The following is a 55,720-nucleotide window of genomic DNA, read 5'->3' as shown; positions in this document are numbered from 1 at the left end:
CGGGCAGCCGTTGATCGCGTTGCCTGTGTACGCGGTGCGGCCACCCAGGGCGGGCACGTTGGTGCCGACCGTCGTGCAGGGGATCTTCAGCATCGCGGTGTTGCTGGCGTTGGTGTACAGGTCGGACAGCGGGTTGCCGTCGCTGTCGGTCTCGTAAGGCACCGAGGCCGGCATGTTGGTGCCGCGCAGGCGCACGTACTGCGACTGCGTCGGCGCCGCGATACGGTAGACCATCGCCAGGCCCGGGGCCCCGCCCACGGTCACGGCCGACCAGGTGGCGCCGTTGAAGGTGGACAGCACCTGCGCGCTGGTGTTCTTGGCTGCTGCCGGCACGCCGGACAGGTCGATCTTGCCGGCAGCCGTGCGCGGGTTGGTGCCGTCGGCACGCAGCCAGTCGGTGTTGGTGGGCCACTGGCCAGCGTAGTCGGCAGCCGCCGGCGACTTCAGGCCGGTGACGTTGCCGCCGATCAGGTCGATGTGGTCCAGCACCGGCTGGTTGATCGGCTGGTTGATGCCCACCTGCAGCAGCGACGGGTTCGGGAAGTTGTAGGGCGCGTTGTTCGTGCCGGCGGGATCACGCACGACGATGGCGACGTAGACGTCCGTGCCGGCCGTGATGTTCAGGCGCTCGCCCATAGTGGCGCAGCCCGTGGCGTCTGCAGACACGCCGGTGCTGGCTGCCGCCACGGCAATGGCCTGGACATCCGCCGCGGTGCGGCCCGAGCAGGCCACGAAGGCCAGGCGGTCGATCAGCTGGCCGCTGGCCGCCCAGGCGTTGCCCGTGCGCAGGCCGTCGACGATGGTCTGCGGGCGCAGCTTCGGGTCGGTGCCGTTGCGCACCATGACGTAGGTGCGCTGGTACTCGCCGGGCTGGAAGTCCTGCGTCGAGCGGCGGTCATCCGGGCCGAAGATGCCCCGGTTGTGCCAGTCGGAACTGGCGAAGAACCAGAAGTTGCGGCCTTCGCCGAGCAGCGCGTCCCACACGCCGCCGATCTGTGCGCCATAGACGCCGGTGCCGCCGTAGGTCGTGCCGCCGACCGAATCGGTCAGCACGCCGTTGATGGTTTGGCGCTTGGGCTGGTACTCGCCGCGGTCGGACGAGGCGCCATGGCCCGGCTGGGTTTCGAAGCCGAAGGCGATGTCGGGCGACACGTTGTTGAAGTTGCGCAGATGCTCGACGTTGAAGCCGTTGTTGCCGTTCGGGTTGAACGGGCCGGCGCGCTCCAGGTGGGCAGGGATGTAGTAGCTGCCCGTCGGGTGATTGGCGGCCATCCACTTGATGGCTTCCAGCGTCTTGGTGTGGCCCTTGGTGCCGGTGCCGGTGCCACTGCCCTGGAAGAGCTTGGCCGCCGTGGCGTTCCACTCGGGGCTAGTCTCGTTCAGGCTGCCCGGCACGGCGCAGTTCCAGTTGTTGGTGGTGCCGCGGCTGGTGTCGGTGTCACCGCGGTCGAAACAGTAGGACCACTGCGCCAGCGCGTTGGCGTTGCCCAGCACGGTGCTCGCGCCGCCGATCGGCGTGGTGTCGATGGCAGCCGGCATCTGGCCGGTGATGACGGACATCGAGCTGTGCTCGTGGCCGGCGACGACGGACTCCAGGCCCAGGAAAAGCGGCACGCCGTTGTTGGCGGCCACGTTCTCCAGCAGGGGGTACTGGAAGGACTGCAGCGACTGCCAACGCCACATCAAGCCTGAGGTAACGGCGTTGTCGCCCTTCAGCGCGGCGTTGCCGATGCTGTTGGCCCAGGTCGTGGTGGGCCCCTGGTTGGTGAAGGGGTAACCCGGCGTGGCAAGGCTGGCGTCTTCGGTCAGCGTGCAGTTGCGGTTGCCGTTGCCGCCGTGGCCGGCCTGCACGAACCAGTCCAGACCCCAGGTAGCGGTGGACTTCTTGACCAGCTTCTGCATCGAGATCGAACCGTCCGAGCAGGTCGTGTGGTTGTGGAAGTCGCCCGCCACATACTTGCCCGCGGGCTTGCTCTGCGCGGCAGCCTGGATGGGCGACATCGAAAGGGCGACCGAGCCCATGGCGGCGAAGGCGGCCAGGGCCACTTGGCGCTGGTTGAACGGGATACGCATGAGGCTAGCTCCTGAAATGATTCGAGGTGACCGGGATCGGGGGTGACGGCGGGATGCTAGGGAGCGTCATTGACCGCCGCGTGACGGTGCGCAGAGCCGAATGGCCCCCGGTGCGTGTTTGCGCCCCAGGAAAACCCGTCCCGCATCTGCGGGGGATCGGGTGCGCTGCCCTGGGCGGGCGCGGCTGCGGCGGTACCCGTTGTCGCGTTTGGACTATGTCGATACGGACGGCCGACCCAGGCCCGTCACAAACGCCGCACATAGTCGCGTCCAGGTTTTGGCTCGACACCTGAGGACTCTTCATGAACTACGCCCGCTTCCCCCTGTCACAAGCCGCCGCCGTCGCGGCACTGATCTGCACGGCCGGCGCCGCGCAGGCCGCCATCACGGCCAGCACCAGCCTCGCCAGCTTCACCGCTGCCGCCGGCGGCGTGGTCAGCTCGGACAGCTTCTCCAACCTGACCATCAACCAGCCGCTGAACGCGCTCAGCGTCTCGCGCACGGCCGGCGCGCTGGGCTACGACCTGACCTCGTCCAACCTCAGCACCGACCCCATCAACGAGCCGTCGGGCCTGTTCGTCGTGCCGGCGGCCAGCAACATCGCCGTCTCGACGATGTGGTTCCAGGACACCCTGACCTTCGGCAACTTCACCACGCCGGTGAAGGCCATCGGTGCCAACGTTTACGGCACCAACATCCTGGGCGAGCTGTCCACACTGGCCCTGACCCTGAAGGCCACCGACATCAACGGCCTGACCTTCACGACCACCAGCACCGGCAACTCCCTGACCGGCTTCGTCGGCTTCGTCTCCGATGTCCCGCTCGCCTCGGTCGTCATCAGCGCCACCACGCCCAGCACCAACGCCTACGTGTCGCTCGACAACGTGACGCTGGCCGCCGCCCCCGTGCCCGAGCCGAGCAGCTGGCTGCTGATGCTGGCCGGCGGCGTCGCCACGCTGAGCCTGGCCAAGCGCCGCCGCGCCTGAGCCCCAGGCGCCGCTTCCCGCCAGGGAGGCTCGCACAACTGTCATCGTCGCTTTCGACAATGGCCCGATGGATGAACTCATCGGGCTTTTCCCCATTCCCCTGCTGCGCGTGCCCGGCGTGCTGCCGGCGCCGCTGGTGCGGGCCCTGGTCGAGCATTTCAGCGCCCGTGCGGTGCGCGAGAACAACTCCTCCGGCAACCTCACCCACACCGAGATGCTCAAGCCCGGCGACAGCCCGCTGTTCGTCGAGGCTGCCGCGCTGATCACGCCCAAGCTGACGGACTTCGGCGCCGCCCTGCTGGGCGAACGCATGGGCTGGGCGCTCAAGGAGATGTGGGTCAACGTGCTGGACCACGGCGGCCACCAGGCCATGCACAACCATGCCAACAGCTTCGCCTCCGGCGTGGTCTACCTGACGCCCACCCACGAGAACTCGCAGACCGTGTTCATGAAGTCGCCCGGAGGCACAGACTTCGCCTTCCGCAACGACCACGCCGGCACGACACCCGGGCCCTACAACGCGGACAAGTGGATCAGCCCCGCCCCCGCGCCCGGCGACATGGTCATCTTCCCCAGCTACCTGATGCACGCCGTGCCGCCCAACCCCGGCGAGCGCCGCATCACGATGGCCTTCAACGCCATCCCGGCACGGCTGGACTCCTGGGGCTACGCGATCTCCTTCGCCGGCTGACGCATGCACGCCGCCCCCCTGGCCCTGCTGCTGATGGCCGCGTCCGGCTTTGCCGGCCTGGGCTACCAGATCATTTGGACGCAGCAGTTCGGGCTCGTGCTGGGCCATGAATCGGCCGCCGTGCTGGCCGTGGTCGCAGCCTTCTTCGGCGGGCTGTCGCTCGGCGCGCTGGCCCTGGGCCGGCGCATCGAGACGAGTGCCCGGCCGCTGCGCTGGTATGCCGGCTGCGAAGCCCTGATCGGCGCCTGGGGCCTGGTGCTGATGCTCGCGATGCCGGCCGCCAGCGCCGCCGCCCTGCGGCTGATCGGGGCGGATGCCTCTCCGCTGTGGCACTGGAGCATCGCCTTCGGCGCCAGCTTCCTGCTGCTGCTGCCCGCCACGGCCGCCATGGGGGCGACATTGCCGGCCATGACGCGCCTCGGCACCGCGGGGCTGGCGCCGCTGTACGCCGCCAACACCCTGGGCGCCGTGGTCGGCGTGCTGGCCACCGCCTTCTGGCTGATCCCGGACTGGGGCCTCACGCGCAGCGCCGGGCTCTGCGTGGCGCTCAACCTCGGCTGCGCCCTGCTGGCCGGCATCGCGCTCAAGGCCGGACCCATGCCGCGGCTCGCCCCCCGCGCGTCGAGCCGGCCACTGGCCCTGCTCGCGCTGACCGGCCTGCTGGGCATCGCCTACGAAGTGCTGGCGGTGCGCGTGCTCAGCCAGGTCGCGGAGGACACTGTCTACACCTTCGCGCTGCTGCTGGCCGTCTACCTGGCCGGCAGCGCCCTGGGCGCTGCCGCCTTTGCGCGCTGGCCGCGGCTGCGCAGCACGCCGCGGCTGCTGCAAGTGCTGGCCATGAGCATCCTGCTCGGCACAGCTGCGCTCTGGGGCGCCGAGGCGATCAAGGACTGGCTGCAGCCCGAGACGCTGGCCGCGGCCCTGGCCACCGAGGCCCTCCTCGCCGTCGCCGTGTTCGCGCTGCCGACGCTGCTGATGGGCGCCCTCTTCTGCCAGCTCAGCGCCGACGCGGCCGAGGCCGGTATCCCGTTCAGCCGCGCCTTGGGCGTCAACACGCTCGGCGCCATGCTCGCCGCGCCCCTGTTCGGCGTTGCGCTGGCCCCGGCCCTCGGCCCCAGGCTGGCCCTGCTGCTCGTGGCAGCGGGCTACCTGCTGCCGATGCCGGCCTGGCGCAGCCTGGCGTGGTGGCTGCCCGTCGGCGCCACCGCCGCCCTGGCCCTGCTCGCACCGCCGCTGGCCTTCGTCGACCTGCCCGACGGCGGCCGCCTGCTCAGCTACCGCGACGGCGCGATGGCTGCCGTCAGCGTCGTCGAGGACGCCGCTGGCGTCGCTCGGCTGCACATCAACAACCGCCAGCAGGAAGGCAGCAGCGCCAGCCTGCACGTCGATGGCCGCCAGGCCCTGCTGCCGCTGCTGCTGCATCCGGCCCCGCAGCGTGCCCTCTTCCTCGGCGTCGGTTCGGGCATCACCTCGGGCGTGGCTGCGCAGTTGCCGGGGCTGCAGGTGGATGCGGTCGAGTTGCTGCCCGAAGTCATCGAAGCCTCGGCGCTGTTCCGCCCCGCGCTCGGCCCGGGCCCGGTCCCGCGGCTCATCGCCGCCGATGCCCGCCGCTACGTGCGTACGGCCACGCAGCACTACGACGTCGTCGTCTCCGACAATTTCCACCCCGCCCGCAGTGGCTCGGGCGCGCTCTACACGGTCGAGCACTTCGGCGCGGTGCGCGAGCGCCTGGCGCCGGCCGGCCTGTTCTGCCAGTGGCTGCCCCTGCACCAGCTCGACCTCGACACCCTGCGCAGCATTGCCGCCGCCTTCCTGCAGGCCTTCCCCGACGGCGCCGCCATCCTCGCCAGCAACAGCCTGGACACGCCCACCATCGGCCTCGTCGGCCGCGCCGGCGGCAGCCGTTTCGCGCCCCGTGCCGCGCCGGCGCTGGCGGCGGGCTTCGGGCTGGGCGACGACCTGGCCGTGCTGGGCAGCTTCATCGCCGACAACGCCGCGCTGCAGCGCTTCGCGGCCGGCGCACCGCCGAACACCGACGACCGCCCCTGGGTGGCCTACCGCGCACCGCGCATCACCTACGCGCCGGACTCCGCGCCGCGCGACCGCCTGCTGGACCTGCTGGGCCAGCTCAGCGTCGACACGGCCTCGCTGCTGCCAACACCGGACCTCGCCCCGCGCCTGAATGCCTACGCCGCCGCCCGCCGGGCCTACCTGGAGCTGGGCCGCCGCACGGCCCCCAGCGCCGACCCTGCCGTCATGCTGGCCCGCGTCGGCCCGCCGCTGCTGGCGGTGCTGCGCCAGAGCCCCGACTTCCGGCCCGCGGCCGACCCGCTGCGCCGCCTCGCGCAAGCCCTGGCCCCGCACGACCCGGCCGCGGCCCGACAACTGCTGGACGAGCTGGCCCGCATCCGCCCCGATCTGGCCGCCCTCTGATCTGTTGGGCCGGCGTCAGCGCTTCATGGCAAGCTGCGGCCATGCGCTGGGCCTTCATCACCGACATTCACGCCAACCGCCAGGCCTTCGAGGCCGTCCTCGCCGACGCCCGCGCGCAGGGCGCCACGCGCTACGCGCTGCTGGGCGACTTCGTCGGCTACGGCGCCGACCCGGCCTGGGTGCTCGACCAGGTCATGGCCCTGGCGGCCGATGGCGCGATCGCCGTGCAGGGCAACCATGACGAGGCGGTGGCCCACGGCAGCACGCCCAGCATGCACCCGGACGCCCGCGCCGTCATCGACTGGACGCGCGCCCAGCTCGACGAAGACCAGCTGCGCTTCCTGGCGCGCCTGCCCCTGCAAGCCCATGGCGAGCCCGGCCAATGCCTGTTCGTGCACGCCAACGCCTTCGAGCCCAATGGCTGGGAATACGTGCAGGGCCGTGCCGAGGCCGTGAAGAGCCTGCACGCCAGCGCAGCCCGCATCCAGGTCTGCGGCCACATGCACGATCCCATGCTCTTCCACCTCTCCGGCACCGGCAAGGCGGGCGACTTCCGCCCTGTGGCCGGCGTGCCCATGCCGCTGCCGGCGCATCGCCAGTGGCTGGTCATCCCCGGATCCTGCGGCCAGCCGCGCGACGGCAATCCGGCGGCCTGCTATGCGCTGCTGGACCCGGGCAAGTCCGACCTGGACGACGCCCGCATCACCTTCCAGCGCGTGGCCTACGACGTCGAGGCCGCCTGCGCGGCCCTGCACGCGACCGACCTGCCGCCGCTTATCGCCGAGCGGCTGGCGCGCCGCCTCACCCTGGGCGAGTGATGACGACCACCCCTGCCTCGCCGCCCGCCCCGCCGGCGCCGCTCGAAGCCGGCCAGGTGCTGGACGGCTTCCGGCTGGAGGAGAAACTGCACCAGGGCGGCATGGCCAACCTCTGGCGTGTGAGCCGCGTAGAGGGCGGCAAGGGCGGCGGGGGCGACGGCGAGCTGCTGATGAAGGTGCCCCGCATCAAGGGCGGCGAAGACCCGGCCACCATCGTCGGCTTCGAGGTCGAGCAGATGCTGATGCCCCAGCTCAGCGGCCCGCACGTGCCGCGCTTCGTCGCGCGTGGCGACTGGACGCGGCAGGCCTTCATCGTCATGGAGCGCATCCCCGGCGACACGCTGCGCCCGCGCCTGGACGACGCGCCGCTGCCGCTGGAGGAGGTGGCCGACATCGGCGCCCGCGTGGCCACCGCGCTCGCGGCCCTGCACCGCCAGCATGTCGTGCACCTGGACATCAAGCCCAGCAACATCATGTTCCGGCCCGACGGCACGGCCGTGCTGGTCGACTTCGGCCTCAGCCGCCACGAGCAGCTGCCCGACCTGCTGGAAGAGGAATTCACGCTGCCCATGGGCACGGGCCCCTACATGAGTCCGGAGCAGGTGCAGTTCGTGCGCAACGACCCGCGCAGCGATCTCTTTGCGCTGGGCGTCATGCTTTACCACCTGGCCACCGGCGAGCGCCCCTTCGGCCAGCCGAACTCGGTGCGCGGCCTGCGACGGCGCCTGTTCGTCGAGCCCATGCCGCCGCGCGCCATCCGGCCCGAGCTGCCGCCCTGGCTGCAGGAGGTCATCCTGCGCTGCCTGGAGGTCAAACCCGAGCGCCGCTACCAGAGCGCCGCCCAGCTGGCGCTGGACCTGCGCGAACCCGGTGGCGTGGCGCTGACCGCCCGCGCCGAGAAGCTACAGGTCAGCGGCGCGATGCGCCGCCTCAAGCGCTGGTTCTTCGCGCTGGGCGCCGAGGCCCCGCCGCCGCCGCCGGCCGGCCAGCAGCTGGCGCGCAGCCCCATCGTCATGGCGGCGGTCGACGTGGAAAACGCGACGCCCGAACTGCTGGCCCAGCTTTGCGAAACCGTTCGCCGCATCGTGCAGACCGAGGCCGGCGCACGCCTGGCCTGCGTGAGCATCATGCGGGTCAACCGCATCGGCATCGACGAGCTGACCGACAAGCACGGCCAGAGCCTGCACGTGAAGCAGCTCATCGCACTGAAGCATTGGGCGCGCCCCATCAGCAAGGCGCTGAACCTGGACGACGGGCGGCTGACCTTCCACGTGCTGGAGGCCCCCGACGCGGCCGGCGCCATCATCGACTTCGCCCACCGCAACGGCGTGGACCACATCGTCATGGGCGCGCGCGGCTCGTCGGCATTGCGGCGCTATCTCGGCAGCGTGTCGGGCCAGGTCGTGGCCGAGTCGGACTGCACGGTGACCGTCGTGCGCGAAGCCGCCGCCGGCTAGGCCCACTTCACGGCTTAGCAACCCCTGCGGCGCCATGCCCGGCGGCCCTGCGCCCTATCATGCCTGCATGAGTTTCCCGATCAATCCGCGGCTCGACCGGCTGCATCCCTACCCCTTCGAGCGCCTGCGCGAGCTGACGGCCGGCATCACGCCCAACCCCGCCCTCGCCCCCATCTCCCTGGGCATCGGGGAGCCGCGCCACGCGGCGCCGGCCCTGATCGCGGAGGCCATCAACGCCTCGATGAAGAGCCTGGCCGCCTACCCGGCCACGGCCGGCACGCCGGCGCTGCGCGAGGCCATCACAGGCTGGATTGCGCGCCGCTACGGCCTCACGCTGGACCCGGCGACGCAGGTGCTGCCCGTCAATGGCTCGCGCGAGGCGCTGTTCGCCATCGCCCAGACCGTCGTCGATTCGACCCGCCCAGGCGCCACGGTCGTCTGCCCCAATCCCTTCTATCAGATCTACGAAGGCGCTGCCCTGCTGGCCGGCGCCGAGGTGGCCTACGCCAACGCCGACCCGGCGCGCAACTTCGCCGTGGACTGGCGCCAGATCGACGAGGCGACCTGGGCGCGCACCCAGCTGCTCTATGTGTGCTCGCCCGGCAACCCGAGCGGCGCGGTGATGCCGCTGTCCGAATGGCAGGCGCTGTTCGAGCTGAGCGACCGCCACGGCTTCGTCATCGCCTCGGACGAGTGCTACTCGGAGATCTACTTCCGCGAGGAGGCGCCGCTGGGCGGGCTGGAGGCGGCGGCCAGGCTCGGCCGTAGCGACTACCGCAACCTGATCGCGTTCACCTCGCTGTCCAAGCGGTCCAACGTGCCGGGCCTGCGCTCGGGCTTCGTAGCCGGCGACGCGGCGCTGCTGAAGAAGTTCCTGCTCTACCGCACCTACCACGGCAGCGCCATGAGCCCCATCGTGCAGGCCGCCAGCATCGCGGCCTGGGGCGACGAGGCCCATGTCGTCGACAACCGGGCACGCTATCGCCACAAGTTCGCCGAGGTCACGCCATTGCTGGCCGAGGTGCTGGACGTGGCCCTGCCCGACGCCGGCTTCTACCTGTGGGCCGCTGTTCCAGGCGGTAACGACGTCGCCTTCGCCCAAGGCTTGCTCGCTCAATACAATCTCGCCGTCCTGCCGGGCAGCCTGCTGGCCCGCGAGGCGCACGGCAGCAATCCCGGCGCCGGGCGCGTCCGCCTGGCCCTCGTGGCCGACGAGGCCGAATGCCTCGAAGCCGCCCGCCGCATCGTCTCCTTCACGAAATCCCTCCCATGAACACCGCTGAACTGCAAAGCCTGATCGACCTCGCCTGGGACAACCGCGCCGCGCTCGACCCCACCAACGCCCCTGAGCTGCGCCAGGCCGTCGAGCACGTCATCGCCGAGCTGGACGCTGGCCGCCTGCGCGTGGCCACCCGCGAAGGCGTGGGCCAGTGGACGGTGCACCAGTGGATCAAGAAGGCGGTGCTGCTGTCCTTCCGCCTGAACGACAACCGGCTGATGGGCGACAAGGAACTGACCTTCTTCGACAAGGTGCCCACCAAGTTCGCCGGCATGAGCGAGGCCGAACTGCGCGCCACCGGCGTGCGCGTGGTGCCGCCGGCCGTCGCCCGCCGCGGCAGCTTCCAGGCGAAGAACGTCGTGCTGATGCCCAGCTACGTGAACATCGGCGCCTACGTGGACGAAGGCGCCATGGTGGACACCTGGGCCACCGTCGGCTCCTGCGCGCAGATCGGCAAGAACGTGCACCTGTCCGGCGGCGTCGGCATCGGCGGCGTGCTGGAGCCGCTGCAGGCCAACCCGACCATCATCGAAGACAACTGCTTCATTGGCGCCCGCTCCGAGGTGGTCGAAGGCGTCATCGTCGAGGAGAACTCGGTCATCTCCATGGGCGTCTACATCGGCCAGAGCACGCCCATCTACGACCGCGCGACCGACACCGTCAGCTACGGCCGCATCCCGGCCGGCTCCGTCGTCATCTCTGGCTCGCTGCCCAAGGACGGCGGCCGCTACAGCCTGTACGCAGCCATCATCGTGAAGCGGGTCGACGCGCAAACGCGTTCCAAGACCAGCATCAACGAACTGCTGCGCGCCTGATCATGAGCAGCCCCGGCGCCGGCAACATGGAGCGCATCCTGCGGCTGATGGCCGACAAGGGTGCGTCGGACTGCTATCTGTCGGCCAACATGCCGGTGCTGATCCGCATCAACGGGCAGACCGTGCAGTTGTCCGACCAGCTGCTGACGCCGCCGCAGCCGCGCCAGCTCATCGCCGAGGTCATCGACCCGGCCTCGCTGGCCGAGCTGGACAACACTGGCGAGCTGAACATGGCCGTCGGCGTGCGCGGCGTGGGGAGCTTTCGCCTGTCGGGCTTCCGCCAGCGCGGCTCCATCGCCGGCGTGTTCCGCCACATCCCGCACGACATCCCGACGCTGGAAAGCCTGCAGCTGCCGCCCGTGCTGGGCCAGATGATCAAGGAGAAGCGCGGCCTGATCCTGATGGTGGGCGCCACCGGCACCGGCAAGAGCACGACGCTCGCCGCCATGCTGGAGATGCGCAACCAGACGATGACGGGGCACATCCTCACCATCGAGGACCCGATCGAATACCTGTTCAGCAACAAGCGCTCGGTGGTCAACCAGCGCGAGATCGGCCGCGACACGGCCTCGCTGCAGATCGCACTGAAGAACGCGCTGCGCCAGGCACCGGACTGCATCCTCATCGGCGAAATCCGCGACCGCGACACGATGACGGCGGCCATCAGCTACGCGCTCTCCGGCCATCTCGTGCTGGCCACGCTGCACGGCAACAACACCTACCACGCGCTGAACCGCATCCTGTCCTTCTACACGCCGGAGTCCCGCCCGGCGCTGCTGAACGATCTGGCGGCCGGCCTGAAGGCCATCGTGTCGCAGCGCCTGGTGCGCGCCACGGCCGGCGGCCGCGTGCCGGTGGTCGAGATCCTGCTGAACTCCAAGCTGGTCTCCGAGCTCGTCGAGAACGGCGACTTCGCCGGCGTGAAGGAGGCGATGGAGAAGTCCATCGCCGAGGGCTCGCAGACCTACGAAGAACATTTCGCCAAGCTCATCACCGACGGCACCATCACCCGCGAGGAAGGCCTGGCCTTCGCTGACTCGCCGACCAACCTGCTGTGGCGGCTGCAGAACGAGGCGCCCGGCGCCCGTCTCACGACCACACCACGCAAGGAAGAGAAGGCCCCCGACGAGGCCAGCTTCACCGAAATCACCCTGGACGTCCGCGGCACTTGAAACTGATAGCCTGCATCGAAACCCAAGCCGCCCGCCTCGCCCAGGCGGGCTTGTTTTTTGGCCATGGCACGACGAACGCGTTCGACGAGGCCATGTGGCTGGCCTTGTGGCGCCTCGGCATTCCGCTGGATGCGCTGGACGAACATGAGGGCCGCGAGCTGAGCGTGGCCGAGGTGGCGGCGATCGCCGCGCTGATCGACGAACGCATCTCGACCCGCAAGCCCGCCGCCTATCTGACCGGCGAGGCTTGGCTGCAGGGCGTGCCCTTCACCATCGACGAGCGCGCCATCGTGCCGCGCAGCTTCATCGCCGAGCTGATCGCCGACGCCAGCATCGACCCCTGGCTCAACCCGGCCAGCCGCCGCGTGCTGGACCTGTGCACCGGCAACGGCAGCCTGGCCGTACTGGCGGCCATGGCCTGGCCGGACGTCGAGGTGGACGCGCTCGACATCGACATCAACGCGCTGGCCGTGGCCAAGCTCAACGTGGAGCGCCACAACCTCGCGCTACGCGTGCGCCTGCTGCAGGGCGATGGCCTGGCGGGCGCTGAAGGACCTTACGACTTGATCCTCTGCAACCCGCCCTATGTCAACAGCGCCAGCATGGCCGCCTTGCCCGCCGAATACCTGGCCGAGCCCGAGCTGGCCCTCGCCGGCGGCACGGATGGCATGGACTTCATCCGCGAGCTGCTGCGCGCCGCGCCCGCCGTGCTGAACGACGACGGCGTGCTGGTGCTGGAGATCGGCAACGAACGCGAAAACTTCGAAGCTGCCTTCCCGACACTGGAAGTTGTCTGGATGGGAACCTCCTCGGGCGCCGACCAGGTGCTGCTCGTCACGAAGGAAAACCTGCTGTGATCACGCTGCGCGACATCACGCTGCGCCGCGGCGTCAAGGTGGTTCTGGACGGCGCTTCCGCCACCCTGCAGCCCGGCGAGAAGATCGGCTTGGTGGGCCGCAACGGCGCGGGCAAGTCCAGCCTATTTGCGCTGCTGACCGGGCGCCTCTCCAACGACCGCGGCGAAGTCGAGGTGCCCCGGCACTGGCGCCGCTCCGAAGTGGCACAGAACATGCCCGAGACCGAGGACGGCGCGACCGACTTCGTACTGCAGGGCGACCTGACGCTGGTGGCGGCCCGCATCGCGCTGGACGACGCCGAGAAGGCCAATGACGGCCACGCGATGGCCGAAGCCCATGCCGCGCTGGCCGACGCCGGCGCCTTCGACGCCCGCTCCCGCGCCCAGGCGCTGTTGATGGGCCTGGGCTTCCGCACCGAGCAGCTTGACGCACCCGTCAACAGCTTCTCCGGCGGCTGGCGCATGCGCCTGCAGCTGGCCCGCGCGCTGATGTGCCCGGCCGAGCTCATGCTGTTGGACGAACCGACCAACCACCTGGACCTGGACGCCCTGGTCTGGCTGGAAGCCTGGCTGCAGCGCTACGACGGTACGCTGATCATCATCAGCCACGACCGCGAGTTCCTCGACGCGATCACCAAGGTCACGCTGCATCTGGACGAAGGCAAGCTTGTGCGCTACGGCGGCAACTACACCAGCTTCGAGACGCAGCGTGCCGAGCGCATGGTCTTGCAGCAGGCCGCTTTCGCCAAGCAGCAGGACCGCGTGGCCCACCTTCAGAAGTTCATCGACCGCTTCAAGGCCAAGGCCAGCAAGGCCAAGCAGGCGCAGAGCCGCGTGAAGGCGCTGGAGCGCATGGAAAAGCTCGCGCCGGTGCTAGCCTCGGCCGACTTCAACTTCGAGTTCCGCGAGCCGCTGAACCTGCCCAACCCGATGCTGATGTTCGACGAACTGTCAGCCGGCTACCGCACCGACGAGGGCGACAAGATCATCGTGCGCGGCGTTGACCGCTCGGTGCTGGCCGGCCAGCGCATCGGCATCCTGGGCGCCAACGGTCAAGGCAAGTCCACGCTGGTCAAGACGATTGCCCGCGCGCAGGCGCCGATGGGCGGCAAGCTGACCGAGGGCAAGGGCCTGTCCATCGGCTACTTCGCCCAGCAGGAGCTGGATGTGCTGCGCCTGGACGAAGGCCCGCTGGAGCACATGGTGCGGCTGGCGCGCGAGGTCGGCCCGCCGGGCCGCGAACAGGAGCTGCGCGATTTCCTCGGCCAGTTCCGCTTCACGGGCGACATGGTCAACCAGCAGGTCGGCAGCCTGTCGGGCGGCGAGAAAGCGCGGCTGGTGCTGGCCATGCTGGTGTGGCAGCGCCCCAATCTGCTGCTGCTGGACGAGCCCACCAACCACCTGGACCTGAACACCCGCGAGGCGCTGTCGATGGCGCTGAACGAATTCGAGGGCACGGTCATGCTCGTGAGCCATGACCGCGCACTGCTGCGCGAGGTCTGCGACGAGTTCTGGCTGGTGGCCGACGGCGCCGTCAAGCCCTTCGACGGCGACCTGGACGACTACCAGCGCTGGCTGCTGGACCAGAGCAAGGAAGCCGCCCGCGCGGCCAAGAAGCAGCCGGCCACAGCACCGGCGCCAGCGGTGGCCGCAGCCCCCGCACCCGCGCCCGCTCCGCGCGAGGACCGCAAGGTCTCCGGCCAGGCCCGCGCCAAACTGGCCGAGCAGACGCGCCCGCTGCGCAAGGAGATGGAGACCATCGACAAGCGCCTGCACGCGCTGGCCGAGGAACGCGCCGAGATCGAGGCCCAGCTCGCGGAAGGCGCGGCCGCCTCGGCCATCGCCGAAATGGGCAAGCGCCTGAAGGCGATTGCCGACCAGCTCGAAGCCGACGAGATGCGCTGGCTGGAGCTGGGCGAGCAGATCGAGGCGATGAGCGCCTAAAGCGCGAGGACTGCTGCCAGCGCCAACGCGCCCGGCAGCGCCTGCACGAACAGGATCTTCCTGGACGCCGTGGCCGCGCCGAACACGCCCGCCACGACGACGCAGCCCAGGAAGAACACCAACCAGGGCTTGCCCGCGCCAGCGGCGCCCTGCATCAGCCCCCACGCCAGGCCGGCCACCAGGAAGCCGTTGTACAGCCCCTGGTTGGCTGCCAGCGCCTTGCTTTGCTCCGCGAAATCCGCCTTCAGCCCGAAGGCTTTGCGGCCCAGCGGCTTGGTCCAGAAGAACATTTCCAGCACCAGGAAGTACAGGTGCAGCAGCGCCACCAGCGCCGCCAGCACGATTGCGGCCATTTCCATAATCTCTCCTCATCTTGTCGTCATTGGGGGTGGCGCATCCTCTCAGATCGACTTGGCGTGCCGTGTCGCCCGAAAGACCATTTAAATTGTGTGCAATTAAATTGCCAACTACATTAACAACCATGGCTCGCAGCAAGACCCCCACCCCGGCCGCCGATCCCCGCGCGGAATGGCTGCAGCTGGACCGCCAGCTGTGCTTTGCGCTCTACAGCAGCTCGCTGGCCATGACCAAGATCTACAAGCCCCTGCTCACGCCGCTGGGCCTGACCTACCCGCAATACCTCGTCATGCTGGTGCTGTGGGAGGCGGAGGGCTTGAGCGTGAGCCAGCTCGGCCAGCGCCTGTCGCTCGACTCGGGCACGCTGACGCCGCTGCTCAAGCGCCTGGAAGCGCTGGGCCACATCGAGCGCCGCCGCGCCAGCGACGACGAGCGCCGCGTCGACATCTTCCTGACCCCGCAAGGCCGCCAGTTGCGCGAGCAGGCCCTGGACATCCCCAGCCACCTCGCCTGCGCCAGCGCCTGCGAGCTGGACGAAGTCATCGCGCTGACGCAGCGGCTCACCCAGCTGCGCCAGCAACTCAACCGGGCCGCCGACGCGGCTGCCTGATTTCTTTCCCTCCCACCACCAAGCACTACGCTGAAGGAGCCACCATGGCCATCGAAAAAGCCCTCTACACCGCCACCGCCACTGCCACCGGCGGCCGCGCCGGCACCGCCAAGTCGTCCGACGGCGTGCTCGACGTCGTGCTGACCACGCCCAAGCAACTGGGCGGCGACGGCGCCACCGGCACCAACCCCGAGCAGCTGTTCGCGGCCGGCTACTCCGCCTGCTTCATCGGCGCGATGAAGGCCGTGTCGGCGCGCCAGAAGGTCAGCCTGCCGGCCGAGGTCTCGATCACGACGGAAGTCGGCATCGGCCCGCACGCCAACAAGCCGGGCGCCTTCGGCATCCAGGTCGACATGAAGATCTCCGTGCCCGGCATGGACCGCGCCCAGCTGGAAGCCCTGGTGGCCACGGCCCATGAGGTCTGCCCCTACTCGAACGCCACGCGCGGCAACGTCGACGTGACGCTGACCGTCGTCTGATCGCACCGTGCCGATCGCCCGGGTTTCCCCGCCCACGTGAATACGGGGACGTCCCGGGCGACGTCACGGAACTTTCATCCCGCCTCCCTAGCCTGCGCCGTTGACTTGTCCAGCCAACCCAGTTTCCGGAGGCCCCATGCTTCTTCGAGCGTCCCTGCTCACCTTGACCGCCATCGCCAGCGCCTCCACGGCCATGGCGGGCTCGGTCAGCAACGTCAGCTTCATCAACGGCATCAGCATCGCCGGCAACAGCCTGGACCTCTCCAGCGGTTCTGACTTCGATCGCCGCGTCGGCTTTTTCTCAGACATCTACTACGACCGCGCCCGCAACGAGTGGTGGGGCCTGTCCGACCGCGGCCCTGGTGGCGGCACGCTCAGCTACGACACCCGCGTCCAGCGCTTCACCGTCGACATCGACCCGACGACCGGCGCGATCTCCAATTTTCAGATCCAGCAGACCGTGAAGTTCACCAGCGCCGGCGTGGCGCTGAACGGCCAGGCGCCCGCCACGCCCAGCCTGCTCGGCAAATCCTTCGACCCCGAAGGCATCGTCGTCAACCCGGTGACCGGCAACCTGCTCGTCAGCGACGAGTACGGCCCCTCGGTCTACGAGTTCAACCGCAGCGGCCAGCTGGTGCGTGAGTACGCGACGCCGGCCAACCTCGTACCCAAGGCGGGCGGCAGCGTGAACTACAACGCGCTCGCCCCCAACGGCAGCTTGCCGCAGCTCACTTCCGGGCGCGAAGGCAACCGAGGCCTGGAAGCGCTGGCCATCACGCCGGACGGTCGCTACGCCTTCGCGATGCTGCAGAACGGCCTCATCAACGACGGCTACGACCCGGCTACCAGCACCCGCAGCCAGTACACCCGCATCGTCAAATACGACACCGCCACCGGCCTGGCCGTGGGGCAATACGCCTACCAGTTGGCCAGTTCGAGCCAGGGTCGCGGCATCTCCGCGCTGGTCGCGGTAGATGCCAACCGCTTCCTCGTCCTCGAGCGCAACAACCGGGGCGTCGGCATCGGTGCCACGGTGACCAGCCCCGACAAGAACGTCTTCGAGGTCGACCTCAGCACCGCCACCGACGTGAGCAACATCAGCCTGCCCGCCAGCGGCAGCCTGCCCGCAGGCGTCGTCGCCGCGACCAAGGGCGCCAAGGTCATCGACCTCGATGCCAACACCTTGGCCGCGCTGGGCAACAAGTCGCCGGAGAAATGGGAAGGCCTGGCCATCGGTCCGCAGCTGGCCAACGGCAAGTACGTCATCCTCGCCGGTACCGACAACGACTACAGCGTGACCCAGAACGGCAGCGGCACGCAGTTCGACGTCTACCTGCGCATGACCGACGCCGATCCCTTCGCGTCGTCCATCCAGTGCCCCGTGGGCCTGACGAGCGGCTGCTTCTTCACGACCGGCGCCGCCAGCGCCACGCTGTCCGCCGACTATCAGCTGCTGCCCGGCGTGCTGCACAGCTACACGGCCGACATCGCAGGCTACACCGCAGCGGTGCCGGAACCCGAAACCTACGCCATGCTGCTGGCCGGCCTCGGCGTGCTGGCCCTCGCACGCCGCCAGCGCCGCCTCTGATCAGCCCGCCAGCAATGCCAGGATCAATTCGATCCTGGCCTTGACCGGACTCAGCGCGCCGGCACTCGGCAGCAGACCGGGCAGCTCCATGACCGGGCCGGCGTCGCAGCGCGTGCTGCGCCAGACCCTGACGCCGCCGGCCTGCGCCGCGCGCAGCGCCGCATCCAGGCCAGCGCTGAGCGTGCCGTTGCCGGTCCCGGCAGCGATCAGCCCGTCGACGCCCGAGGCCCACAGCGCCCGGACGACGGCACCGTCCGCGCCTGCATGGTTCATGACGATCTCGACCCGCGGCCAGCGCGCCACCGGCAGCGCAATGCGAGCCAGCCCCAGCGCGTCGCCTGCCGGCCAGCGGCCCAGCGTGCGCACGACGCCCTCTTCCACCCGCGCCACCAGCGCGCCATCGACAGACTCGAACGCGTCGACCCGATAGCTGTGCGTCTTGCGCACCTGGGCCGCGTCATGCACCCGCCCGGCGAAGCTGACGACGACCCCTGAGGCGCCCGGCATCGCCGCGACCTGCACGGCATCGAAAAGGTTCTGCGGGCCGTCCGGCGCCAGTGCCGTGGCCGGGCGCATCGCCGCCGTCAGCACCACAGGCTTGGCGGGAGCCAGCACGCGCTGCAGAAAGTAGGCCGTTTCCTCCAGCGTGTCGGTACCGTGCGTGATAACGATGCCGCCCACCTCGGGCCGCAGCAGCTGGTCCTGTACGGCCGTTGCGAGCCGCTGCCAGGTGGCGAAGTCCATGTCCTTGCTGTCCAACTGAGCGACCTGGTGCGCTTCCAGGCGACGCCCGGCCAACGCCGGCACGGCGGCCAGCAAGTCATCGATGCCCAGCTGCGCTGCTGTGTAGCCCACCCCGTCGCTGGCAGTCTTGGCCGTGCCGGCGATCGTGCCGCCGGTACCCAAAATGACGATCAGATCCGCTGGAGTTTGCAATTTTGTGGATTCCTGGATGAAAATACAGGTGCTGGACAAATTTCCAGCCAATTCAGAAGGCCGCCCGTGCAAGACCAACCCAAGCTTACCGCCCGCCAGCAGCAGATCTTCGACCTGGTCCGCAACGCGATCGAAAGCACCGGTGCGCCGCCCACCCGCGCCGAGATTGCTGCCGAGCTGGGCTTCAAGTCCGCCAACGCTGCCGAGGAGCACCTGCAGGCGCTCGCTCGCAAGGGCATGCTGGAACTGGTCGGCGGCACCTCGCGTGGCATCCGGCTCAAGTCCGAAGTGCTCGGCGCCGTCAACCGCGCGCGCCAGTTCAGCCTGCCCATTCCCAGCCTCGCGCAGTTGACGCTGCCACTGATCGGCCGCGTTGCCGCCGGAGCCCCCATCCTTGCGCAGGAGCACGTGGAGCAAACCTACACCGTCGAGCCCGGCCTGTTCGCCAAGAAACCCGACTATCTGCTCAAGGTCAAGGGCATGAGCATGAAGGACATCGGCATCCTCGACGGCGATCTGCTGGCCGTGCAGTCGGCCAAGGAAGCCCGCAACGGCCAGATCGTCGTCGCCCGTGTCGGCGAGGAGGTGACCGTGAAGCGTTTCAGGCGCGGCCCGGAGGGCATCGAACTGCTGCCGGAGAACCCCGACTTCGAACCCATCCGCGTCAACGAGAGCAGCGAGCATTTCGCCATCGAAGGCTTGGCGGTCGGCCTGATCCGGGGGCAAGGATTCAACTGATATCGGACGGGGGTTCAATTCCCCCCGGCGCACTTGAAAAGGAAAAAGGCCCGTGTCGCTGACACGGGCCTTTTGCTTGGATGGTGGAGCCGGGGGGAATTGAACCCCCGTCCGCAAGCCATCACCGGGCAGATCTACATGCTTAGCCGGCTGATTTGAATCTCACGGTCAACTCGCGCAGTGGCACGCTAGCTTTCCCGCCAGTCACTGAATCTCACGCCCCACCGAGTGACCCGGCAAGACGCCAGCCGATGTGAGTGACTTCTCAGCCTTGCCCCTTGCGGAACTCAGCCCGGCCCATCGGCCTGCCGTTGAGAAGCTCATCCGCAATTAAGCGGCGAGTGCGAACGTAGAGTCGTTTGCAGTTACTTTGTTTCCAGTGGTTTTACGAGCGGACTGGTGCTCGGCATGCCCTACTCCGGATCCGCACCCACGTCGAAACCAGGTCGGCCCCAGAACTTCGCATTTTAGGGCAGGCCGAGCTTCTTCAAGAGCTCCCCAGGTGAGAACAGCTCCAGATCGGCACGCCAATGAGCGAATTCACCACTTTGGCCCAGATAGCCCCAGGCGGCCGCAGCAGTCGTCATGCCGGCGGCGCGGCCGGCGATGATGTCGCGCTCATCGTCGCCGACGTAGAGACAGGTCGCGGGCGCAACGTCCAGGCGGCGCGCCGCTTCAATCAACGGTGCCGGATGAGGTTTGGTGTGGCCCGTGGTGTCGCCACCGATGACGGCCCCCGCGCGCAACCCCAGAGCCGCCACCAGCGGGAGCGCAAAACGCTCAGCCTTGTTGGTGACGATGCCCCAGGCCAGACCAGCCGCCACCAAGCCGGCCAACTCGACCTCGATACCTTCAAAGGGCGCCGTGGTGTCGTACATCAATCCCTCGTAGCGATCGAGGAACTCACGCTTGAGCTCGTCGTAGGTCGACTCGCCCGGAGCAACGCCGAAGGCTTGCGCGAGCATGCCGCGCGCCCCCGAACCACCGTGCGGACGGTACTGCGACAGCGGCTGCGGCGCCAAGCCACGTTCGAGCCGCATGGCGTTAGCAGCGCGCGCCAGATCGCCGGCGCTGTCGATCAGCGTGCCGTCGAGATCGAACAACACCGCCCGCAGCTGCGACCAGCGCGGCGTCAGCAGACTCACAAAGGGCGCCGGCAGGCCATCAGATAGTTGACGTCGGTGTCGCTGCCAAGGCTGTAGCGCTGCGTCACCGGGTTGTAGGTCAGGCCGCGACTGGCCTGCAGTTCCAGCCCCGCGCCGCGACAGAATTGCGCGAGCTCCGAGGGCTTCAGGAAACGGGCGTACTCATGCGTCCCCTTGGGCAGCATGTTCAGCACGTACTCGGCGCCGACGATGGCCAGCATGAAGGCTTTGGCATTGCGGTTCAGCGTGGACAGGAACACCCAGCCACCGGGCTTGACCAGCGCGGCGCAGGCCTGCACGACCGAGGCAGGATCGGGCACGTGCTCCAGCATCTCCATGCAGGTCACCACGTCGAAAGCCGCCGGCTGCTCGGCAGCCAGATCCTCGACGGCGATTTCGCGGTATTCCACGCCCTCGGTGCCCGCCTCCATCGCATGCAACTCGGCCACGCGCAACGGCTTGGTCGACAGGTCGATGCCCAGCACCTGAGCGCCCGCACGCGCCATGGAATCGCTCAGGATTCCACCGCCACAGCCCACGTCGAGGGCACGCCGGCCAGCGAGGGGGCACAGTTGCTGGATCCAGCCCAGCCGCAGCGGGTTGATCTGATGCAGCGGCTTGAAGTCGCTCTCGGGATCCCACCAGCGGTGGGCCAGCTCGCCGAATTTGGCGAGCTCTTGCGGGTCGGCATTGATCGTCATGACTGGATCGGAAAAAAGAAAAGCCCCGACGGCGGGCCGTGCGGGGCTTTGCACCAAGCGCCCGTGGGCGCCTGAGCTTACTTGTTGCGCGTACCGACGACTTCGATCTCGGTGCGGCGGTTCTTAGCGCGGCCTTCAGCGGTCTTGTTGTCGGCCACGGGCTGCTTCTCGCCCTTGCCTTCGGTGTAGACGCGGTTCGGCTCGACGCCCTTGCTCACCAGATAGGCCTTGACGGCTTCCGAGCGGCGGATCGACAGCTTCTGGTTGTACTCGTCGGTGCCCACCGAGTCGGTGTGGCCCACGGCGATGATGACTTCCAGGTTGATGCCCTTGGTCTTGCTGACCAGGTCATCCAGCTTGGCGGTGGCTTCGGGCTTCAGCGTCGACTTGTCGAAGTCGAAGAAGGCGTCAGCGGCGAACGTGACCTTCTCGCTGACCGGCGCCGGCGGCGGCGGGGTCACGGGCTTCGGAGCCTGCGGAGCAGGAGCCGGCGGCGGCGGAGCGACCGGCTTGGGCGCCTCGACCTTCGGGGCCGGCTTGATTTCGCCGTCGCAACCCTTGGCGGCGGTGGCGGGCGTCCAGAAGTTGTCGCGCCAGCAGTATTCGTTGGTGCCGTTCTTCCAGACGGTACCGTCGGTTGCGCGCCAGTTGTCGATGACCTGGGCCGATGCGCTGGACGCAGCAACGGCGACAGCGGCCACCGCAAACAGCGACGCCACACGATTCAGTTTCTTCATGATTCTCCTCTCAAGGAATGCCGCAGTTGCCCTGCGAGAGTCAGTGCTCGAACCTCTAACCTCAGGAGAACTTTAGGGTTTCTCCTAGGGACTCGACGATTGTGCCATGGGGGCACCGAGACGAACGCATTGTGGCGGCCTACGTTCAAGGGCATGGTGACGATGTTGCGCTGCTGCTACAAGGGGGCGCGCCGCATAGAATTCGCGCCTTTCACCTACCCATGACGACGTCGCGCCCGTGTAGCGCACGCGAGATCGAGCCCGCATGACCCAGTTCGCCAAGGAAACCCTGCCCATCAGCCTCGAAGAGGAGATGCGCCGCTCCTATCTCGACTACGCGATGAGCGTGATCGTGGGCCGCGCCCTGCCCGATGCGCGGGACGGCCTCAAGCCGGTGCATCGTCGCGTGCTGTACGCGATGAACGAGATGGGCAACACCTACAACGCCAAGTACCGCAAGAGTGCGCAGGCCGTGGGTGAGACCATGGGCAAATACCACCCGCACGGCGACTCGGCGATTTACGACACCATCGTCCGCATGGCCCAGCCATTCAGCCTGCGGCACATGCTGATCGACGGGCAGGGCAATTTCGGCTCCATCGACGGCGATAACGCAGCCGCGATGCGATACACCGAGATTCGTCTCGACAAAATCGCTCACGAAATGCTGGCCGACATCGACAAGGAAACCGTCGATTTCGGGCCCAACTACGACGGCAGCCATAAGGAACCCCTGGTGCTGCCCACCCGTTTGCCGAATCTGCTGGTGAACGGCTCGGCAGGTATTGCCGTGGGCATGGCGACGAATATCCCGCCGCACAACCTGAACGAAGTCGTCGATGCCTGCCTGTTCGCGCTGAAGAGCCCGGAATGCACGGTCGACGAGTTGATGGAGATCATCCCGGCGCCGGACTTCCCCACGGCCGGCATCATCTACGGCCTGGCCGGCGTGCGCGATGGCTACCGCACGGGCCGCGGCCGCGTGGTCATGCGAGCCAAGGTGCATTTCGAGGATATCGACAAGGGCGCTCGCCAGGCCATCATCGTCGACGAGATCCCGTACCAGGTGAACAAGAAGAGCCTGCTCGAGCGCATCGCCGAACTGGTTCACGAGAAGAAGATCGAGGGCATCAGCCACATCCAGGATGAGTCCGACAAGTCGGGCATGCGCGTGGTCATCGAGCTCAAGCGCGGCGAAGTGCCCGAGGTTGTCCTGAACAACCTCTACAAGCAGACCCAGCTGCAGGACAGCTTCGGCATGAACATGGTCGCCCTCGTGGACGGCCAGCCCAAGCTGTGCAATCTGCGCGACATGATCATCGTGTTCCTGGAGCACCGCCGCGAGGTGGTGACCCGCCGCACGATTTTCGAGTTGCGCAAGGCCCGCGAGCGCGGCCACGTGCTGGAAGGGCTGGCGGTTGCGCTGGCCAACATCGACGAGTTCATCGAGACCATCAAGACCTCGCCGACGCCGCCGGTTGCCAAGGCGGCGCTGATGGCCAAGAGCTGGGATTCGTCGCTGGTGCGCGAGATGCTCGCGCGCGCCGAAGGCGGTGGTGCCGCTTACCGCCCCGAAGGGCTGGAAGCCGAGTACGGCATGCAGGCGGACGGCCTCTACCGCCTTTCCGAAGCGCAGGCGGGCGAGATCCTGCAGATGCGCCTGCAGCGCCTGACCGGCCTGGAACAGGACAAGATCGTCGGCGAATACAAGGAGGTGATGGCCGAGATCGCCGACCTGCTCGACATCCTGGCCACCCCTTCGCGCGTGACCACCATCATCGGCGACGAGTTGACCCAGCTGAAGACCGAGTTCGGCCAGACCAAGCTGGGCGCCCGCCGCAGCGTCATCGAGCACAACGCCCAGGAACTGGGCACCGAAGACCTGATCACGCCCACCGACATGGTCGTGACCCTCTCCCACACCGGCTACATCAAGAGCCAGGCACTCAGCGAGTACCGCTCGCAGCGCCGCGGTGGCCGCGGCAAGCAGGCCACCGCCACGAAGGACGACGACTGGATCGACCAGCTCTTCATCGCCAACACGCACGACTGGATCCTGTGCTTCTCCGACCGCGGCCGCGTCTACTGGCTCAAGGTCTGGGAGGTGCCGCAGGGCAGCCGCAACTCGCGCGGCAAGCCGATCGTCAACATGTTCCCGCTTCAGGCCGGGGAAAAGATCACTGTCGTGCTGCCGCTGACGGGTGAGTTCCGCGCCTTCCCCGAGGACCATTTCATCTTCATGGCCACGGCCATGGGCACCGTGAAAAAGACCTCGCTGAAGGATTTCAGCAACCCGCGCAAGGCGGGCATCATCGCCGTCGACCTGGATGAAGGCGACCACCTCATCGGCGCCGCGCTGACTGACGGCCGCCACGACGTGATGCTGTTCAGCGATGGCGGCAAGGCCGTGCGATTCGACGAGGACGATGTGCGCCCCATGGGCCGCACCGCCCGCGGCGTGCGCGGCATGATGCTGGAGCCCGACCAACGCCTCATCGCCATGCTCGTCGCCGAGGACGAAAGCCAGAGCGTGCTGACTGCCACCGAGAACGGCTACGGGAAGCGCACCTCCATCGTCGAGTACACCCGCCACGGCCGCGGCACCAAGGGCATGATCGCCATCCAGCAGAGCGAGCGCAACGGCCGCGTCGTTGCCGCGACGCTGGTGCGCCCCGAGGACGAGATCATGCTGATCACCGACAAGGGCGTGCTCGTGCGCACCCGCGTCAGCGAAATCCGCGAACTGGGCCGTGCCACGCAAGGCGTCACTCTGATCGCCCTGGACGACGGCGCCAAGCTGTCGGGCCTGCAACGCATCGTCGAGAACGATGCCAATGAAGCCGATGCCGGCGCCGAAGGCGGCGAGGCAGCGGACACCCCTGAAGCTCCCAAGGACTGACATGACCTCTCGCAAGCTGGGCCTGGCCCTCGCCCTGGCCCTGGCCGCCGGCACCGCCCTGGCCGACCCGTCCCCGGCCAAGAAGGCCCTGATCGACAAGATCGTGGCCCTGCAGCAGCAGGGCATGTCCGAAGGATTGGCCGCCAACATCATCCAGGGGCCGCTGTCCCAGCTGACCCAGGCAGGCCGCGCCGCCCTGCAGCAGGTGCCGGCCGACAAGCGCGAAGCCACGGCCAAGGCCATGGATGCCGAGCTGAAGAAGTTCATCGAGGAGAACGGCCCCTACCTGAAGGACAAGATCTCCAAGGCCGTGCCCACCACTGCTTCGGCCCTGCTGGACGAACGCTTCAGCGAGGACGAACTGAAGCAGGTCCTGGCGTGGGCAGAATCGCCGGTCAGCCAGAAGTTCGGTCTCGCCAGTGTCGAATTGCAGAAGGCGGTCGCGCAGAAGGTCATGACCGAAGCCGGCCCGACGCTGGATGGCCGCTTCAAGACCCTGAACGCCAACATCGCCAAGCACCTCGGCCTGTCGGCACCCGCCGCCTCCGCCCCCAAGCCGACCGCCTCGGCACCCGCACCCAAGAAGTAGCTTCCACGCCTCGATGACCTCAGCCCGCCCGTTCAATTTCTCCGCCGGTCCCGCCACCCTGCCCGAGCCCGTACTGCGCCAGGTGGCGGCCGAGATGCTGGACTGGCAGGGCAGTGGCATGAGCGTCATGGAGATGAGCCACCGTGGCAAGGAGTTCATCTCGATTGCCGAGCGCGCGGAAGCTGATCTGCGCGAATTGCTCGCGGTGCCGGCCAACTTCCGCATACTCTTCATGCAGGGCGGCGGCCTGGGCGAGAACGCCATCGTGCCGATGAACCTCAGCCGCGGCGGCAAGGTGGACGTCGTCGTCACGGGCTCCTGGTCGCGCAAGAGCGCGGCCGAGGCGCGCCGCTATGCCGACGTGCAGATCGCCGCGGAAGGCAACGGCCGCGAGATCCCGCGCAATTGGAAGCTGCGCGACGACGCGGCCTATGTGCACGTCTGCACCAACGAAACCATCGATGGCGTCGAGTTCCACGACCTGCCGCGCATCGGCGGCGACGTGCCTCTCGTCATCGACTGCTCCTCGCACCTGCTGTCCCGCCCCATCGACTGGAGCCGTGTCGGCCTGGCCTTCGGCGGCGCGCAGAAGAACATCGGCCCCGCGGGCCTCACGCTCGTGTTCGTGCGCGAGGACCTGCTGGGCCGCGCACTGGACATCTGCCCATCAGCCTTCAACTACGAAACCGTGGCCGCGGCCCAGTCCATGTACAACACGCCGCCGACCTTCGCGATCTATGTCGCCGGCCTCGTGTTCCAGTGGGTCAAGCAGCTTGAGTACGCCGGCAGGCGCGGCCTGGCGGCGATCGAGCAGCGCAACATCGACAAGGCCGGCCTGCTCTACGCTGCGCTGGACGCATCAGGCCTCTACGAGAACCGCGTCGAGGTCGGCTGCCGCTCCCGCATGAACATGCCCTTCTTCCTGAAGGACGAGAAGCTCAACGAGAGCTTCCTTGCCGAGGCCAAGGCGGCCGGCCTGCTTCAGCTCAAGGGCCACAAGTCGGTGGGCGGCATGCGCGCCTCCATCTACAACGCGATGCCGCTGGAAGGCGTGCAGGCGCTGGTGGCCTTCCTGAAGGATTTCGAGGCCCGCCATGGCTGAACCCATTGCCTCCCAGGCGCTGCTGGCGCTGCGCGACCAGATCGACGGCCTGGACCGCCAGCTGCTGGAGCTGCTGAACCAGCGCGCCCGCGTGGCCGAGCAGGTCGGCGAGATCAAGCGCGCCGAGGGCACGCCCTTCTTCCGCCCCGACCGCGTCGCCCAGGTCATCGACAAGATCCGCGCCGCCAACCCCGGGCCGTTGAAGGCCGAGCATGTGTCGGCCATCTGGCGCGAGATCATGTCCGCCTGCCTGGCGCTGGAGTCGCCGCAGCGCGTGGCGGTGCTCGGCCCGGTTGGCACCTTTTGCGAGCAGGCAGCCATCGAGTATTTCGGCGGCGCCGCCGACCTCGTCTACTGCGCCAGCTTCGACGAGGTCTTCCACGCCACGGCCAGTGGCAGCGCGCAGTTCGGCGTGGTGGGCGTTGAGAACATGACCGAGGGTGTCGTCACCCGCTCGCTCGACCTCTTCCTGCACACCCCCTGCCATGTGGTCGGCGAGGTCAGCCTGCTGATCCGCCACAACCTGATGCGCAAGGAGCCGTCCATGCACGGCATCGAGGCAGTGCTGGCGCATCCTCAGGCTCTGGCCCAGTGCCAGAATTGGTTGAACAAGCACCTGCCCGACGTCGAGCGCCGCGCCGTTTCCAGCAATGCCGAAGGCTCGCGGCTGGCCGCCGAAAACCCGGCCTGGGCGGCCCTGGGCAGCGAGCGCGCCTCCACCCTCTTCGGCCTGCACATCGTGGCCCACGCCATCCAGGACGAGGCCTACAACCGCACCCGCTTCGCCGTCATCTGCCTGCCGCAAACCATGGCCACGCCGCCGGCCACCGGCCGCGACTGCACCAGCCTCGTCGTCTCGGTGCCCAACCGGCCCGGTGCCATGCACGACCTGCTGGTGCCGCTGAAGAAGCACGGCGTGTCCATGACCCGCCTGGAATCCCGCCCGGCCCGCACCGGCCAGTGGGACTACTACTTCTACATCGACCTCGACGGCCACCCCAGCCAGCCCCATGTCGCAGGGGCCCTGGCCGAGTTGCGCGAACTCTGCGCCTTCTTCAAGATGCTGGGCGCCTACCCGGTCAAGAACTAGAGCCCGCCATGTTCAACCAGCTCGGCGTCATCGGATGCGGCCTGATGGGCGGCAGCTTCGCGCTGGCGATGAAGCGCGCCGGCCTGGTCAAGCGCGTCATCGGCTACAGCAAGTCGCCCTCGACCACCGAGCAGGCCAAGAAGCTGGGCGTCATCGACGTGGCCGCCGAGTCGGCCCTGCTGGCGGTGTCCGGCTCCGACATCGTGCTCATCGCCGTGCCCGTGTCGGCCACGGAAATCACGCTCAAGGCCATCCGCCACCTCGTGAATCCCGGCGTGCTGTTCATGGACGTGGGCTCGACGAAGTGCGACGTCATCGAGGCTTCACGCCGCGCGCTGGGCGAACGGGCCGCCAGCTTCGTGCCCTGCCATCCCATCGCGGGCAAGGAATCCGGCGGCGTGCAGCACGCCGAGGCCACGCTCTACGAAGGCCGCCAGGTCATCCTGACGCCGCAGCCCTTCACCAACCCGGCGCTGGTGCAACGCGCGACCGATGTCTGGTCGGCCCTCGGCGCCACGGTGCTGAAGATGCGGCCGCACAACCACGACGCCGCCTTCGCCGCCGTCAGCCACCTGCCCCATCTGCTGGCCTTCGCCTATTTCCAGGCGATTGCCGAGCAGCCCGCCGCGCGCGACTACCTCAGCCTCGCCGGCCCCGGCTTCCGTGACTTCACCCGCATCGCCGCTGGCGAGCCCGCCGTCTGGCGCGACATCCTGCTGGCCAACAAGCACGAGGTGCTGGCCCAGTCCAAGCGCTTCCGCACGACGTTGGACCAGCTGGAAGCCCTGATCGAGGCCGGCGACGCGGCAGCACTCGAAGCCGCCCTCCGGCCCATCGCCGAAGGCCGCGAGGCCTGGAGCCTTCTCTCCCCTGCAGTCCCTCCCGGCCGCCCGGCCGGCAAGTGATGTTCAAGATCCCCTTCCTCGACCTGCCGCCGCTGCGCGGCGCCGCGGGCACCGTCCGCCTGCCCGGCTCCAAAAGCATCTCCAACCGCGTGCTGCTGCTGGCGGCACTCAGCGAAGGCCGCACCATCGTGCGCGACCTGCTGGCGTCGGACGACACGGCCGTAATGCTGGACGCGCTGCGCGCCCTGGGCTGCGGCGTGGCGCAGGAAGGCGACACGGTCAGCATCGTCGGCCTGGGCGGCAAGCTGCTCGCCAAGCACGCGCAGCTCTTTCTCGGCAACGCGGGTACGGCCATGCGCCCGCTGACCGCCGCTCTGGCCGTGCTCGCCGCCACGCAGGGCGGCAGCTTCGAGGTCTCGGGCGTGCCCCGCATGCACGAGCGCCCCATCGGCGACCTGGTCGACGCGCTGCGCGGCCTCGGCTGCGCCATCGACGACCTGGGCAACCCCGGCTACCCGCCGCTGCGCCTGCGCGGGCCGTCCTCGCTGGCGCTGGATGTCCCGGTGCGCGTGCGTGGCGACGTGTCCAGCCAGTTCCTGACCGCCCTGCTGCTGGCCCTGCCGCTGGTCGCCGAGCGCGACATCCGCATCGAGGTCATCGGCGAGCTTATCTCCAAGCCCTACATCGAGATCACGCTGGCGCTGCTGGCACGCTTCGGCATCGACGTGAAGCGCGAGGGCTGGGCCGCCTTCGTCATCCCGGCTGGCAGCCGCTACCGCTCGCCGGGCGAGGTGTTTGTCGAGGGCGATGCCTCGTCGGCCTCCTACTTCGTGGGCCTGGGCGCCATCGCGGCCGCCGACGCGCCCATCCGCATCGAGGGCGTCGGCAGCGAATCGCTGCAGGGCGACGTGCGCTTCATCGAGGCTGCCGCCGCGATGGGCGCCGACGTGAAGGCAGGCCCAAACTGGCTGGAGGTCCGCCGTGGTGCCTGGCCACTCAAGGGCATCACGCTGGACTGCAACCACATCCCGGACGCGGCGATGACGCTGACGGTGATGGCCCTCTTCGCCGACGGCCCGACGACGCTGACCAACATCGCCAGTTGGCGCGTGAAGGAAACCGACCGCATCACGGCTATGGCCACCGAGCTGCGCAAGCTGGGCGCCGCAGTCGAGGAGGGTCCGGACTGGATCCGCGTGCAGCCGCTGCAGGGCTGGAAGGCCGCGTCCGTCCACACCTACGACGACCACCGCGTCGCGATGTGCTTCTCGCTGGCGGCCTTCAACGGACTGGTCGCGCAGCAGGCTGTTCCCGTGCGCATCCTGGAGCCGCACTGCGTCGCCAAGACCTTCCCGGACTATTTCGAGACGCTGTTCGGTGTCGTCACGGCCCGAGCCGAGGATATCCCCGTCATCACCATCGACGGCCCCACCGCGTCCGGCAAGGGCACTCTGGCTGACGAGGTGGGCAAGGCCCTGGGCTTCGGCGTGCTGGACTCCGGAGCGCTGTACCGCGTCACCGGCCTGGCCGCCCGCCGCGCCGGCCTGGACCTGGACGACGGCCTCGCGGTAGCCGCCATCGTGCCCACGCTGCAGCTGCGCTTCAGTGCAGGCCAGGTGTTCCTGGGCCCGGAAGACGTCAGCGCCCGGCTGCGCGCCGAGGCCACCGGCCTGCTGGCGTCGCAGGTGGCTGTCCACCCCGAGGTGCGGCAGGCGCTGAACCAGCTGCAACGCGACTTCCGCCGCCTGCCTGGCCTCGTCGCCGACGGGCGGGACATGGGCACGGCCCTCTTCCCGGACGCGGCGCTCAAGGTCTTCCTGACCGCCAGCGCCGCCACACGTGCCGAGCGCCGGCATAAGCAATTGATTTCCAAGGGAATTTCCGCTAATATGGAGAGCTTGCGCGAAGATTTGGAGGCGCGTGACGAGCGGGACAAGAACCGCTTGGCCTCGCCCCTGGTCGCAGCGCAGGACGCGCAGCTGCTCGACAACTCGGCGCTGACCATCGAAGCCTCGGTGGATCAGGTGCTGGCTTGGTGGCAACAGCGCCGGCCGTTCTGATGCAAGTCGGAGCGGCCCAGGCCTGAGAAGCCACGGCCCGCCGCACTCCCCTCCCGAGCGTCAGCTCACCGGGTGCGGCGATGTCAACAACTTAACCCGCAGCCCGTCTGCACGCCGCGTCCGGGGCTCCCCGGCGCATCAGGATCAATCAACATGTCCCAAACCCAAACCGCCGCTTCCGGCATGGAATCCTTTGCCGCAATGTTCGAGGAGTCGCTGCAGCGCTCCGACATGCGCGCCGGCGAAGTGATCTCGGCCGAAGTCGTTCGTGTCGAACACAACTTCGTCGTCGTCAACGCAGGCCTCAAGTCCGAAGCCTACGTGCCCATCGAAGAGTTCAAGAACGACCAGGGCGAACTGGAAGTCCAGGTCGGCGACTTCGTCTCCGTCGCCATCGACGCCATCGAAAACGGCTACGGCGACACCATTCTGTCGCGCGACAAGGCCAAGCGCCTGGCTTCGTGGCTGAGCCTGGAAACGGCCCTGGAGTCCGGCGACTTCGTGACCGGCACCGTCTCCGGCAAGGTCAAGGGCGGCCTGACCGTCCTCGTCAACGGCATCCGCGCCTTCCTGCCCGGCTCGCTGCTGGACACCCGCCCGGTGAAGGACATGAGCCCGTTCGAGGGCAAGACCATGGAATTCAAGGTCATCAAGCTCGACCGCAAGCGCAACAACGTTGTGCTGTCGCGTCGTGCCGTGGTCGAAGCCTCCATGGGTGAAGAGCGCGCCAAGCTGCTCGAGACGCTGTCCGAAGGCGCCATCGTCAACGGCGTGGTCAAGAACATCACCGAATACGGTGCGTTCGTGGACCTGGGCGGCATCGACGGCCTGCTGCACATCACCGACATGGCCTGGCGCCGTGTCCGTCACCCGAGCGAAGTGGTGACGGTCGGCCAGGAACTGACGGCCAAGGTCCTGAAGTTCGACGCCGAGAAGAACCGCGTCTCGCTGGGCATCAAGCAGCTGGGCGACGACCCCTGGTTCGGTGTTGCCCGCCGCTACCCGACCGGCACGCGCCTGTTCGGCAAGGTCACGAACATCGCCGACTACGGCGCGTTCGTCGAGATCGAGCCGGGCATCGAAGGCCTGGTGCACGTGTCTGAGATGGACTGGACCAACAAGAACATCGCCCCCAGCAAGCTGGTCTCGCTGGGCGACGAAGTCGAAGTCATGGTCCTGGAAATCGACGAAGACAAGCGTCGCATCTCGCTGGGCATGAAGCAGTGCAAGGCCAACCCGTGGGAAGAGTTCGCCGAGAACGTCAAGCGCGGCGACAAGGTCAAGGGTCCGGTCAAGTCCATCACCGACTTCGGCGTGTTCGTGGGCCTGGCCCAGGGCATCGACGGTCTGGTGCACCTGTCCGACCTGTCTTGGGACGAGTCCGGCGAGACCGCCGTGCGCAACTTCAAGAAGGGCCAGGAAGTCGAAGCCGTCGTGCTGGCCGTGGACGTCGAGCGCGAGCGCATCTCGCTGGGCATCAAGCAGTTGGACAGCGATCCCTTCACCGCCTACACCACGATCAACGACCGTGGCGCCTCGGTGACCGGCAAGGTCAAGACCGTGGACCCGCGCGGCGCCGAGATCGAGCTGGCTGACGGCGTGATGGCCTATCTGCGCGCTTCGGAAATCTCCCGCGACCGCGTGGAAGACGCCCGCAACGTGCTGAAGGAAGGCGACGAAGTCACCGCCGTCATCGTCAACATCGACCGCAAGACCCGCAACATCCAGCTGTCGATCAAGGCCAAGGACAACGCCGACCAGCAGGAAGCCATGCAGCGCATCAGCCAGTCGAACGAGCGTGAGAACGCCGGTACGACCAGCCTGGGCGCCCTGCTGCGCGCCAAGCTGGACAACCAGGGCAACTAAGCCCTCGGTTGACGCCCGGCCTGCGTGCAGGCCGGGTATGCTCCCCACAGGCTCGCCGGCCTCTCGCCAGCGGGCCTGTTTCAATTACAAGATCGACCAAGCCGCTTTGCCATGACCCGCTCCGACCTCGTCGCCGTGCTCGCCGAACGATTTGGCCAATTGACCCAGCGCGACACCGAGTTCGCCGTCAAGACCATCCTCGACGCCATGAGCGACGCCCTGGCGCGCGGCCACCGCATCGAGATCCGCGGCTTCGGCAGCTTCTCCATCAGCCGTCGTCCGCCCCGCGTCGGCCGCAATCCGCGCAGTGGCGAGCAAGTCATGATTCCTGAAAAGCTGGCGCCCCACTTCAAGCCCGGCAAGGCCCTGCGCGAAGCGGTCGACAAGCATCTCCCCGTCACCGACGCCTGAGCCAGAATCCGGGGCCATGCGCACCCTCGTCTGGCTCCTGCGGGCCCTGCTCTTCTTCACGCTGTTCGCCTTCGCGCTGAACAACAGCCACGAGGCCGTCGTGCGCTGGTTCTTCGGCCATGAATGGCGCGCACCGCAAGTCATCATCGTGCTGCTGGCCTTCGGCTTCGGCGCCGCCTTCGGCGTGCTGGCCATGGTGCCCGCCTGGTGGCGCCATCGCCGCGCCGCCCAACGCGCCGAGCCCTTGCCCGGCGCCCTCACCCCGGCGCCCGATGCGCCTGCAACGCCCTTCGCGGCCCACCAAGATGGAGTTTGATCCGCGCTGGCTGCTGTTCGTACTGCCCGTCGTCTTCGTCCTCGGCTGGCTGGCCTCCAAGCTCGACTCCAAGCAGTGGAAGCTCGAACAGCGTGAGTCCCCCAAGGCCTACTTCAAGGGTCTGAACCTGTTGCTGAACGAGCAGCAGGACAAGGCCATCGACGCCTTCATCGAAGCCGTCCAGAACGACCCCGACACCTCAGAGCTGCACTTCGCCCTTGGCAGCTTGTTCCGCCGCCGCGGCGAGACCGAGCGCGCGGTGCGCGTGCACGAGCACCTGCTGCGCCGCGGCGATCTGCCCAAGGCCGACCGCGACCGCGCCCAGCACGAACTGGCGCAGGACTTCTTCAAAGCCGGCCTCTTCGACCGCGCCGAAGCCGCCTATGCCGAACTGCGCGGCACCGCTTTCGAGCGCGAGGCTCGGCTGGCCCTGCTGTCGCTGTATGAGCGCTCGCGCGACTGGGCCAAGGCCGCCGAAGTCGCCGAGGAGCTGGAAGCCGCCGGCACCGGCTCCTTTTCCGTCCGCATCTCGCACTACCTCTGCGAGCAGGCCCTCGTGGCGCAGTCGCAGGGCCATGCCGACCTCGTGCCCGCCCTGCTCGACCAGGCCCAGCGCCGCGCGCCCGAGTCGGCCCGTGCCTATGCGCTGCAGGGCCAGTTGCTGCTCAAGGCTGGTCAGCCTGAGGGCGCGATGGCGGCCTTCACGAAGCTGCTGGCGGCCAACCCGGCGGCCTTCAATCTCGTGGCCGCCGACTGCGCAGCCGCGGCCCAAAGCCTGGACCAGCCCGAGCGCGCCATCGCGCTGCTGACCGAGCAGTACCAGCGCGCGCCCAGCATGCACCTACTGCGCGCCCTGGCCATGCTGCAGCCCGGCCAACCCGACATCCAGCGCGGGCGCCTGGCCGCCCACCTGCGCGAACAACCCGCCCTCTCCGCTGCCACCGACCTGCTCAAGCTGAATGCCGCCGCGCTGCCTGCTGACGAAGCCGGCCCCATGGTGCAGACGCTGGAGAAAGCCGTGAAGCCCTTGCTGCGCTACCGCTGCGCCGCCTGCGGCTTCGAGGCTGCCCACTACTTCTGGCAATGCCCCGGCTGCCTCAACTGGGACACCTACCCGCCGCGCCATGTCGAAGAGTTGTAGCCCACCCCCTACCGGCTTCGCCGGCCCCTTCAAGGGGGCGCACCCGACGGCCCGGCAAAACCGGTTTCGTGGGTGCCGCGCGGGAATGCACTGCATAGGGCGGATTGCTTGAAATGAGAACCATCGTCTGCATGAAGTGGGGCACCAAGTACGGCCCCGAGTACGTCAATCGCCTCTACGCGATGGTGCGCCGGCACCTGCGGGGCGACTTCCAGTTCGTCTGCCTGACCGACCGCAGCGAGGGCATCAACCCCGCGGTGAAGTGCTTCCCCATCCCCGAGATGACGCTGCCCAACGGCGAGCCCGAGCGCGGCTGGAAGAAGCTCACCACCTTCAGCCCCGTCCTCGTCGATGAGTACGGTCTGAGCGGCACTGCCCTCTTCCTGGATCTGGACGTGGTCATCGTCGACGACATCACGCCCTTCTTCGAGGTGCCGGGCGAGTTCCTCGTCATCCACGACTGGAAGCGCCCCTGGCGCATCACCGGCAACTCCTCGGTCTACCGCTGGGAGCTGGGTGCCCACCAGGAGGTGCTCACCGAGTTCCTCGCCGACCAGGCCAAGGCCAAGGCCGAGTTCCGCAACGAGCAAGCCTTCCTGAGTGCCGTGCTGCACCGCCAAGGCAAGCTCAAGTATTGGAACGACGCCTGGTGCGCCAGCTACAAATACCACTGCATCCCCGCCTGGCCCACCAGCTACTGGCGTGATCCTTTCATCCCGCAAGGCGCGCGCATCCTGATCTTCCACGGCGTCATGAACCCGCCCGACGCGCTGGCCGGCCGCAGCAACGGCAACTGGCGGCACGCGCGGCCGGCACGCTGGATCGCCGATCACTGGCGCGAATGAACGTCGTCGTCCTTGGCCTTGTGGCCCTCATCGCCGGCCTCGTGCTGCGCGAGCTGGCCACCGTGCTGCGGGCCAGGGTGCCCACCCAGACGCGCGCCGTACTGGTGGGCGAGCAGGCACCGCCCTGCGAGCTGGACATCCCCAAGGTCATCTGGACCTACTGGCAGCCCGCCCCGGCCCCGGCCTTCATCCAGGCCTGCCTGGACAACTGGCGACGCTTCGCCCCCGACCACCAGCTGCGCTTGCTGGACCGCAGCAGCGTCGAGCAATGGCTGCCCGCACTGCGCCCCGACTTCGACGCCCTGCCCGCCTACCGCCAGGCCGACTGGCTGCGCGTTCAGCTGCTGGCCCGCCATGGCGGCATCTGGATGGACGCCTCCATGCTGCTGAGCCGCGACCTGGGCTGGCTGCACGAGACCCGCAAGCGCCGCGCGGCCGACTACGTCGGCTTCTACATCGACCGCTACACGACCCGCCCCGAGCTGCCCATCGTCGAGAACTGGCTGATGGCCTCTGTGCCCGGCGGCCGCTTTGCCACGGCCCTGGCCCAGGCCTTCGACCGGGCGCTGGACGAGGGCGCCGAGGCCGTGCTGCAACGTCTTCAGAACGAGGGCCGGCATGCCCGCGTCGTGCAGGCGCTGACCGAGGACTTCCAGCGCTATCTGCTGATGCATGTCGCCGCCAGCGACCTGCTGGACCGCGACCCGCAGGCCGCCCGCCTCGTACTTCTGCGCGCCGAAGACGGCCCCTTCGCCTGGCATGCCGGCGTGGGCTGGCGCAAACGCCATCTCTACGCGCGCCTGGCCCTGGTGCCCTGCCCGCGCGTGCTGCCGGCCGTGCTGAAGCTGCGCGGCGGCGACCGCGCCGTCGTCGAGCGCAACTGGCGACGCGGCTGGGTCTCGCCCTTCAGCGCCCTGCGCCATCTGCTCGACAGCAAGCCGTGAGCGCGGCACCCTGGCTCAGCCTGCTGTTCCCGATGTACCGGGTGGAACCATGGCTGCGGGCCTGCATCGAGTCCCTCAAGCCCCAGCTCGACGACGGCGTCGAGCTCGTCTTCGTCGATGACGCTTCGCCCGACGGCTCGGCCGCCCTCGTCGAGCGGTTGCTGCCCCAGGCGCGCCTGATCCGCCTGCCAGTCAACGGCGGCGTCAGCGCCGCGCGCAACCGGCTGCTGGACGAAGCCCACGGCAACTACCTGTGGTTCATCGACCCCGACGACCTCGTCGAGCCCGGCGTCATCCCGCGGCTGAAGGCTCTGATCGAGCAGCGCCGGCCCGACCTGCTGAGCTGCGACTTCCGTGTCTTCGACGATGGCCCCTCGACCGAATCCATCAAACCGCGCCACCGCCATATCGGCAGCTTCGAAGGGCCCTCCGGCGTACTGATGGCAGACGTCGACCAGCGCCTGCGCGGCTTCTTCGTGCATGGCCAGTTCCACCCTTGGAGCAAGATCGTTCGCCGGGCCTGCTGGCCGAGCAAGCTGCGCTTTCCCGAGGACCGCGTCTTCGAGGACATGGCCGTCTACCCGCGCCTGCTGTTGCACACGCCGCGGCATCTGCACGTGGCCGAGGTCTGGATCGCCTACCGCCAGCGCGGCGGCAGCCTGCTGTCCACCCTGGACGTCAGGCGCTTGGATGACTGGACCTGGGCCCTGGCCGGCCTGGCCGCCGAGCTGCCGCCGTTGAGCGACGACACCCGCTTCGAGATCGCCCACTTCTGCGCTCGCACGCTGCTGCGCGCGCGGCGGCGCCGGCTGCAGCTGGGGGGCGAGGCCCTGGCCGGCCTGGCCACCGACGCCGAGCGCTTCGAGCGCAGCTCGCCACTGGGCCGGCGCGAGCTGCTGGCCGCCTACTTCAAGCGCGGCCGCTGGCTGCGTGGCCTGCAGTGGTGGCGCAGCGCGTGATCAGCGCCTCGTAGCGCTCCCGCATCAGCGCCAGGCCGTGCTCGGCCAGCGCCCGCTCGCGCGCCGCGGCACCCAGCCGGACGGCCAGCGCGGGGTCGCGCAGCAGCCGGGCGACGGCCTCCGCCAGCGCCGGCGCATCACCCTCAGGCACCAGCAGTCCGGTCACGCCGTCCTCGACGACGCCGCTCACGCCGATGACGTCGGAGGCGACACAGGCACAGCCGGCCGCCATGGCCTCCACCAGCGCCAGCGGCATGCCTTCGTAATGCGTGGCCAGCACATAGATTGCCTGGGACCGCAGCAGCCCCGGCATGTCGGTGTGGTGGCCGAGGAAGGCGATCTGACCGCCCAGCCCCAGTCTCGCCACCCTGGCCTTCATGCGCGCCAGCAGCGGTCCGGTGCCGGCCAACTGCAGCCGCGGCCGCAGGCCCTGCGCGGCCAGGCACGCCATCGCATCGATCAGCGTCGCGTGGTCCTTCTGCCGCGCGAACCGGGCCGACATGACGAGACCGGCCTCGCGCTCGGCCGGCGCCGCCGCGAAGCGCGCCAGGTCGATGCCGTTCGGGATGGCCAGCGTCTTGTCCGCCGGCAGGCCCTGGGCCAGCAGACTCTGGCACACGCCTTCACTGACGCCCACCAGGGCCGCGCTGCTCTCGGCAAGGCGCCGGCTCTCGCGCAGGCTCCAGGGCATGTAGCGCTCGCGCGAGTTGTGCTCGACCTGGATCAGGACCGGCACGCCCGCGTCCAGCCCGGCCTGGCGGCCGATCAGATGCTCCGGAAAGCCATGGGCTAGCAGCGCCGCCGGCCGGATTTCGGCCAGCAGGCGGGCCAGCTCGATCTGCGTGCGCCGGTGCACCCAGTGCGCGGGCACGAGCAGCACTCGAAGGCCCTGGGTGCGCAGGGCCTCGACGCGCTCCATCGGCGTGTGCGGCTTCAGGCGCAGGATGAGGATGGGCTCGAAGGGCCCGCTCTGCAGCGCCGACAGGCAGAGGTCCACGGCGACCTGGGTGGCGCCGGAGAAGCCCCCGGTCACGAAATGAACGACTTTCGGGCGCTCGCGCAGGGAGTGGTCGTTCGGCATCGGCGCGCAGTGTAGGCGCGACAATCGCGCCCCATGTCTCTCGACACCAACGCCTCCGTGGCCCGCCGCCTGGGCCAGTTCGTCTACCCCCACCGCTGGGGCGCCCTGCTCACCGTGCTGGCCTACATCGGTGCCGCGGCCACCGAGCCCATGATCCCCAAGCTGATCGGCTACGCCTTCGGCGAGGGCTTCGCCAAGGATGCCTTCCCGCTCTGGATGATCCCGGTCGTGCTGATCGGCCTTTACCTGATGCGCGGCGTATTCGGCTTCGCGGGCCAGTACCTCTTCAACTGGACCGTCACGCGCAGCGTGATGGACTTCCGCGCCGCCCTCGTCAACGCGCTGCTGCGGCTGGACGCCCAGATCTACACCAGGATGCAGCCCGGCACGGCGGTCAGCAAGGTGGTCAACGACCCGCAGCAGATCCTGCAGCTCGTCGGCGACGTCGGCATGAGCGTGCTGCGCGACGGCCTGCCGGCCGTGGCCATGCTGGCCTATCTGTTCTACCTGAACTGGCAGCTGACCCTGCTGAGCCTCGTCGTCACGCCGCTGATGGCCTTCATCATGAAGAAGGTCAACCAGCGCATGCGGTTGATGGCCACGCGCAGCTACGACGCGCAGCTGCTGCTGGTCAACAAGGTCGACGACCTGGCGCGCGCCTGGCGCGTCGTGCGTCAGTTCGGCGCCGAGGCCCACGAGCGCGAGCGCTTCGCCGACGTGGCCCACGAGGTACGCCGCAACAACCTCAAGACAGCCACCGCCGGCGCGCTGGCCCAGCCGCTGTCGCAACTGGTGGCGGCCGTGGGCCTGTCCTTCATCATCTGCGTGACGCTGTGGCAGGCACGCGCCCAGGGCACCGGCGTGCAGGCCTTTGCCGAGTTCGTCACCGCCCTGCTGCTGCTGACCTCGCGGCTGCGCCACCTGTCCGACCTGGCCGCGCCGCTGACCCGCGCGACCGTCATCGCCAAGGGCTGCTTCGAGCTGATGGACGCCCCCAAGGAGGTCGACGGCGGCACGCGCGAGCTGCCAGCCCACGCCCAGGGCGAGCTCGTCATGCAGGACGTGCGCCTGACCTACCCCGGTGCCGGCCAGCCGGCACTCGACGGGCTGAGCCTCGCCTTCCCGGCCGGCAGGACGACTGCCCTGGTTGGCGCCTCGGGCGCGGGCAAGAGTTCCATCATCCATCTGCTGCTTGGCTTCGGGCGGCCCGATGCCGGCCGCATCCTGCTCGACGGCACCGACATCGAGACGCTGACGCGCCTCTCCCTGCGCCGCCAGTTCGCCGTCGTGTCCCAGGACATCGTGCTGTTCGACGACTCGGTCGCCAACAACATCGCCTACGCCCAGCCACGCGACGAGGCTCGCCTGGAAGCGGCCCTGCGGGCCGCCCACCTGTGGGACTTCGTGCAGACGCTGCCCGAGGGCGTGGAGACGGCGGTCGGCGCCAACGGCAGCAAGCTCTCCGGCGGCCAGCGCCAGCGCCTGGCCATCGCGCGGGCCCTCTACAAGGACGCGCCGATCTGGATCTTCGACGAGGCCACCTCGGCCCTCGACACCGAGAGCGAACGCGCCGTGCAGCAGGCGCTCAGCCAATGGTCGGGCCGCAAGACGCTGATCGTCATCGCCCACCGCCTGTCCACCATCCGCGATGCCGACGCCATCCATGTGCTCGGTGCCGGCAAGCTGGTCGAGACTGGCACGCATGCCGAGCTGATCGCCCGCGATGGCGCCTACGCAGCCATGGTGCGGGCCCAGGCGGGCGAAACGTGAGCCCCTCGCACATTCGCCGCCGGGCGCTGCTGCTTTGGGTGGCGGCGCCTGAGCTGGCCCAGGCCGAGGTCGAAGCCAATGCCGCGACGCATGCCGAGCTGGAGTCCATGCCCGGCCTCGGCCCGGTCCTCGTGCAGCGCCTGCCTACCGCGCGGCCCTTCGAGGACTGGTACGACCTGATGCACCGTGTGCCCGGCATCAAGGCCGCCGCGGCCCGCAGGCTGTCGGCCGCCGGCCTGCGCGTCGCCGGCCAGCCCTTCTCAGCAGCCGGCCGCGAACCCGGCTGAGCGGCTCCTGCGCAGCAGCGCGGGGTCGAGCTGCGGCGCCCGCGCCGGCCAGCCGAAGAAGCGCTGCACCTCGGCCCGCTTGGCCAGCGTGTCGCTCATGCCGAGGTTGATCAGCTCCCCGATGAAGCTGGGCTCGAACAATAGATAGCTGACCAGGGCCGAGCCGCTCATGGCCTTGCCCTTGCCGCTGACGCCGAAGGCCCTCAGCATGGCCCGCACCGAGGGCGGCAGGCTGGCCTGGTGCTCGCTGGCCAGATCGTCCAGGCGGCGACTGGGCGCGATGACGAGCAGTTCGATGGGCCGCAGCGCCGTGGCCGTGCGCGCCTCGCGGGGCAGCAGGGCCAGCGTGCGGTTGATGCGGCGCAGGCGCTCGACGTCCACGGACAGCGCGTCCAGGAAGATGTTGGACAGCGCGTGGCCGGCGATCTGCGCCATGCTGGGGTGCTCGTCGGTCACGCCGACGCGCCGGCCCTCGGGCTCCTTCATGCGGCCCGCGCCGATGACGAGGATGCGCTCGGACCCCAGGTGCACGGCCGGCGAGATCGGCGCGCTCTGCCGCATCGAACCATCCCCGAACCACTCCGGCATGCCCTCCAGGTCCAGCAGCTCGGCCGGGAAGATGAAAGGGATGGCCGAGGACGCCATCAGATGGCTTAGCGTCAGCCGCGCCTGCACGGCCATGCGCTGCTCGCGCAGCCAGGGCACGACGTGGTGGTGGGTCTGGAAGAAGGTGACGTGCTGGCCCGAGGTGTAGCTGGAGCCGGTCAGCGCCAGCGCGCGCAGATGGCCGCCGTCCAGCATGGCCTCGATGCGGTCCATGCTCAGGTAGCGGCCCAGCAGTTCGCGCAGCGGCTTGTTGTCCAGCAGGCTGCGCGGGCGGCTGCGCGTCCAGCGCGCGATGGCCCAGCCCAGGCTCAGCATGGACAGCCAGCGCGCGCCGCTCTTGACCGCCTCGAAGGCGTCGGCGCGGTAGATGCTCTCGACGTGCAGGCCCTGCCAGAGATGCAGCAGGCCATCGACGGCGCCGTCGAAGTCGTCGGCATGGCAGGCCAGCGTCGACGCATTGATGGCACCGGCCGAGGTGCCGCTGATGACGGGAAAGGGGTTATGCCGGGTCTGGCCGGCGTCACGCCGCAGCTGGGCGATGGCCGCGAGCACGCCCACCTGGTAGGCCGCACGCGCGCCTCCACCGGTCAGGATCAGTCCCGTGACCGGCGGCGAACGGACGAATCCGCCTGACTGGGCAGAGGGCTTGGGCACGGCATGCAGCATCGGCGAAATCATCGCCGATGCTGGGGCTCATCCAGCTTCGTAAATGACCTCAGCCGCCGTGCCCAATTTGGCCAATGCCTCGTCGGCCGGCCAGAAGCGGCTGGCCTCGCCCAGTTCGACCAGCCAGCGCGCCCCCACCTTGTCGCCCTCGGGCTCGGCCTTGACGGACACCCGCACCGGCAGACCCAGCCTGCGCGTGCCGCCCTCTTCCGTCTCCACGTCGCGCGGCGGAAAGCGCTCCACCAGTTCCTTGACGAGCCCGGCCGCACCGGCATTGCCCAGCAGCAGGTGGCGGCCGAAGCGCGCCCGTGCGGCGGCAAGGCTCCACACCGCCTGCACATTCATACGCAGGCCGCCGGAGAAGCGGTCGTTCTGCACCTTGCCGCTGGCGATGATGAGTTCGTCCTCGGCCAGCAGCTCTTTGTTGGCGTTGAGCAGCTCCTCGTTGGCCACGGCCTCGATGGCATCGCTCTTGTCGTCGATCTTGAAGATGGCGACGCGGCCGCGCTGGCCGTTGATGACGCGCATGCCGCTGACGATGCCGGCCACCAGCACCGGCTCGCGGCTGTCCTGCAGGTCGGCGATCTGGCGCTTGACGATGCGGCGCACCTCGGTGCCGCTCTGGTCGAAGAGGTGGCCCGACAGGTAGTAGCCGATGGCCGTCTTCTCCAGCGACAGCCGCTCCTTGATGCTCCATTGCGGCGCGTCGACAAGGTCGGGCTCAGCGGTGCTGGAAGCATGCGAGTCGCCGAAGTCGAACAGCCCGCCTTGGTCGGCATTGGCCTCGGTCGTCTCGGCATGGGTGTAGCCGCGGGCCACGCTGGCCAGCAGCTTGGAGCGCTCGGGGTTGATGCTATCGAAGGCGCCCGCCTTGATCAGCGCTTCCACCACGCGCTTGTTGACCGACTTGCGGTCCACGCGCAGGCAGAAGTCGTAGAAGCTCAGGAAGGGGCCGCCGGCCTCGCGGGCCGCGATGATGGCCTCGATGGCGCCGCGGCCGGTGCCCTTGATGGCGCCCAGGCCATAGTTCACCAGCCGGTTGGACAGCGGCTCGAAGCGGTATTGCCCCTTGTTGACGCAGGGCGGCTGGAACTCGATGCCGAAGATCTTGGCGTCGTTGAGCAACACCTTGAGCTTGTCGGTGTCGTCCATTTCGATGGTCATGTTCGCGGCGTAGAACTCGGCCGTGTAGTGCGTCTTCAGCCAGGCCGTGTGATAGCTCAGCAAGGCATAGGCGGCGGCGTGCGACTTGTTGAAGCCGTAGCCCGCGAACTTCTCCATCAGGTCGAAGACCTCATCGGCCTTGGCCTGGTCGATCCCCTTCTCCGCGGCTCCCTTGCGGAAGATCTCGCGGTGCATGGCCATCTCCTCGGCCTTCTTCTTGCCCATGGCGCGGCGCAGCATGTCGGCACCACCGAGGCTGTAGCCGCCCAGCACCTGGGCCGCCTGCATCACCTGCTCCTGGTAGACGAAGACGCCGTAGGTCTCCTCCAGCACCTGACCCAGCAGCGGGTGCGGGTACTCGATGGTCTCCTTGCCATGCTTGCGCGCCACGAAGGACGGGATCAGGTCCATCGGCCCCGGGCGGTAGAGCGACACCAGCGCGATGAGATCCTCGAAGCGCGAGGGCTTGGCGTCCTTCAGCAGGCGCTGCATGCCGGGCGATTCGAACTGGAACACGCTCTCCGAATAGCCCTTGCCGAAGAGGTCGAACACCTTCTTGTCGACGAGCGGCACATTGGCCCAGTCGAAGTCCTTGCGGTCGGCGTGGCGGGCGACGATGAAGTCCTTGGCCAGCTCCAGGATGGTCAGCGTCGCCAGGCCCAGAAAGTCGAACTTGACCAGGCCGATGGCCTCCACGTCGTCCTTGTCGTACTGGCTCACCGCCGAGGTCGAGCCGGGCTGCTGGTACTGCGGGCAGAAGTCGGTGATCTTGCCGGGTGCGATCAGCACGCCGCCGGCGTGCATGCCGATGGAGCGCACCGTGCCCTCGACGCGCGCCGCCATCTCCAGCAGGCCGGCCACTTCCTCGTCCGACTTCTCGCGTTCCTCGATCTCCGGCGACTCGTGGCGGGCATAGACCATCTTGGCCTTGTCGGGGTCGAAGTTGGGCGGCAGCTTGGCCAGCGTGACCGTCTTGCCAGGCGGCGCGGGAACGAGCTTGGCGATGGAGTCCACATGGCCGAAGCCCATGCCCAGCACGCGGCCGATGTCGCGCAGCGCGCCCTTGGCGGCCATGGTGCCGAAGGTCGCGATCTGGCTGACCGCCGGGCGGCCATACTTGTCCTTCACGTAGTCGATGACGCGGTCGCGATTGCCCTGGCAGAAGTCGATGTCGAAGTCGGGCATCGAGACGCGCTCGGGATTCAGGAAGCGCTCGAACAGCAGGTTGTAGCGCAGCGGGTCCAGGTCCGTGATCAGCAGCGCGTAGGCGACGAGGGAGCCCGCGCCCGATCCCCGGCCCGGGCCCACCGGGCAGCCGTTTTCCTTGGCCCAGCGGATGAAGTCCGAAACGATGAGGAAGTAGCCCGGGAAGCCCATCTTGATGATGGTGTTGAGCTCGAACTCCAGGCGTTCCACGTAGCGGGGGCGCTCCTTCTCGCGTTCCGCCTCGTTGGGAAAGAGATGCACCAGCCGGCCCTTGAGCCCTTCGTGGCTCAGCTCGCGGAAGTACTGGTCCATCGGCATGGGCGTGCCATCGTCCAGCAGCGGCGTCGGGAAGTTGGGCAGCTGCGGCTTGCCCAGCACCAGGGTCAGCGAGCAGCGCCGCGCAATCTCCGTCGTGTTCTCGATGGCACTGGGCACGTCCTTGAACAGCTCGCGCATCTGCGCCTGGGTCTTGAAGTGCTGGCTCGGCAGGAAGCGCTTGATGCGCTTGGGGTTGGCCAGGGTCTCCCCCTCGGCCACGCAGACGCGCGCCTCGTGGGCCTCGAAGTCGTCTTCGCCGAGGAACTGGATGGGATGGGTCGCGACGACCGGCAGCCCCAGTTCCGCCGCCAGCGGCACGCTGGCCTGCACCAGCGCCTCCTGGCCGGGCAGGCCGGCGCGCTGCAGCTCGATGTAGAAGCGGCCGGGGAAGATCGCTGCCAGCTTCAGCGCCCATTCGGTCGCCCGCACCTTGTCGCCCTGCATCAGCGCCTGCCCCAGGCCACCATGCTGGGCGCCGGACAGGCAGATCAGCCCGCCGCCCAGTTCCTGCAGCCATTCCAGCTTCAAGCAGGCCTGGTTGCGCTGCACGTTGTCGATCCACGCGCGCGACAGCAGCTCGGAGATGTTCAGATAGCCCTGCTTGTCCTGCACGAGCAGCAGCAGGCGGGTGGGCGGCTTGTCGGTGGCGTCGCTCTCGAGCCAGCAGTCGGCGCCGAGGATGGGCTGCACGCCCTTTTTGCGCATCGCGCTGTAGAACTTGATGCCGCCAAACAGGTTGGCCAGGTCCGTGATGGCCGCCGCCACCTGCCCATCCTTGGCCGCGGCGTCGGCGGCGTCATCGGTCCTCAAGGTGCCATCCACCACCGAGAACTCGGTGTGCATGCGCAGGTGGACGAAGGGCAGGTCTTGGGAGTTCAGAACAGCGGTCTCGGGCATCCCGGCATTGTAGGAAGCCGTCACCTCTTGACTGCAGATGCCGCCGACGGAAGGCGGCCCTGGAATCAGCCGAAGGAGATGGACGCCAGCACGACTTGATTGCCGCCACGGCGCTGGGCTTCATGCACCGCGGCCTCGCTGGCGGCCATCAGCTCGTCCTGGCGCGAGGCCGTGTGCGGGAAGCTGGACACGCCCATCGAGATCGACAGGCCGAGATCCTGGCCATTGAGGACGACGATCTGCGCCGCGCACTGCCGACGCAACTGCTCCATGCGCGCATGCGCCGTGGCCAGACCCACACCGGACAGCAGCACGGCAAAACGCTGCGCACCGATGCGGCAGGCCGAGTCCATGGCCCGCGTGTTGGCGCGCAGCATGCGGCCAATGCCTTCGAGCAGGCGCTGCTGGGCGTCATCGCCCAGCCCGGCAATGGCCGCCGACGCGTCCAGCGCGATGACGACGAGGGCGAACTCGCGGTGCTCGCGCGAGGAGAGGTCGATTTCGCGCAGCAGCTGGTCGTCGAACTGCGCACGCATGTAAAGGCCCGAGACCTCGTCGCGGCCCGAGCCCTGCTGCAGTTCACGGCGGATCTGCTCGATGGAGGACTGCTGCTGCTCGATCTGCGCCAGAGCCCGCTGCAGATGGGCCTCGCGATGGCGCTCCTCGGTACGCTCGTGCCAGACCGAGAGCAGGAAATCGGGCCCGACGGCCAGCCGCGTGACGCTGAACTCGCGCCGCCGGCCATTGATCTCCAGCTTGTGTTCGCTGACGACGGGGAACCGCTGGGCCATGACCGTCTGCTCGACGCGGCGCAGGGCCGTCGTCTCGTCAGGCTTGAGCAGTTCGGCGTCGGTATGCCCGACGACGGCCTCGCGCTCGAACATCTGGGCCAGACCGGTGCTCGCAAACACGTAGCGGCCCGTGGCGACCGCCTTGATCGCCGCCTGGCTGCCCAGCGGCTCGATCAAGGCCACCAGCCCTGCCAGCGCCTCGCCGCCGAGTTCGGCATGCCCGGCCAGCCAATGCGCCAGACTGCCGGGTGGCGGCTCCATCGCGGTCTGGTCGGCGGTCATGTCCATGAAATCGTTTTGATGCGATGGTGCGCCCGCGGCGGAAAGCCGCAATGCGCCAAGGGTGTCGGGGGAATGTAGTGGGGCAAAAGCGCCAGCAGCAAGGCCGAACTACCCCATGAATCGGGCCTCCCCCCTAGAAGGCCCTTTTGCTACCTGTCTTGGATCCTAACGAGTTTCGATGCCTCCACCCGCGACAATGCCGCCCCATTCACGGGAGGCGTATGCAGGGATTCGATGCGGTGGTGGTGGGCGCGGGGGCGGCAGGCCTGTTCTGCGCGGGCCGCGCCGGCCAGCGCGGGCTCAAGGTGCTGCTGATCGACCACGCGCCCAAGCTGGCCGAAAAAATTCGTATCTCGGGAGGGGGGCGGTGCAATTTCACGAACCGTGAGGCCGGGCCGGCCAACTTCCTGTCCGAGAACCCGGCCTTCTGCCGCTCGGCGCTGGCGCGCTACACGCCGCAGGACTTCATCAAGCTGGTTCAGAGCCACGGCATCGCCTTCCACGAGAAGCACAAGGGCCAGCTGTTCTGCGACGACTCCGCCGAGCAGATCATCCAGATGCTGCTCAAGGAGTGCGAGGCCGGCGGCGTGACGCGCTGGCAGCCCTGCACGGTGGCCGACGTGCGCCGGCTGCCGGAAGGCGGCTTCGAGCTGGACACCAGTCAGGGGGCGGTACGTACGCCGCGTGTCGTTGTCGCGACCGGCGGCCTGCCGGTGCCCAAGATCGGCGCCAGCGACTGGGGGCTGCGGCTGGCTCAGCGCTTCGGGCACGCCATCGTCGAGCCCCGCCCGGCCCTGGTGCCGCTGACCTTCGACGCCGACGCCTGGGCGCCCTTCGCCGCACTGGCGGGCCTGTCGCTGCCGGTGGAGGTGGCCTGCGGCGCCGGCAGGGCGCGCGGGCGCTTCCTGGAGGATCTGCTCTTCACCCACCGCGGCTTGAGCGGCCCGGCCATCCTGCAGATCTCCAGCTACCGCACGGCCAGCGACCAGCCGCTGCAGATCAACCTGGCACCCGAGCTGAAGCTGGACCGTGAACTGGTCGAGGCCAAAGCCACCTCGCGCCGCCAGCTCGGCAACGAACTGGCCGCCCGCCTGCCGCAGCGCCTGGCCACCGTCTGGCTGGAACGGGCCGGGCTGGACGCCGCCAAACCCCTGGCCGAGTGCCGCGACGCCGATTTGCAGCGCCTGGGCCGCAGCATCCACGACTGGCAGCTGATGCCCACAGGGGATGAGGGCTGGCGCAAGGCCGAAGTCATGCGCGGCGGCGTTTCCACCCGCGATCTGAGCTCCCAGACGCTGGAGAGCAGGCAGGTGCCGGGCCTGTATTTCATCGGCGAAGTCGTCGACGTGACGGGCTGGCTGGGCGGCTACAACTTCCAGTGGGCCTGGGCCAGCGCGGCCGCCTGCGCCGAGGCCCTGGCGGCCGCCTCAGCACCTGCCTGAGCAAATCTTGGCAAGTCCTTGATTTCCCGGCTACAATCCTCGGCTTTGCTGGCAAACCCGCGCGTCGATTCGCTATGCCTTTCAAGGCGACGCAGTAATCCGGAACCTGCTGCTGACCCTCAGCCGCGAACACCGAGCGCAATCTGAAGGAAATACATGACCACCATCCGCGTCAAGGAAAACGAGCCGTTCGACGTCGCCCTGCGTCGCTTCAAGCGCACCATCGAAAAGCTGGGCCTGCTGACCGACCTGCGCGCCCGCGAGTTCTACGAGAAGCCCACTGCCGAGCGCAAGCGCAAGAAGGCTGCCGCCGTCAAGCGCCACTACAAGCGCGTGCGCAGCATGCAGCTGCCCAAGAAGCTGTACTGATCGTCTCTGACGCGACCCGGAGCCTGTTTTCAACGCAGCTCCGGTGAACTCCGAAACCCGCCACAGGACGCTGTCGCGGGTTTTTGTATTTTGAACCGGACCTCCCCATGAGCCTGAAAGACCGCATCACCGAAGACATGAAGGCCGCGATGCGCGCCAAGGAAAGCGACCGCCTGCTGACCATCCGGGGCCTGCTGGCCGCCGTCAAGCAGAAGGAAGTGGACGAGCGGATCGTCGTGGACGACGCCGCCTTGGTCGCCATCGTCGACAAGCTGATCAAGCAGCGCAAGGACTCCATCGGCCAGTTCGCCGCCGCCGGCCGGGACGATCTCGTCGCCAAGGAAACCGCCGAGCTGGCCGTGCTGCAGGTTTACCTGCCCGAGCGCCTGTCGGCCGAGGCCGTGGCCGAGAAGGTCGCCGCCATCGTGGCCGAGCTGGGCGCCAGTGGCCCCGGCGACATGGGCAAGGTCATGGCTGCCGCCAAGGCCGCGCTGGGCAATAGCGCCGAGATGAGCACAGTGTCCGCCGCGGTCAAGGCCGCACTGGCCAAGTGAGGAGCACGCGATGAGCCTTCCCCTGCAAGCCCTGACGCCCGACGTCTGCGTCGCGCCGCAGCTGACGCCCGAAGCCATGGCCGAGGCCGCAGCCGCGGGCTTCAAGAGCGTCGTCAACAACCGGCCCGACTTCGAGCACGGCCCCGATCAGCCGACATCGGCGGCCATCGAGGAGGCCGCCAAGGCAGCCGGGCTGGAGTACCGCCACCTGCCGGTGGCCGGCGGCTACCAGTCGCCCGAGGAGATCGCCGCCTTCGCGGATCTGCTGGCCGAGCTGCCGCGACCGCTGCTGGCCTTCTGCCGCTCGGGCGCCCGCTCGACGCGCCTGTTCATCCAGGCGCAGCAGCTGGGCTAATGGCCTAGATAGGCGGCCTGCACGCGCGGGTCGCCCAGCAGTTCGGCCCCGCTGCCCTGCAGCACGATGCGGCCGTTCTCCAGCACGTAGGCGCGCTGCGCCAGCTTGAGCGCCTGCTTCACGTTCTGCTCGACGAGGAAGATGGTCAGCCCCTCGGCGTTGATGGTCTTCAGCGTGCGGAAGATGTCCTGCACGATGATGGGCGCCAGGCCCATGGACGGCTCGTCCAGCAACAGCAGGCGCGGCTTGGCCATCAGCGCGCGGCCGATGGCCAGCATCTGCTGCTCGCCGCCCGACAGGCTGCCGGCCATCTGCGTGGCGCGCTCGGCCAAACGGGGGAACAGGCTGTAGACATGGTCGATGTCGCGCGCCCGTGCGGCGGCGCCGTCGCGGCGCGTGTAGGCGCCAAGCTCCAGGTTCTCGCGCACGGTCAGCGTCGTCAGCGTCGCCCGGCCCTCGGCGACCTGCACGAGGCCGCTGCCGACGATGCGGTGCGGTGCCGTTGCAGAAATATCCTGGCCATCGAACAGCACCTGGCCGGCCGCCTTCTTCACAAGGCCTGACAGCGCCATCAGCGTCGTCGACTTGCCAGCCCCGTTGGCGCCGACCAGCGTCGTGATCTCGCCCGCCGCCAGGTCGAAGTCGATGCCCCGCAGCGCCTCCACATGGCCGTAGTTGACCGCCAGGCCGCGCACGCTCAGCAAGCTCATGCCGCCACCTCTTCATCGTCGCGGCCCAGGTAGGCCTCGATGACCTGCGGGTCGTTGCGCACAGCGTCCGGCCCGCCCTCCGCAATGATGCGGCCGAAGTTCAGCACGGCGATGCGCTCGCACAGCCCCATCACGAAGCGCATGTCGTGTTCGATCATGAAGATGGTGTAGCCGCGCGCCTGAATGTTGCGGATCTCATCCATCAGCTCGGTCTTCTCGGCGCCGTTCATGCCGGCGACCGGCTCGTCAAGCAGCAGCAGCTTCGGCTCGGTGGCCAGCGCCCGAGCCAGTTCGAGCTTGCGCTGCTCGCCATAGCTGAGGTTGTCCGCGATGTCGTCGGCCTTGTGATCCAGCTTCATCCAGGACAGCAGCTCGCGCGCCCGCTCACGTGCAGCACGCTCAGCGGCGCGGAACGACGGCAGGCGCAGCAGCAGGCCGGCCGGCCCGTAGCCCAGGCGGCCGTGCATGCCGACGATGACGTTCTCCAGCAGCGTCATCTCCTTGAACACGCGGATGTTCTGGAAGGTACGCGCGATGCCGCCCGTGGTGATCTGGTGCGGCTTGCGGCCGACCAGGCTCACACCGTTGAACAGGATGTCGCCCGAGGTGGGCGGCAGCAGGCCGGTGATGAGATTGACCACGGTGGTCTTGCCCGCGCCGTTGGGGCCGATCAGCCCGAAGATGCCGCCCTGCGGCACGTCGAAGCTGACGTCCTGAAGCACTTTGAGGCCACCAAAGTGGCGGGACACGGATCGCAACTTCAGCATCTCAGCGCCCCCGGCCCAGCAGGGCACGCACGCGCGCCGGGTCCCAAAGCCCGCGGGGCAGGAACAGCACGATCACGACGAGGATCAACCCGTTCACCACATTGCGGAAGTCCGCCAGGCTGCGCAGCAGCTCGGGCAGCAGCGTCAGGATGACCGCGCCGGAGATCGGCCCCATCAGGCCGTTGATGCCGCCCAGGATGGTCATGGTCAAGATCTCGACACCGCGGTCGAAGCCGTATTCGTTCGGACCGATGAAGAAGGTCAGGTGAGCATTGAGCGCCCCGGCCAGCCCAGCCAGCATGGCGCCCAGCAAGAAGGCCAGCATCTTGTGGGCGTTGACGTCGATCCCCATCAGGCCGGCCGCGGTCTCGTCGAGCTTGATGGCCTCGAAGGCGCGGCCCACCTTGGAGCGGCGCAGCAGTGCCAGCACCACGCAGGCCAGCGCCAGCGCCAGCGCCACATGCCACCACTGCGTCAGCGGCGGGATGCCGTTCAGCCCCAACGCGCCGCCGGTCCAGTCCTCGGTGTTGAGCACGAAGATGCGCACCACCTCGCCGAAGGCCAGCGTCGCCATCGCGAGGTAGACGCCCGACAGCCGCAGCGTCGGCCCGCCGATCACGAAGGCCACGACAGCGGGTGCGGCCATGCCGCCGGCCAGCGCGACCGGGAACGGCGCGCCAGCATTCATCGTCAGCAGCGACGCGGCGTATGCGCCAATGCCCATGAAGGCCGCATTGGCCATGGCCAGCATGCCGCAGGACAGGGTCAGGTAGATGGACAGGGCCAGCAGCGAGTTGGTGCCCAGCGTCAGCACCAGGTTGCTGTAGACCGCCCAGAAACTGTCGAAGCTCTCAAGCATGACGGTCAGACCTTGCGTTCATTCACGGTGCCGAACAGGCCCTTGGGCCGCAGCAGCAACACGGCGAACAGCAGGCCAAAAGCGACCGCGTCACGCATCGTGGAGCCGATGTAGGCCACCGACAGCACCTCGGCAAAACCCAGGAACAGCCCCGCCAGCATCGCGCCGCGGATGTCGCCCATGCCGCCCAGGATGATGACGGCGATGCCTTTGTGCAGGATGGGCTGCCCCATCAGCGGGAACAGCGCGTTGGAGTACAGGCCGATCAGCACGCCCGCCACGCCGCCAAGACCCGCGGCGAAGAAGCTCGTCAGCATGAACAGGCCGCCCACGTTGATGCCCAGCAGCGCCGCCGCCTTGGGGCTTTCGGCGATCGCGCGCAGTGCACGGCCCAGTTGCGTGCCGCGCAGCACCAGCAGCAGCACGGCCATCAGGCCGAAGGACAGCGCGATGATGCCCAGCTCCAGCACGGTCACGTGCAGGCCGGCGATGGTCAATGTCTGCTGTGGCAGCACCTCGGCGGGGAAGCGTAGGTTCTCGGCACCGAAGATGCCCTGGGCCAGGCTGTTCAGCGCGATGGCCAGGCCGATGGTGGCAATCATCGGGATCAGGTGCGGTGCGTTGCGCGCCCGCAGCGGGCGCAGCACGAGCAGGTCGATGATCAGGCCCAGCAGGCCGGACGCCACGAAGGCCACCGCCAGCGCGCCGGCCAGCGGCAGGTTCAGCTTCGTCACCGCCTGCAGCGCCGCGTAGGCGCCCAGCATGAAGACGGCGCCGTGGGACAGGTTGACGACGCCCAGCACGCCGAAGACCAGCGTGAAGCCGAGCGCAAACAGCGCATAGACGCTGCCGAGCGAGAGGGCATTGAAGAGCTGCTGTTCGAGCACGGGGTTGGCTGGTGAAAAAAGACGAGGCCCGCGGTGAAAGGCCGCGGGCCACTGCGGCTGGGCGCGTTTACTTCTCGATCGCGTAGCGGCCGTTCTTGGTCACGCTGACGATGGCCGTCTGGCTGGCGTCATAGCCGGCCGGGTTGCCGGCCTTGTCCAGCGCGCGGCGGAAGGTGAAGCCGCCGGTGGCGCCGGTCCACTTCACGTCGGGCAGCGCGTTGCGCAGCGCGGCGCGGTCCTTGGCGAGATCGCCGCTGAACTTGACCTTCTTCAGCGCCTGGGCGGTGATGTACATCGCGTCATAGGCCTGGGCCGCGAACTGGTCGGGCGCCGACTTGTGCTTCTGCGTGTAGGCGACGATGAAGGCGCCGTTCTCCTTGGTCTGGTTCTCGATGGACCAGGGGCTGCCGATCCACAGGCCGTCGGACGCGCCCTTGGCGAGCTCGAACACCTTGACCGAGTTCATGCCGTTGCCGCCGATGACCGGCACGTTCAGGCCCAGCTGGCGGGCCTGCACCATGACGGGCGCGCCCTCGGCGATCAGCGCCGACAGCACCAGCGCGTCGGGGTTGCTCGCCTTGATCTTGGTGAGCTGGGCCTTGAAGTCGACGTCGCCCTTGGCGAAGGTCTCGGTCGTCGTCACGGCAATCTTCTGCGCCTCCAGCGCCTTCTTGAAGTTGTCGTAGCCGCTCTTGGTGAAGACGTCGTCGTTGCCGTAGAGCACGGCCACCTTCTTGATGCCGAGCTTCTTGACAGCGGTAGACAGCGTCACCGGCAGCACGTCGGCCTCGGTCACCGAGTTGCGGAAGACGTGGTCGCCGATGGAGGTGATGCCGTCGGCCGTATTGGAGGTGCCGAAGACCACCGTCTTGGCGGCCTGCGCGATCGGATCGGCGGCCTGGGCCGAATTGGACAGCGTGGGGCCGAACAGCATCAGCACCTTGTCCTGGAAGATCAGCTTCTTGAAGGCGTTGATCGCCTCTTCCTTCTTGCCTTGTTCGTCCTCGATGACCAGCACCAGCTTGTTGCCGTTGATGCCGCCGGCGGCGTTGATCTCGTCGGCCGCCAGCTGAAAGCCGGCGCGGATGCTCTGGCCGTACTGGGCCGCGCCGCCCGACAGCGCCTCGGCCACGCCAAGCTTGATGTCGGCCGCCTGGGCCAGGCCGGCAAAAGCGACAGAGGCAACGAGGGCGGCGGCAAACGGCTTGAGGGTGCGAATGGTCATCTCCGGGTGCTCCTGGTGTTGTGGGTCGGCATCAGCGTTCGATGATAGTTAGTTGCCGGCGAGCTTCATGCCCGTCAGCAGCACCGAGCCGATGGTCTTGGTGCCCATCGAATACTCGTCGGCGCCGATGCCGACGATGTTCTGCAGCATGTCCTTCAGGTTGCCGGCAATGGTCACTTCGTGAACCGGGTAGGCGATCTCGCCGTTCTCCACCCAGTAGCCGCTGGCGCCGCGCGAGTAGTCGCCGGTCACGTAGTTGACGCCCTGCCCCATCAACTCGGTGACGAGCAGGCCGCGCCCCAGGCGCCGGATCATCGTCGGCAGGTCGTCGCCAGGCGCGGTGGCGCGGCTGGTCATGCGCAGGTTGTGCGAGCCGCCGGCATGGCCGGTCGTCTGCATGCCCAGCTTGCGCGCCGAGTAGCTGGACAGGAAATAGCCCTGCAGCACGCCACCTTCGACGACGGAGCGCGCCCGCGTGACGACGCCTTCGTCGTCGAACGGCGAGCTGCCCTTGCCCTTCTTCACGTGAGGGTCCTCGGCGATGTCGATGTGGGCCGCCATGACGGGCTTGCCCAGGCTGTCCAGCAGGAAGCTGGTGCGGCGGTACAGCGCGCCGCCACTGGTCGCCTGCACCAGCGCGCCCAGCAGGCCGATGGCCACCGTACTCTCGAACAGCACCGGCACCTCGGCGGTGGCCACCTTGCGGGCTTTCAGGCGCGACAGTGCGCGCTCAGAAGCGTAGCGCCCCACGGTCTCGGCGGATGCCAGGTCGGCCGCGTCGCGCATGGAGCTGTACCAGGCGTCGCGCTGCATGTCGTTGCCGCGACCGGCAATGGGCGCCACCGACAGCGAATGCCGCGAGCTGGCATAGCCGCCACGAAAACCGCGCGTGTTGCCCATCCAGAAGTGCGACTGCTGGGCCGACACGGCCGCCCCCTCGCTGTTGGTGATGCGCTTGTCCACCGCCAACGCCGCTGCCTCGCAGCGCAGCGCGATGTCGGCGGCCTGGGCAGCGTCGATGGCCCAGGGGTGGAAGAGGTCCAGCTCGGGCCGGGCCGCGGCGTCCAGCGCCAGATCGGCTTCGTCGGGCAGGCCGGCAAACTCGTCCTCGGCCGTGAAGCGGGCGATGTCGTAGGCCGCGCGCACTGTGTCGCGGATGGCCTGGGGAGAGAAGTCGGAGGTGCTGGCGTTGCCACGGCGCTTGCCGAGGTAGACCGAGATGCCCAGGGACTTGTCGCGGTTGCGCTCGACGTTTTCCAGCTTGCCCAGCCGCGCCGACACCGACAGGCCGCAGCCCTCGGAAACCTCGGCGCCGGCATCCGTCGCGCCGATCTTCCTCGCCTCGCCGAGGGCATCCTCGATCCACTGCTGGAACTGCTCGGGGGTGTAGGCAAAACCGTCTTGGGCTTGGGACATGAACGACAGACAAATCGGGTGGGCGACAATCATAGGTCTCGCCCGACCACGGCCCCCATGCAAGAAAACACCCCCGAATTCGAAGACGACGACGACTTCGACCGCCCCAGCAAGTCCCAGCTCAAGCGCGACATGACTGCGCTACAGAAGCTGGGCGAGGAACTGCTGGCCCTGCCCGAGAGCCGCTGGCCCCCGCTGGCCCTGCCAGAGATCCTGACCGACGCGCTGCGCCATGCCAAGAAGATCACCAACTTCGAAGGCAAGCGCCGCCAGATGCAGTACATCGGCAAGCTGATGCGCAAGATCGACCCCGAGCCCGTGCGCGAAGCCGTGGCGGCCTTCAAGCTGGGCCACGCGCAGGACAGCCTGCGGCTGCACCAGTCCGAGCGCTGGCGCGAGCGCCTGCTGGCCAGCGATGACGCGCTGCAGGAATTCATCGGCGAGCACGTGGACGTCGACATCCAGCAGCTCCGCAGCCTCGTGCGCGCGGCGCGCAAGGACGCGGCCAGCGAGCCCGAGAAGCGCAGCGGCCGCGCCTTCCGCGAGCTGTTCCAGTTCATCAAGGCATCGGAAGTGGCGGCCGACGATGAGTGATCCGGTCCCTGAATCCGTACGGATTGGCATCGTCTCCATCAGCGACCGCGCCTCGACGGGCGTCTACGAAGACAAAGGCCTGCCCGCGCTGAAGGACTGGCTGACGGGCGCGCTGCTCAACGCCATCGAGTTCGTGCCGCGCCTGATCCCCGACGAGCAGGCCGGCATTTCTGCGGCGCTGATCGAGCTGGTGGACGCCGAGCGCTGCGACCTCGTGCTGACCACCGGTGGCACCGGCCCCGCGCCGCGCGACGTGACGCCCGAGGCCACGCTGGCCGTCGCCGACCGCGTGATGCCCGGCTTCGGCGAGCAGATGCGCCAGATCTCGCTGCACTTCGTGCCGACGGCCATTCTGTCGCGCCAGGTTGCCGTCATCCGCGGCAAGGCCCTCGTCATCAACCTGCCCGGCCAGCCCAAGGCCATCGCCGAGACGCTGGCGGGCCACGAAAAGGCCAGCGGCGTCTTCGCCGCCGTGCCCTACTGCATCGACCTGATAGGCGGGCCCTACCTGGAAACCCGCGACGAGGTCTGCAAAGCCTTCAGGCCCAAGAGCGCGCAACGCGCGCCCCGGAGCTAGCCGACGACCGCGTCC

51 protein-coding genes, 1 other RNA gene and 2 pseudogenes (2 of these 54 only partly in view) are annotated in these 55,720 nt (G+C 68.5%); 36 read left to right on the top strand and 18 right to left on the bottom strand.

Annotated elements, in window-relative coordinates:
• Positions 1-2,073 carry the 5' portion of a CehA/McbA family metallohydrolase domain-containing protein gene (locus tag AC07VX_RS06905; protein ID WP_493164515.1) on the bottom strand. 162 nt of this gene lie to the left of the window's left edge, so 2,073 of the gene's 2,235 nt are visible here — the first part of the coding sequence; the start codon lies at positions 2,071-2,073; its stop codon lies beyond the left edge, outside the window.
• A 302-nt stretch (positions 2,074-2,375) separates the two neighbouring features.
• Here AC07VX_RS06905 and AC07VX_RS06900 point away from each other — a divergent pair, with 302 nt between their 5' ends.
• The 10 genes from AC07VX_RS06900 to AC07VX_RS06855 all read left to right on the top strand — a co-directional run bounded on the left by AC07VX_RS06900 (position 2,376) and on the right by AC07VX_RS06855 (position 14,524).
• Positions 2,376-3,059, top strand: a complete 684-nt coding sequence (locus AC07VX_RS06900; protein WP_493163995.1) for a PEP-CTERM sorting domain-containing protein — start codon at positions 2,376-2,378, stop codon at positions 3,057-3,059.
• 67 nt (positions 3,060-3,126) lie between these two features.
• Positions 3,127-3,750, top strand: coding sequence for a TIGR02466 family protein (locus AC07VX_RS06895; protein ID WP_493163994.1), 624 nt, complete (start codon positions 3,127-3,129; stop codon positions 3,748-3,750).
• Between the two features lie 3 nt (positions 3,751-3,753).
• Entirely contained in the window at positions 3,754-6,183 is a 2,430-nt protein-coding gene (locus tag AC07VX_RS06890; RefSeq protein ID WP_493163993.1) for a spermidine synthase family protein, read from the top strand.
• A gap of 41 nt (positions 6,184-6,224) precedes the next feature.
• Positions 6,225-7,001 (top strand): metallophosphoesterase family protein, encoded by a 777-nt coding sequence (locus tag AC07VX_RS06885; protein WP_493163992.1) that lies wholly within the window; start codon positions 6,225-6,227, stop codon positions 6,999-7,001.
• Positions 7,001-8,458 carry a serine/threonine protein kinase gene (locus tag AC07VX_RS06880; protein ID WP_493163991.1) on the top strand — a complete coding sequence of 486 codons (1,458 nt, stop codon included), beginning with the start codon at positions 7,001-7,003 and terminating at the stop codon, positions 8,456-8,458. Before AC07VX_RS06885 ends, AC07VX_RS06880 begins: the two co-directional genes overlap by 1 nt.
• 79 nt (positions 8,459-8,537) lie before the next feature.
• The gene (gene dapC / locus AC07VX_RS06875) at positions 8,538-9,731 is read left to right on the top strand and encodes a succinyldiaminopimelate transaminase (protein WP_493164502.1); all 1,194 of its coding nucleotides are present in this window, start codon (positions 8,538-8,540) and stop codon (positions 9,729-9,731) included.
• Entirely contained in the window at positions 9,728-10,552 is an 825-nt protein-coding gene (gene dapD, locus AC07VX_RS06870) for a 2,3,4,5-tetrahydropyridine-2,6-dicarboxylate N-succinyltransferase (protein ID WP_493163990.1), read from the top strand. Before dapC ends, dapD begins: the two co-directional genes overlap by 4 nt.
• A 2-nt stretch (positions 10,553-10,554) precedes the next feature.
• On the top strand, positions 10,555-11,724 hold the full coding sequence (locus AC07VX_RS06865; protein WP_493163989.1) for a PilT/PilU family type 4a pilus ATPase: 1,170 nt from the start codon (positions 10,555-10,557) through the stop codon (positions 11,722-11,724).
• Entirely contained in the window at positions 11,721-12,581 is an 861-nt protein-coding gene (gene prmB / locus AC07VX_RS06860; protein ID WP_493163988.1) for a 50S ribosomal protein L3 N(5)-glutamine methyltransferase, read from the top strand. The genes AC07VX_RS06865 and prmB overlap by 4 nt, the downstream gene beginning before the upstream one ends.
• Positions 12,578-14,524, top strand: a complete 1,947-nt coding sequence (locus tag AC07VX_RS06855) for an ATP-binding cassette domain-containing protein (RefSeq protein ID WP_493163987.1) — start codon at positions 12,578-12,580, stop codon at positions 14,522-14,524. Before prmB ends, AC07VX_RS06855 begins: the two co-directional genes overlap by 4 nt.
• Here the strand turns inward: AC07VX_RS06855 and AC07VX_RS06850 are convergent.
• Positions 14,521-14,883 (bottom strand): DUF1304 domain-containing protein, encoded by a 363-nt coding sequence (locus tag AC07VX_RS06850; RefSeq protein WP_493163986.1) that lies wholly within the window; start codon positions 14,881-14,883, stop codon positions 14,521-14,523. The two genes, AC07VX_RS06855 and AC07VX_RS06850, sit on opposite strands and share 4 nt — an antisense overlap.
• A gap of 122 nt (positions 14,884-15,005) precedes the next feature.
• Between AC07VX_RS06850 and AC07VX_RS06845 the strand changes: the two genes are divergently transcribed.
• From AC07VX_RS06845 to AC07VX_RS06830, 4 genes and pseudogenes are all read left to right on the top strand, one after another.
• On the top strand, positions 15,006-15,491 hold the full coding sequence (locus tag AC07VX_RS06845) for a MarR family winged helix-turn-helix transcriptional regulator (protein ID WP_493163985.1): 486 nt from the start codon (positions 15,006-15,008) through the stop codon (positions 15,489-15,491).
• 44 nt (positions 15,492-15,535) lie between these two features.
• Entirely contained in the window at positions 15,536-15,970 is a 435-nt protein-coding gene (locus tag AC07VX_RS06840; protein ID WP_493163984.1) for an organic hydroperoxide resistance protein, read from the top strand.
• 136 nt (positions 15,971-16,106) lie between these two features.
• Positions 16,107-17,249: pseudogene (locus AC07VX_RS06835) on the top strand (esterase-like activity of phytase family protein); the annotation flags it as partial.
• Positions 17,250-17,453: 204 nt separating this feature from the next.
• Positions 17,454-17,558, top strand: a pseudogene (locus tag AC07VX_RS06830) (PEP-CTERM sorting domain-containing protein); the annotation flags it as partial.
• On the opposite strand, the gene AC07VX_RS06825 reads toward AC07VX_RS06830, so the two are convergent.
• Complete coding sequence (locus tag AC07VX_RS06825) at positions 17,559-18,494, bottom strand: asparaginase (protein WP_493163983.1); 936 nt, start codon at positions 18,492-18,494, stop codon at positions 17,559-17,561.
• 66 nt (positions 18,495-18,560) lie between these two features.
• On the opposite strand from AC07VX_RS06825, the gene lexA reads away from it, so the two are divergent.
• On the top strand, positions 18,561-19,232 hold the full coding sequence (gene lexA / locus AC07VX_RS06820) for a transcriptional repressor LexA (RefSeq protein WP_493163982.1): 672 nt from the start codon (positions 18,561-18,563) through the stop codon (positions 19,230-19,232).
• Positions 19,233-19,313: 81 nt separating this feature from the next.
• Here lexA and ssrA read toward each other — a convergent pair.
• From ssrA to ompA, 4 genes are all read right to left on the bottom strand, one after another.
• Positions 19,314-19,686, bottom strand: a transfer-messenger RNA (tmRNA) gene (ssrA, locus tag AC07VX_RS06815).
• 13 nt (positions 19,687-19,699) lie between these two features.
• A complete protein-coding gene (locus AC07VX_RS06810) occupies positions 19,700-20,377 on the bottom strand; it encodes an HAD-IA family hydrolase (protein ID WP_493163981.1) in 678 nt (225 codons plus the stop codon).
• Positions 20,374-21,078 (bottom strand): bifunctional 2-polyprenyl-6-hydroxyphenol methylase/3-demethylubiquinol 3-O-methyltransferase UbiG, encoded by a 705-nt coding sequence (gene ubiG, locus AC07VX_RS06805; protein WP_493163980.1) that lies wholly within the window; start codon positions 21,076-21,078, stop codon positions 20,374-20,376. The genes AC07VX_RS06810 and ubiG overlap by 4 nt, the downstream gene beginning before the upstream one ends.
• A 77-nt stretch (positions 21,079-21,155) precedes the next feature.
• On the bottom strand, positions 21,156-21,815 hold the full coding sequence (gene ompA / locus AC07VX_RS06800; protein WP_493163979.1) for an outer membrane protein OmpA: 660 nt from the start codon (positions 21,813-21,815) through the stop codon (positions 21,156-21,158).
• A 265-nt stretch (positions 21,816-22,080) separates the two neighbouring features.
• On the opposite strand from ompA, the gene gyrA reads away from it, so the two are divergent.
• The 13 genes from gyrA to AC07VX_RS06735 all read left to right on the top strand — a co-directional run bounded on the left by gyrA (position 22,081) and on the right by AC07VX_RS06735 (position 36,882).
• Positions 22,081-24,714 carry a DNA gyrase subunit A gene (gene gyrA, locus AC07VX_RS06795; protein WP_493163978.1) on the top strand — a complete coding sequence of 878 codons (2,634 nt, stop codon included), beginning with the start codon at positions 22,081-22,083 and terminating at the stop codon, positions 24,712-24,714.
• Between the two features lies 1 nt (position 24,715).
• Positions 24,716-25,303: a DUF2059 domain-containing protein gene (locus tag AC07VX_RS06790; RefSeq protein WP_493163977.1), complete on the top strand. Its 588-nt coding sequence runs from the start codon at positions 24,716-24,718 to the stop codon at positions 25,301-25,303.
• A gap of 13 nt (positions 25,304-25,316) precedes the next feature.
• Positions 25,317-26,405 carry a 3-phosphoserine/phosphohydroxythreonine transaminase gene (serC, locus tag AC07VX_RS06785; protein ID WP_493163976.1) on the top strand — a complete coding sequence of 363 codons (1,089 nt, stop codon included), beginning with the start codon at positions 25,317-25,319 and terminating at the stop codon, positions 26,403-26,405.
• A complete protein-coding gene (gene pheA / locus AC07VX_RS06780) occupies positions 26,398-27,495 on the top strand; it encodes a prephenate dehydratase (protein ID WP_493163975.1) in 1,098 nt (365 codons plus the stop codon). Before serC ends, pheA begins: the two co-directional genes overlap by 8 nt.
• Positions 27,496-27,503: 8 nt before the next feature.
• Positions 27,504-28,400, top strand: coding sequence for a prephenate dehydrogenase (locus tag AC07VX_RS06775; protein WP_493163974.1), 897 nt, complete (start codon positions 27,504-27,506; stop codon positions 28,398-28,400).
• Positions 28,400-30,400: a bifunctional 3-phosphoshikimate 1-carboxyvinyltransferase/cytidylate kinase gene (locus AC07VX_RS06770; RefSeq protein ID WP_493163973.1), complete on the top strand. Its 2,001-nt coding sequence runs from the start codon at positions 28,400-28,402 to the stop codon at positions 30,398-30,400. Before AC07VX_RS06775 ends, AC07VX_RS06770 begins: the two co-directional genes overlap by 1 nt.
• Before the next feature lie 153 nt (positions 30,401-30,553).
• Positions 30,554-32,266 carry a 30S ribosomal protein S1 gene (gene rpsA, locus AC07VX_RS06765; protein WP_493163972.1) on the top strand — a complete coding sequence of 571 codons (1,713 nt, stop codon included), beginning with the start codon at positions 30,554-30,556 and terminating at the stop codon, positions 32,264-32,266.
• Positions 32,267-32,377: 111 nt separating this feature from the next.
• On the top strand, positions 32,378-32,677 hold the full coding sequence (locus tag AC07VX_RS06760; RefSeq protein WP_056202110.1) for an integration host factor subunit beta: 300 nt from the start codon (positions 32,378-32,380) through the stop codon (positions 32,675-32,677).
• Between the two features lie 16 nt (positions 32,678-32,693).
• On the top strand, positions 32,694-32,993 hold the full coding sequence (locus tag AC07VX_RS06755; protein ID WP_493163971.1) for a LapA family protein: 300 nt from the start codon (positions 32,694-32,696) through the stop codon (positions 32,991-32,993).
• A complete protein-coding gene (gene lapB, locus AC07VX_RS06750; RefSeq protein WP_493164501.1) occupies positions 32,983-34,134 on the top strand; it encodes a lipopolysaccharide assembly protein LapB in 1,152 nt (383 codons plus the stop codon). Before AC07VX_RS06755 ends, lapB begins: the two co-directional genes overlap by 11 nt.
• Positions 34,135-34,247: 113 nt before the next feature.
• Positions 34,248-34,979, top strand: coding sequence for a glycosyltransferase (locus tag AC07VX_RS06745; RefSeq protein ID WP_493163970.1), 732 nt, complete (start codon positions 34,248-34,250; stop codon positions 34,977-34,979).
• Positions 34,976-35,923, top strand: a complete 948-nt coding sequence (locus AC07VX_RS06740) for a glycosyltransferase family 32 protein (RefSeq protein ID WP_493163969.1) — start codon at positions 34,976-34,978, stop codon at positions 35,921-35,923. The genes AC07VX_RS06745 and AC07VX_RS06740 overlap by 4 nt, the downstream gene beginning before the upstream one ends.
• Entirely contained in the window at positions 35,920-36,882 is a 963-nt protein-coding gene (locus tag AC07VX_RS06735) for a glycosyltransferase family 2 protein (protein ID WP_493163968.1), read from the top strand. Before AC07VX_RS06740 ends, AC07VX_RS06735 begins: the two co-directional genes overlap by 4 nt.
• Here the strand turns inward: AC07VX_RS06735 and AC07VX_RS06730 are convergent.
• Entirely contained in the window at positions 36,833-37,963 is a 1,131-nt protein-coding gene (locus AC07VX_RS06730; protein ID WP_493163967.1) for a glycosyltransferase, read from the bottom strand. The two genes, AC07VX_RS06735 and AC07VX_RS06730, sit on opposite strands and share 50 nt — an antisense overlap.
• Before the next feature lie 33 nt (positions 37,964-37,996).
• Between AC07VX_RS06730 and AC07VX_RS06725 the strand changes: the two genes are divergently transcribed.
• Both AC07VX_RS06725 and AC07VX_RS06720 read left to right on the top strand, forming a co-directional pair.
• Positions 37,997-39,733: an ABC transporter transmembrane domain-containing protein gene (locus AC07VX_RS06725; RefSeq protein WP_493163966.1), complete on the top strand. Its 1,737-nt coding sequence runs from the start codon at positions 37,997-37,999 to the stop codon at positions 39,731-39,733.
• Complete coding sequence (locus AC07VX_RS06720) at positions 39,730-40,020, top strand: ComEA family DNA-binding protein (protein ID WP_493163965.1); 291 nt, start codon at positions 39,730-39,732, stop codon at positions 40,018-40,020. The genes AC07VX_RS06725 and AC07VX_RS06720 overlap by 4 nt, the downstream gene beginning before the upstream one ends.
• Here the strand turns inward: AC07VX_RS06720 and AC07VX_RS06715 are convergent.
• The 3 genes from AC07VX_RS06715 to AC07VX_RS06705 form a co-directional block, all read right to left on the bottom strand.
• Entirely contained in the window at positions 39,994-41,304 is a 1,311-nt protein-coding gene (locus tag AC07VX_RS06715) for a patatin-like phospholipase family protein (protein ID WP_493163964.1), read from the bottom strand. The genes AC07VX_RS06720 and AC07VX_RS06715 overlap by 27 nt on opposite strands.
• A gap of 15 nt (positions 41,305-41,319) precedes the next feature.
• The gene (gene dnaE / locus AC07VX_RS06710; protein ID WP_493163963.1) at positions 41,320-44,877 is read right to left on the bottom strand and encodes a DNA polymerase III subunit alpha; all 3,558 of its coding nucleotides are present in this window, start codon (positions 44,875-44,877) and stop codon (positions 41,320-41,322) included.
• Positions 44,878-44,942: 65 nt separating this feature from the next.
• Positions 44,943-45,956: a GGDEF domain-containing protein gene (locus tag AC07VX_RS06705; protein ID WP_493163962.1), complete on the bottom strand. Its 1,014-nt coding sequence runs from the start codon at positions 45,954-45,956 to the stop codon at positions 44,943-44,945.
• A 215-nt stretch (positions 45,957-46,171) separates the two neighbouring features.
• On the opposite strand from AC07VX_RS06705, the gene AC07VX_RS06700 reads away from it, so the two are divergent.
• The 4 genes from AC07VX_RS06700 to AC07VX_RS06685 all read left to right on the top strand — a co-directional run bounded on the left by AC07VX_RS06700 (position 46,172) and on the right by AC07VX_RS06685 (position 48,670).
• Positions 46,172-47,392, top strand: a complete 1,221-nt coding sequence (locus tag AC07VX_RS06700) for a BaiN/RdsA family NAD(P)/FAD-dependent oxidoreductase (RefSeq protein ID WP_493163961.1) — start codon at positions 46,172-46,174, stop codon at positions 47,390-47,392.
• A gap of 156 nt (positions 47,393-47,548) precedes the next feature.
• On the top strand, positions 47,549-47,761 hold the full coding sequence (rpsU, locus tag AC07VX_RS06695) for a 30S ribosomal protein S21 (RefSeq protein WP_007833691.1): 213 nt from the start codon (positions 47,549-47,551) through the stop codon (positions 47,759-47,761).
• A gap of 107 nt (positions 47,762-47,868) precedes the next feature.
• Entirely contained in the window at positions 47,869-48,315 is a 447-nt protein-coding gene (locus AC07VX_RS06690) for a GatB/YqeY domain-containing protein (protein ID WP_493163959.1), read from the top strand.
• A gap of 10 nt (positions 48,316-48,325) precedes the next feature.
• Positions 48,326-48,670, top strand: a complete 345-nt coding sequence (locus AC07VX_RS06685; protein ID WP_493163958.1) for a protein tyrosine phosphatase family protein — start codon at positions 48,326-48,328, stop codon at positions 48,668-48,670.
• Here the strand turns inward: AC07VX_RS06685 and AC07VX_RS06680 are convergent.
• From AC07VX_RS06680 to pmbA, 6 genes are all read right to left on the bottom strand, one after another.
• On the bottom strand, positions 48,667-49,380 hold the full coding sequence (locus AC07VX_RS06680; RefSeq protein WP_493163957.1) for an ABC transporter ATP-binding protein: 714 nt from the start codon (positions 49,378-49,380) through the stop codon (positions 48,667-48,669). The two genes, AC07VX_RS06685 and AC07VX_RS06680, sit on opposite strands and share 4 nt — an antisense overlap.
• Positions 49,377-50,147 carry an ABC transporter ATP-binding protein gene (locus tag AC07VX_RS06675; protein ID WP_493163956.1) on the bottom strand — a complete coding sequence of 257 codons (771 nt, stop codon included), beginning with the start codon at positions 50,145-50,147 and terminating at the stop codon, positions 49,377-49,379. The genes AC07VX_RS06680 and AC07VX_RS06675 overlap by 4 nt, the downstream gene beginning before the upstream one ends.
• A gap of 1 nt (position 50,148) precedes the next feature.
• Positions 50,149-51,006, bottom strand: a complete 858-nt coding sequence (locus AC07VX_RS06670) for a branched-chain amino acid ABC transporter permease (protein WP_493163955.1) — start codon at positions 51,004-51,006, stop codon at positions 50,149-50,151.
• A 5-nt stretch (positions 51,007-51,011) separates the two neighbouring features.
• Complete coding sequence (locus AC07VX_RS06665) at positions 51,012-51,893, bottom strand: branched-chain amino acid ABC transporter permease (protein WP_493163954.1); 882 nt, start codon at positions 51,891-51,893, stop codon at positions 51,012-51,014.
• Positions 51,894-51,960: 67 nt separating this feature from the next.
• On the bottom strand, positions 51,961-53,118 hold the full coding sequence (locus tag AC07VX_RS06660) for an ABC transporter substrate-binding protein (RefSeq protein WP_493163953.1): 1,158 nt from the start codon (positions 53,116-53,118) through the stop codon (positions 51,961-51,963).
• 48 nt (positions 53,119-53,166) lie between these two features.
• The gene (gene pmbA, locus AC07VX_RS06655) at positions 53,167-54,534 is read right to left on the bottom strand and encodes a metalloprotease PmbA (RefSeq protein ID WP_493163952.1); all 1,368 of its coding nucleotides are present in this window, start codon (positions 54,532-54,534) and stop codon (positions 53,167-53,169) included.
• A 57-nt stretch (positions 54,535-54,591) separates the two neighbouring features.
• On the opposite strand from pmbA, the gene yjgA reads away from it, so the two are divergent.
• Together yjgA and mog are read left to right on the top strand one after the other, a co-directional pair.
• The gene (gene yjgA, locus AC07VX_RS06650; protein ID WP_493163951.1) at positions 54,592-55,128 is read left to right on the top strand and encodes a ribosome biogenesis factor YjgA; all 537 of its coding nucleotides are present in this window, start codon (positions 54,592-54,594) and stop codon (positions 55,126-55,128) included.
• Positions 55,121-55,705 (top strand): molybdopterin adenylyltransferase, encoded by a 585-nt coding sequence (gene mog / locus AC07VX_RS06645; protein ID WP_493163950.1) that lies wholly within the window; start codon positions 55,121-55,123, stop codon positions 55,703-55,705. The genes yjgA and mog overlap by 8 nt, the downstream gene beginning before the upstream one ends.
• Here the strand turns inward: mog and AC07VX_RS06640 are convergent.
• Positions 55,702-55,720: the 3' portion of a two-component regulator propeller domain-containing protein gene (locus AC07VX_RS06640; protein WP_495122009.1), read on the bottom strand. Its footprint extends 3,245 nt past the window's final position; 19 of the gene's 3,264 nt are visible here — the last part of the coding sequence; its start codon lies beyond the right edge, outside the window; it ends in the stop codon at positions 55,702-55,704. The genes mog and AC07VX_RS06640 overlap by 4 nt on opposite strands.

The sequence above is a fragment of the Roseateles sp. GW821-FHT03B02 genome (genome assembly GCF_059421025.1).
Note: the sequence above shows the minus strand (reverse complement) of the source record. Positions and strands in the feature narration are given on the sequence as shown.

Coding starts and splice junctions, on each gene's coding strand:
- AC07VX_RS06900 (WP_493163995.1), top strand. CDS start 2,376: ATGAACTACGCCCGCTTCCCCCTGTCACAAGCCGCCGCCGTCGCGGCA.
- AC07VX_RS06895 (WP_493163994.1), top strand. CDS start 3,127: ATGGATGAACTCATCGGGCTTTTCCCCATTCCCCTGCTGCGCGTGCCC.
- AC07VX_RS06890 (WP_493163993.1), top strand. CDS start 3,754: ATGCACGCCGCCCCCCTGGCCCTGCTGCTGATGGCCGCGTCCGGCTTT.
- AC07VX_RS06885 (WP_493163992.1), top strand. CDS start 6,225: ATGCGCTGGGCCTTCATCACCGACATTCACGCCAACCGCCAGGCCTTC.
- AC07VX_RS06880 (WP_493163991.1), top strand. CDS start 7,001: ATGACGACCACCCCTGCCTCGCCGCCCGCCCCGCCGGCGCCGCTCGAA.
- dapD (WP_493163990.1), top strand. CDS start 9,728: ATGAACACCGCTGAACTGCAAAGCCTGATCGACCTCGCCTGGGACAAC.
- AC07VX_RS06865 (WP_493163989.1), top strand. CDS start 10,555: ATGAGCAGCCCCGGCGCCGGCAACATGGAGCGCATCCTGCGGCTGATG.
- AC07VX_RS06850 (WP_493163986.1), bottom strand. CDS start 14,883: ATGGAAATGGCCGCAATCGTGCTGGCGGCGCTGGTGGCGCTGCTGCAC.
- AC07VX_RS06845 (WP_493163985.1), top strand. CDS start 15,006: ATGGCTCGCAGCAAGACCCCCACCCCGGCCGCCGATCCCCGCGCGGAA.
- AC07VX_RS06840 (WP_493163984.1), top strand. CDS start 15,536: ATGGCCATCGAAAAAGCCCTCTACACCGCCACCGCCACTGCCACCGGC.
- ubiG (WP_493163980.1), bottom strand. CDS start 21,078: ATGACGATCAATGCCGACCCGCAAGAGCTCGCCAAATTCGGCGAGCTG.
- ompA (WP_493163979.1), bottom strand. CDS start 21,815: ATGAAGAAACTGAATCGTGTGGCGTCGCTGTTTGCGGTGGCCGCTGTC.
- gyrA (WP_493163978.1), top strand. CDS start 22,081: ATGACCCAGTTCGCCAAGGAAACCCTGCCCATCAGCCTCGAAGAGGAG.
- AC07VX_RS06790 (WP_493163977.1), top strand. CDS start 24,716: ATGACCTCTCGCAAGCTGGGCCTGGCCCTCGCCCTGGCCCTGGCCGCC.
- serC (WP_493163976.1), top strand. CDS start 25,317: ATGACCTCAGCCCGCCCGTTCAATTTCTCCGCCGGTCCCGCCACCCTG.
- pheA (WP_493163975.1), top strand. CDS start 26,398: ATGGCTGAACCCATTGCCTCCCAGGCGCTGCTGGCGCTGCGCGACCAG.
- AC07VX_RS06775 (WP_493163974.1), top strand. CDS start 27,504: ATGTTCAACCAGCTCGGCGTCATCGGATGCGGCCTGATGGGCGGCAGC.
- AC07VX_RS06770 (WP_493163973.1), top strand. CDS start 28,400: ATGTTCAAGATCCCCTTCCTCGACCTGCCGCCGCTGCGCGGCGCCGCG.
- rpsA (WP_493163972.1), top strand. CDS start 30,554: ATGTCCCAAACCCAAACCGCCGCTTCCGGCATGGAATCCTTTGCCGCA.
- AC07VX_RS06760 (WP_056202110.1), top strand. CDS start 32,378: ATGACCCGCTCCGACCTCGTCGCCGTGCTCGCCGAACGATTTGGCCAA.
- AC07VX_RS06755 (WP_493163971.1), top strand. CDS start 32,694: ATGCGCACCCTCGTCTGGCTCCTGCGGGCCCTGCTCTTCTTCACGCTG.
- lapB (WP_493164501.1), top strand. CDS start 32,983: ATGGAGTTTGATCCGCGCTGGCTGCTGTTCGTACTGCCCGTCGTCTTC.
- AC07VX_RS06745 (WP_493163970.1), top strand. CDS start 34,248: ATGAGAACCATCGTCTGCATGAAGTGGGGCACCAAGTACGGCCCCGAG.
- AC07VX_RS06740 (WP_493163969.1), top strand. CDS start 34,976: ATGAACGTCGTCGTCCTTGGCCTTGTGGCCCTCATCGCCGGCCTCGTG.
- AC07VX_RS06730 (WP_493163967.1), bottom strand. CDS start 37,963: ATGCCGAACGACCACTCCCTGCGCGAGCGCCCGAAAGTCGTTCATTTC.
- AC07VX_RS06725 (WP_493163966.1), top strand. CDS start 37,997: ATGTCTCTCGACACCAACGCCTCCGTGGCCCGCCGCCTGGGCCAGTTC.
- AC07VX_RS06715 (WP_493163964.1), bottom strand. CDS start 41,304: ATGATTTCGCCGATGCTGCATGCCGTGCCCAAGCCCTCTGCCCAGTCA.
- dnaE (WP_493163963.1), bottom strand. CDS start 44,877: ATGCCCGAGACCGCTGTTCTGAACTCCCAAGACCTGCCCTTCGTCCAC.
- AC07VX_RS06705 (WP_493163962.1), bottom strand. CDS start 45,956: ATGGACATGACCGCCGACCAGACCGCGATGGAGCCGCCACCCGGCAGT.
- AC07VX_RS06700 (WP_493163961.1), top strand. CDS start 46,172: ATGCAGGGATTCGATGCGGTGGTGGTGGGCGCGGGGGCGGCAGGCCTG.
- rpsU (WP_007833691.1), top strand. CDS start 47,549: ATGACCACCATCCGCGTCAAGGAAAACGAGCCGTTCGACGTCGCCCTG.
- AC07VX_RS06690 (WP_493163959.1), top strand. CDS start 47,869: ATGAGCCTGAAAGACCGCATCACCGAAGACATGAAGGCCGCGATGCGC.
- AC07VX_RS06685 (WP_493163958.1), top strand. CDS start 48,326: ATGAGCCTTCCCCTGCAAGCCCTGACGCCCGACGTCTGCGTCGCGCCG.
- AC07VX_RS06680 (WP_493163957.1), bottom strand. CDS start 49,380: ATGAGCTTGCTGAGCGTGCGCGGCCTGGCGGTCAACTACGGCCATGTG.
- AC07VX_RS06675 (WP_493163956.1), bottom strand. CDS start 50,147: ATGCTGAAGTTGCGATCCGTGTCCCGCCACTTTGGTGGCCTCAAAGTG.
- AC07VX_RS06670 (WP_493163955.1), bottom strand. CDS start 51,006: ATGCTTGAGAGCTTCGACAGTTTCTGGGCGGTCTACAGCAACCTGGTG.
- AC07VX_RS06660 (WP_493163953.1), bottom strand. CDS start 53,118: ATGACCATTCGCACCCTCAAGCCGTTTGCCGCCGCCCTCGTTGCCTCT.
- pmbA (WP_493163952.1), bottom strand. CDS start 54,534: ATGTCCCAAGCCCAAGACGGTTTTGCCTACACCCCCGAGCAGTTCCAG.
- yjgA (WP_493163951.1), top strand. CDS start 54,592: ATGCAAGAAAACACCCCCGAATTCGAAGACGACGACGACTTCGACCGC.
- mog (WP_493163950.1), top strand. CDS start 55,121: ATGAGTGATCCGGTCCCTGAATCCGTACGGATTGGCATCGTCTCCATC.